Source organism: Thermostichus vulcanus str. 'Rupite' (assembly GCF_022848905.1).
Taxonomy (GTDB): domain Bacteria; phylum Cyanobacteriota; class Cyanobacteriia; order Thermostichales; family Thermostichaceae; genus Thermostichus; species Thermostichus vulcanus_A.
Genome location: NZ_JAFIRA010000001.1, coordinates 115343 through 173013 on the forward strand (window position 1 = coordinate 115343; position 57671 = coordinate 173013).

Consider the following 57671-nt stretch of genomic DNA (forward strand, 5'->3'; position numbering starts at 1 on the left):
TTTGAGATACGCCAGTCTGGTGGACGCCTATCTGGGTCGTACCAATTTAGAAAATGCCGACCTGAGTCATGCTATCCTCACCCGCGCTGATCTGAGCACAGCCAACTTGATTGGGGCTAACCTGCAAGGGGCAACCATGCCAGATGGACGGGTGAATTGAGGCGGGGATCCACCCTGATCGGGGTGAGGTTTTCCCCTGCTATGCCGTTGCTGAACCCGCTACCCTGAGGGCAGGGCTAGAGGGATCCGTGAATAGCTATCGCTTGCCGTCCTTATTGCAGTCGCTGTGGGCTGATTTACCTTTGCCGGAGTGGTTACCTGCTGCGGGAGAGCGCTCTTGGCAGCAGACGGTGGCCGCTCTCATTCAGCTTTGGCAGGAGGTAGGCCAGTTTGGGGTGGTGCTCAGTGGGCCAGTTTCTTGGTTACCCCCTTGGGTGATACGGGATCCCCTGCCACAACTGCCGGTACGCATCGACACGTTAGAAACAACGTTAGAAACAGCCCTAAAACCGCGGGATCCGGCCCGAGAAGCCCCCTGGCTCTTTACCCCGGATCTGTCGCCTGAGTCGATCTTGACTCCTGGTCAGACGGTGATCCCCCTATTGCCTCGGGATCCCCTGGTAGAGGAGCCTTTTTTGCTGGTACTTACCCCCGTTTTCTCGGCTGTAGCCGCCCAAGGACATCATCCCCACACACGGCAGACAGGCATGATGATATCCTTTGAGCCGGAAGTGGTACATCGAGCCTGGCAGAGCTTGGAACAACGGGTTCAGCAAGGCCGACCGGATCGATTGCCATTGTGGCAAAGCTTGGCCAAGCACTATCCGCTGATGAATCCCCATGTGCGGGTTTTGGCACGGTTCAGCAGCTTGCTCCTTTTGGGGAACTTGGCAGAATCAGGATCCCAGCCCGCTCGTTTGCCCCCAGCCACCCCCACCACAACCGGCAGAACCACCGAAGTGGTGGCTTCCCCAGATTCGGAACTTGGCGAGCCAGAGGCCAGCTCCCCCTCGGAAGCCCTACCCAAGAACTCCGTCAGTCGCTCGGCGGCAGCGTCAAAGTCTCCCGCACAACCCAACCCACCTCCCCACCCCGACAATGGTCTTTCTGAAGCGGAATTGTTGCGGGCTTTGATCCATGAGGTACAAACGCCTCTGAGCACCATTCGCACCTTGGCCAGCTTGATTTTGAAACGATCCGACTTACCCCCCCGCGTGCGGGACTATGCCGAGAAGATTGACCGCGAGTGTACAGAGCAAATTAACCGCTTTGGCCTGTTCTTCCAAGCCACCGAAACGGTGATGCCTACCACCGAGGCACGGGAGGGGCACCGCTTACAACTGGAACCGATTGCTTTGGTGGATTTGGTGCGACAAAATCTACCCCGCTGGCAGGAACAGGTGGAACGACGGGGATCCCAGTTTGATCTGGAGATTCCGGATGAGTTACCGGATGTGGTCAGTGATCCGAAGGCGTTGGAAGCGGTGCTGTTTGGCATGATCGACCGCATTGCCCGCAGCACTCCAGCTGGTAGCCGGATTCGGGCTCAGTTGGTCAGCGCTGGGGACTTGGTCAAACTCCAATTTCAGGTGGATACTCCGGAGAGCGGGATCCCTACTGCCGCCACAGAAGCCAAATCCCCACAGGCCATTGGTCAGTTGTTGGTCTTGCAGCCGGATACAGGCGCGGTCAGCCTCAGCATTCCTGTCACCCAGACCCTGTTTCGGGCCTTGGGGGGCTATTTAACCGTGCGCCATCGCGCCCATCAGGGGGAGGTTCTCAACATCTACTTGCCCCGCCAGCTCTAAACCCCTGGGCCAGGATCCCAACAAAAGTGGCGGATCGGAGGGGAGATGTGGCTAGGATCGATCTGCTAGCTGAGTGGCTAGGTACTTGAGAGATGGGTGTCCATGCCAAGAGCCAGGAAAGGTGTTCAACAAGAGCGAGAGCCGGAGTCCGCGTGGGGAGCTGAGGGGGGAGGAGATCCCCTGACAACCCCATCAGCTATAACCTTCTCTTCGCAGCAGCTCTCCACCTTGTTACACGAGGTGCGCAATCCCTTGACCGCCTTAAATACCTTGGCCAAGTTACTGCAAAAACGCCTGCCCCCAGAGGATCGCAACCACTGGATTGGTCTCAGCATCGAACAGGAGTGTAAGCATTTACAGGATTTGTTGCTGGAATTTGAGCGCTCGGATGGGATCCCCGCCACCCTGCAGCTACAGCCTCTCGCCTTGGCCGATGTGCTGCAGGAGTGGATCCCGGTCTATCAAGCTGTGGCGGAAACCCAGGGACACCACTTTCAAGCGGAGATCCCCTCGCATTTGCCCGAGATCCAGGCGGATCCGCGAGCACTGCGACAAATCCTGGACAATCTGATCGACAATGCCTACAAGTACACCCCTAGCCCTGGCCAGATTCAACTGAGGGTTGAGCCACAACCCCACAACACTCCCACGCGGGTGGAAGTTTCCATTTGCGACAGCGGCCCTGGCATTCACCCTGAGAATTTGGAACGGATTTTCGATCCCTTCTTTCGGGCGGATCCCTCCAAGCCAGGACAGGGATTGGGGTTGGCCATCAGCCGCGACCTCGCCACTCAGATGGGGGGGCAACTGCAGGTGGATAGCTCGGGCCACCGAGAGCCTGGCCAACAGGGATCCTGTTTCCGCCTGAGCCTACCTTTGGCCTAACAGTTAGATCTCTGTAGATCTGTGAGTTAATTGAGGAGCTGTGTGATGCCCAAAAACTCCATTCCACCAAACCGTTCGTCCATGGCAGCTGCTGAAGCACCGGCGCGGGTGATGTTGGTGGATGATGAACCGGGCTTGCGGGATGCGGTGCAAGCTTACCTAGAAGATAGTGGATTTGAGGTGATCCCAGCTGCTCACCCCCAACAGGCTCTGCAACTGCTCAGCACCACCCAGCCGCAACTGATTATCTCTGACATCATGATGCCAGGCATTGACGGCTATCAGTTTTTGGCACAACTGCGGCAGCTGGAGCCCTATAGCCATCTACCTGTGGTGTTTCTGACCGCCAAGGGGATGACTGCCGATCGCATTCAGGGGTATCGGGCCGGGGTCGATGCCTATTTGCCCAAGCCCTTCGATCCTGAAGAGCTGGTGGCCATCGTCTCCAATTTGATCGAGCGCTCTCGCTCAGCCAATCCTTCGGAGGTAGTAGCACGGGAGCTGGCCTCGATTCGTGCCCTGCTGTCGGAACGAGCCCCGGCTCTGGACAGCCCCCCTCATCCCCCTACTTCTACCCCCTTGCCCCCGCCGATCAAGGTGGAATTTACGCCGCGAGAACAGCAGGTGTTGGAGAAGGTGGCAGAAGGACTGATGAACAAAGAGATCGCTAAACAACTGCAAACCAGTGTGCGCAATGTCGAGAAATACGTGACCCGATTGTTGAACAAAACTGGCACCAGCAGTCGCACTGAGCTGGTTCGCTACGCCCTCACCTATGGCTTGATTAGTTTGTGAATTCTGTAAATTCAGACCGTTAGATCCGAATCACTTCATTGATAGAAGTTCCTAGATCGGCGTTGCATCCTTGCCCTCTTGAGGGCACTGAATGTTCCTCTCGATTTACTCACGACTCCCTCCCCGGTTTCTTCACGGAACTATCCTATTCTCAAAGAGTCGGGGATCTCTACCCGCTTTTCCCCAAAGGATCTGTATTCATATGTCACAATCTGAAACCTGGCTCATCAATAACCATTGGATCTCAAAGCCTACTGTTCTGTCCCCCTTCCCCCATCTGGATCCTACAGGACAAGCCATTTATGTCAGTGCCCTGGAGCGCCATATTCACCACCTGGAACATATTTTAGATCTGCAAGCCAAAGGGGGAATCGATTCTGCCACCGCGCAGGCAAGCCTTGACTTCTTGGTCCAGCAATTGCAACGAACTCGGCATGATCTTCTGCTGGGATCCCCCTCCTTGAATTGATGGAAGGATTCATGGGATCCCTGATGGAATATCGCCAGTCCTGTAGGCACAGCTCTTTCGCTAATTAGCTAGCACAGTAGCAGCACTTGGTCATCCACTTGACAAATGCAGGCCGCTCAATCAGAGATAGTCCAACCTCTATTAGCTTTCTCATCTCTTTTCCACCCTGACATGGGAATAACCTCTCGCGACAGCGGGATGGAGTCCTCTCCTAGTAATCTAATCTAAACATTGCTCTTAAATGTGAAGAGATGGCATAGCCCATGTCTAGCTATGAGGATCCCGGCTTCGGCGTATGCTGGAGAAGAAAGATTTCTTTACGCTAACGGACGGAACGGATCGTGACAGCCCTTTCGATGGCCCCAACCTTGCCCCAAACGCAGCCGGCGGCGGTGGAACTGCAATCGGTGTGGAAACGCTTTGGGCAGCAGGTTGCCGTTCAAGACCTGAGTTTACGGATCCCACAGGGAGAAGTCTTTGCGTTGCTAGGGCCAAATGGAGCCGGGAAATCCACCACCATCCGCATGTTGACCAGCCTCACCCGCCCCAGCCAGGGATCCATTCAAGTGGGGGGCTATGACGTGGTACGGGAGCCCTTGTTGGTGCGGCAACAGATTGGGGTAGTGCTGCAGCCGATCACCCTAGAGGCGGAGCTGACGGTTTGGGAAAACCTGGAATTTCATGCCCGGATGCACCACATCCCTAACCCGGAGCGGCAACGGCGCATTGACCAGTGGCTGGACTATGTACGGCTAGCGGATCGGCGACAGGACAAGGTGAAAACTCTTTCCGGCGGTATGAAACGACGATTGCAGGTGGCTAGAGCCCTGCTGCATCGCCCTCAAATTTTGTTTTTGGATGAACCGACTGTTGGCTTGGATCCCCAGGCGCGGCGGCTGTTGTGGGAGATCCTGCGGGATCTCAATCAGCAGGGCATGACCTTGCTGGTAACCACTCACTATATGGAAGAGGCAGAAGAGTTGTGTGACCGCATTGGCATTATGGAAGGGGGGCGGTTAATCGAGTTGGGCAGCCCAGCTCAGTTGCGAGCCAAACATGGGGAAGCTCTTTTGGTTCGTTCACTCCCCGGACAAGAGGCCGACTATACTTTTTTCCCCAGCTTGGCGGAAGCGCAAAGGCAGTTGGAAGCAGAACCCGACAAAACCGGCCTGATGGTACGCCCTGCCAACTTAGAGGATATCTTCGTGCGTTTGACGGGCCGTCGCCTGGATTAAAAAACCCCAAAGCCTTGAATGGCGCTGCTGGGGATAGCCTCCTCCGGTTAAGGTTTTTCCTCCACCCATCCCTCCCCAGAACTGGGGGGTTCGAACTTGTAGCCCACCCCACGAACGGTGCGAATTAGCTCCGGTTGGCTGGTATCGGTTTCTAATTTCTTGCGGATCTGGCCGATGTGCACATCCACCACCCGTTCATCCCCCTCGTGGTTGAAATTCCACACCTCTTGAATTAACTCAGCCCGCCGCCACACACGCCCTGGATGTCGGGCTAGAGCGTAGAGTAGGTCAAATTCCAACGCGGTCAGGTTAATCAAGCGCTGATCTCGGGTCACTTCTCGAGTTTCTGGATCGATGACTAAAGAGGCAAAGGTCAACATCGGAGCCGAGGCAATTTCGGTTTTCAGCCGTTGTCGCCGCAAAATGGCTTGCACTCGCGCTTGCAATTCTGGCAAGCTGAACGGCTTGGTCAGGTAGTCATCTGCCCCCAACTGGAAACCCTGCAACTTGTCGGCAGCACTCACCCGGCTGGTCAGCATCAACACGTAAACACCCGTTTCTTTTTGCATCTGCTGACAGAGGTCGTAACCGCTCACATCCGGCAAATTCAGATCCAAAATCACCAGAATCGGTTGAAAGGAGCGCAACCGTTGTAGGCCCTCAGCCCCCGTCACTGCCACCTCGACGGAATAGCCTTGCCGCTGCAAATACCGCTGTAACAGTGTACAGATGCTGGGATCATCATCAATGATGAGGATACGTGACATGGCGACTTCAGACTCTCAGGGCCGGGATGGACAACATGGATGCAGGTTTGGGCAAGGACTCAATGACGAGCAGCGATTCTAGGATGGAAAGCTCCCTCAGCCAGCCTACGGAGTTGCACAGAAGAGATGAGAAAGCAACAGATAGAACAAACTCAACACACTCCATCAGAATCGCTGCTGGAATGGATGATCAACCCAAGTGATTTAGGTTTATCAGATTATTTCAGGTCTTATCCATTGCATCACATAGGGAGTTTATCCTGCCTGGGGCACTCTTTCTCTCCGTAAATTACCTGAGGTTGGTTCCAAAATTGGGTCACTATCCCACTAGGTTGCCCGGAATTGAGGGGAAGGGTAACGTGGGAGAGATCCGGAAAAGGGATCCCATGCCAGGAGTTGATCCAAGCGGCAGGGTGTGTTTTGCCGGATCCCAGCGGTCAAGGCTGAGAGTAAATCAAAGAGTAAAAAATTGATTGAGAGTGGCAGGGTGATACTTGATTCCAGACATTCCAGAGGCTTATGTACAACCCCGAAGAAGTCTTTCGCAAAGATATCCAGTTGGCCCTCTTCACCTGGGGGATCCTAGAACTGGCCTGTTTTGTGATTATCCCCTTTACGGGTGCTTATGAGTTTGCCCAAGTGGCGGATTGGCTGTGGCCCTCTTTGGTACTGGGGCCGGTGGGGGCAGTGGTGGTGGCCTTCTGTTCTAAGGTGGTGCTGGCTGCCAACAATATCCCGGATCCCAAAAAGAAAAAAGCCCAGCGACAGATGGCTCAGGTGTTCAGCTTCTTTGGCTTTCTGGGCTTGGCGTTGCCCCTGATTTTGGCTGGCTGGGTGTTCGGGCGGGAAATTTTGACTACAGACTGGCAGAATAAGTTCACCAACGAGTGAGTCCAAGACCAATCTTGCCGCCCCCCTCAATGACGTTCTCCCGAATGCAGGCGGTGCAATCGCCCATGATCCCGCTGGTGGCGGAGTTGATCCGTCAGCACCCAGGCACCATTTCTCTTGGACAGGGGATCGCCTACTACGGCCCACCCCAGGCGGCGATCGACCAAATTACCCAGTTTCTCGCTCAACCCAGCAACCACCAGTACCAACCGGTACACGGGATCCCGTCGCTGATCGAGGCTATCGAAAAGAAGCTGTGCCAAGAGGATGGTTACCAAACAGGGTCGGGGCGGCGGGTGGTGGTGACAGCAGGCAGCAACATGGGCTTTCTCAATGCGGTGCTGGCCATTACCCAGCCCGGAGACGAGATCATCCTGCAAACCCCCTACTACTTCAACCACGAAATGGCGGTGACGATAGCGGGGTGTCGAGCTGTCTGTGTGCCCACGGACGAAAACTACCAGTTGCAACTGGGATCCATTGAGGCGGCCATCACAGAGCGAACGCGGGGCATTGTTACCATTTCCCCCAACAATCCAACTGGAGTGGTGTATCCGCCTGCCGCCCTCAAAGTTGTCAACCAACTTTGCCGAGAACGGGGCCTCTACCACATTCACGACCAAGCCTATGAGTACTTCCTCTACGAGGGGATCCCGCCCTTTTCCTTGGTGAGCTTACCGGAAGGGGTTGACCACACTCTCTCCTTGTTCTCTTTGTCGAAGTCCTATGGGTTTGCGGGCTGGCGCATCGGCTATATGGTGATCCCGGAGGCGCTGTTTATGCCGATCCTGAAAATTCAAGACACCAATTTGATCTGTCCGCCGGTGATCTCTCAATATGCAGCTTTGGGGGCATTACAAGTGGGATCCGCCTACTGTCGGGAACGGCTGGGATCCCTTGAGGCCGTGCGTCGGGTGGCTCTATCTGCTTTTCAAGCTTTGGGAGAACGGGTGCAGATCCCCACAGCACAAGGAGCCTTTTACTTTTTGCTACGCCTGAAAACCGATTGGCCGGCCATGGCGGTGGTGGAGTACTTGATCCGTGAGCAGCGGGTGGCGGTCATTCCCGGAGATACCTTTGGGTTGGCGTCGGGAGAAGGGACCTGTTATCTCCGGGTTGCCTATGGGGCGCTGGATCCCACTACGGCAGCTGAAGGGATTGGCCGTTTGGTAGAGGGCCTGCAGCACCTGTTGGGCTAGTGGGGGATCCCTGGGCCTATCCTTCCCGGAGAGGGTGGGATCCGAAGATGTTATAAATTGGGATGCAAGTGCTCCTGCGCCCCGGCTGGAGCCAAAAGGGTACCGAAGGGATCCCTGTCCCTGTTCCCTGTCCCTGTATTTTGTCAGTGTGTTTCTGGATGGTTGAGGTGAAGAGCCCATGTACCCGAACGAGACGACTGCTCAACCGGAGCTGGAGGTGAGTCGCCGTAACTCTGGACAGTCTGTATCTACCCCGGCTGTGCAGAGGCTGAACCGGGATCCCAGATTGCGTTCAGCGACTTCTCTCTCCTATGAGTCCCCATGGGTACAGGATTTGGATAGCGAATCGGCGGGTTACTACCCCATGCGAGGTCGTTCTTCTCGTTCTTCCGGCAGTTTTCCCTTTGGCACCTTGATGGTAGCCAGTGTCTCGATTGGGGCTTTGGCCGCTTTGGGTTGGCAAGTTTGGCAGATTTTATTGCCGATGTTGGAACCCCCTTCAACCCCTCAGTTTCAGCAGGCCGTCCGCTTGGATCCCTTGCCCAGTCCGGTCAGTTTGCCCACCAATGCCCCTGTCACAGATGGGCCCGCGGCAGGCAGAATTGACCCTGGGGAGTTTCCCCCTGGTAGTCGAGGTCGGGTGATCGAGCCGATTGGTCTGGCGATTCGCAGTCAACCTGCCGCTGATGGAGCCTATCAGGGGGGGATCGTGCTGGGAGAAACCGTCACGGTGTTGGAGTACAGTGCCGATGGCCGTTGGCAACGGGTACGGCGAGAGCTGAATGGACAGGAGGGTTGGGTACGCGCTGGCAACCTGGGCCCAGTCGCGGGCTCTGGAGTGGTGGCCACTGTTAATTCTCCAGATGTTTCTCCAGAGGATCCCACGGCGGCATCCACCCCCCTACCAACCCGGGCTCCTGCACCGGCAGCTGTTTCTGTAGGCAGTCAAGGGCGGGTGATTGAGCCGATTGGTCTGGCTTTGCGGGCGACTCCGGAAGCCGAAGGGGCCTACATTGGGGGCGTGCCCATGAACGAGGTGGTGACGGTCTTGGGCCTGAGTGAAGATGGTCGTTGGCAGCGCATTCGTCGTCAGGATGGTCAAGAAGGTTGGGTGCGGGCCGGCAACTTAGCCCAGGAGTAAGGCCCGTTCAGGGATCCGACGGAAGGGATCCCGCTCATTGTTTCCATAAGTTTTTTCCATAGGATGCCCCAGCGGGGGATTGTGACCCAAGAAAGCTTGTGTTTCGGTAGAACAGTACCGTGACAGGGCGACCTGTGATGCACAGTTCATTTCGCTTGGGCCGTTCATGCTGGGATCCCTTGGGGAACAGGCTGACTTTGCTGGTTCTGATGGTAGGGCTGGGATCCACCCTGATCGCTTGTCGCCAAAATCCGGATTCCCCTTCTGAGGAGCCCAGGAATGAGATAGCCTCTGAACCCCTTCTTCCAACAGAGGCAGAGATGGGTACTCTGGAATTGTGGGCCAATGGCGAGGCGTTTATTCGGGAGGGCTTTGTCTCCAAAGATGGCTGGGCCCTGAGTTTCAATCAGGTGTACGTCACCCTGGCGGACATCACGGCCTACCAAACGGATCCCCCCTTTGAACCCGAATCTGACGGGGAATTGCAAGTGCAAACCCAGGTGGGTCTACCGGGCCCAATCACTGTCAATTTAGTCAGCACCCCCGAAGAACGGGCTTTGCTGGGATCCCTCACTGCCCCCGCTGGCCACTACAATGCGCTCTCTTGGCGGATGGTTCCGGCGGTTTTTGGCCCGGCCACGGGCTATTCCCTCTGGATTCAGGGATCCGCTCAGGGGGATCCCGGCGAAACGATTGATTTCGTGCTCAAGTTCCCGCAAGAACTGGCCTTTACCTGTGGCGAATATGTTGGCGAGGAACGCAAAGGGTTCGTTACCCCGGATCAAACCGCTGATCTAGAGGCCACGTTCCACTTCGACCACCTGTTCGGAGATGGCGAATTGCCTCCTGAGGACAGCTTGAATCAATCGGCGCTGGGGTTTGCTCCTTTGGCAGCCTTGGCCGTTCAGGGATCCCTGGAGATGGATTGGGCCAGCCTGCAGGAGAAGCTCAGCCCAGCTGAGGCCGACTCAGTGGTGGAGATCCTCAGGGGATTAGGCCATGTCGGGGAAGGGCACTGCCGCGAGACCGCAGCCCGCCCCTAGAGCACACACGACTCATCAGGTATTTGCAGGTATTTGTATTTATGCACACAGGCTGGTCAAAGCATTGGAGGATTGCCCTCAGGTTGGAACTGGGATTGTTGGGCTTAAGCTTGCTCATCCCTTCTCAGGCTTGGGCCCATGGGGTGGAAGCATCTTATCAGGCTATTCCCACCTTTCAAATCGAGGCCCGTTACGATACCGGCGAACCGCTGGCATCCGCGCAGGTGACCGTGTTTGCGCCAACGGATCCGACGAGACCTTGGCAAGAAGGGCAAACCGATGCCGCTGGGCGGTTTGTCTTGCAACCGGATCCTGAACTGAGGGGCCTTTGGCAGGTTCGGATTCGCCAAGCCGGTCATGGGGTGCTGTTGAATGTGCCGGTTGGGGACTTGGAAAGCGGAACGGCAGGGATCAGCAGCAGCTCCCCCTCCTTCGGACCGCTGCAACGGGGGGTGATGGCAGCCTGTGTGATTTGGGGTTGCTTAGCCACCGCCTTGTTTTTCTCCACACCGCGTCGGGCAACCCCCTCCACCCGCTCAGAGTTCACTTCACCTGCTCTGGAGCACGACTAACCATGCACATCAGTGACGGTATTTTGCCCGTACCGCTCTGGCTAGGGGGCTATGGTATCACGGCACTTCTGACCAGTTACAGCTTGCGGGTTTGCCGACAGGGATCCCGTTGCATGTCGGAGTCCAGCTTCCACCGGCAATTGCCGAAAGCAGCTTTGCTCACAGCGGCTTTTTTCGTCGCCTCCTCCATTCACCTGCCTATTCCTCCCGCCAGTGTTCATTTCCTGCTGAATGGGTTGGTGGGTTTGTTACTGGGGCCATTGGCCTATCCTGCCATTGTGGTGGGGTTGTTTTTTCAGGTGGTGGCTTTTGGGCATGGCGGTCTTACGACTTTGGGGATCAATGCCGCAATTATGGGGATCCCTGCTTTATTGGCGGGGGGGATCTTTCGGGTGGGGCGTCGAAGGCTGGGCACCGGGATCCCTGCCTTTTTGGCGGGGGTTGTGGGGGCAGGGTTGGCGGTGCTGTTGTTTTATGGGGTGGTGATTGCCGGTTTATCCAGTTCGACTCCACTGGCCACGGAAGCAGAACAGCTGGCCACCGGAACGCTGGTTTTGGCTCACCTCCCTGTCATTGGGTTGGAGGGATTGTTCACCAGTTGGGTGGTGCTGTTTCTGCAGCGGGTGCAGCCGGATCTTTTGCTTGACTCTTGGCCTCAGACCTTTGGGGAAACTCCGGATCGTCAACCCACTCAAGTAGAACCGACCCTCACCCACAGTGGGTATGGAAAAAGATGAGGTGGCCGGATCCCCGATCAGCGAAACGGCGGCCAAGACACTCTCCTGGATCCATCGCTGGCGGCCTCTTCCCAAGCTCTTGGGGTTGTTGGGGTTGGTGGTGGCTTTTGCTGCCGTTCAGCGCTTGGCTTTGTTGCCTGTGCTGGGGGTTGTGGCAGCGGGGTTGTGGGGCCTATCGGGATTGCCCTGGCGCTTGTGGCTGAGGCGGCTGGCGGGGCCAGGGGTCCTGGTTTCTGGGTTGATCCTGGTGCTGCCCTTTTGGCTGGGAGAAACTGTCCTTTGGCGCTGGGGATCCCTGGCGGTGCGCTGGGAGGGGATCGCGGAGGTGCTGCGGATAGGGATCCGCTTAGGGGCCATTTTCACCCTCAGTTTGCTGTTGCTGGAAACCACGCCCCTGATGGAGTTGCTGGCAGCTTTACGGCGGCTAGGGATCCCCGATTTGCTCTTGGAGCTAGCCTGGCTGACCTATCGCTACCTGCAGGAGTTGGGATCCCAATGGCAGCAAATGCGACGGGCAGCTCAATTGCGGGGTTGGCGACCGGGGGAATCCCTGAGGCAAGATCTCCCATTCCTGGCCTCTTTACTGGGAACTTTGCTGGTGCGCAGCTACGAACGCTCTGAGCGGGTTTACCAAGCTTTGCGGTTGCGGGGGTATGGGCAGGGTGCCCCATTGGTTGCTGCGGCAGGGGATCCCACGAGGGCCTATGCCTCTGTAGCACTCAGTTGGGGAGCAACTGGACTAGCTCTAGGCATCGCAGGACTCGTGCTTGGGTTGGGATTGGTTTGAAGGGATCCCACAGTAGCTTCCATTCCCTACTTATCTGCCTGCGGCAAGATCAACATACCATCCCCAAAAGAATAGAAGCGGTACTCCTGTGCCAAGGCTTCCTGATATAAATCCAAAAGTCTTTGCCGCCCGATCAGCGATGCCACCAACATCATCAAACTAGAGCGGGGCAGATGAAAATTGGTGATCAATCCCTGAACAACTCGCCAGATATAACCGGGATAAATAAAGAGATCGCTGTTCCCCTGCCAAGGTTGCAGGGATCCCGTTTTTGCCGCCGTTTCCAGAGAGCGGGCCACCGTTGTCCCAACCGCAATCACCCGCCCTCCCCTTGCTTGGGTGGCCTGAATCGCCTCCACTGTTTCTACCGGAACCTTGAGCCACTCGCTGTGCAGACGATGTTCAGTCACTCGTTCTACCTCGACAGGACGGAAGGTGCCCAAGCCGATATTCAGAGTGATATAGGCGGTCGGGATCCCGGCTTGAGCCAACTGATCCAAGAGCGCTTCGGTGAAATGTAGCCCTGCGGTGGGAGCCGCCACGGAGCCCGGTTGTCTGGCCCAAACGGTTTGGTAGTCTTGCGGGCGGACTTGATCGGACTGGATGTAGGGCGGCAACGGGATCCGACCCACCTGTTCCAAGACCGTTTCAAACACAGCTTCTCCTACCCACTCAAACTGGAGGATTCGCCCACCCGTGCTCGCATCCATGGCTTGCACTATGGCTTCCAGCCGATAGGGTAGGACGGATCCCTGCGGATCCCAAAATTGGATCCGATCCCCCACCTTGACCCGTTTGCCCGGTTTCACCAAAACCCGCCAGATACATTCCCGGATCCCTGCCTGAACAGGTTCCAACAGCAAAACTTCCACCTTCCCCTGAGCCGTAGCTGCCGGGATCCCCTGTGAAGGTGGAGATGAGGCTTGGGGATCCCTGTCTCGCGGCAGCCTTGTGCCAAACAATCGTGCGGGTATCACCTTCGTATCGTTCAGAACCAGCAAATCCCCCGGCTGCAACACATCGGGCAAATCGCAAAAGCGCCGATGTTCATGGCTGTTGCGCCGCACCACCAACATGCGCGCCTGATCCCTAGGCTCAACAGGAGTTTGAGCAATACGCTCAGGAGGGAGCCTGTAGTCGTAGGCAGCGGTGAGCAGGTCAGGGTTTAGCTCGCTGTCAGCCAAAGGGGAATCGAGCATAAATCAAACTGGGATGGGATCCCGTGGAGGGTCAGAAGTCCAGCATAGCCGCCTGGGTCTGGATCCCTGTGGGGTTGGGGGCAAGGCAGTTTTCTGCAAGCCAACTCAAACTCTAGCCACCACCACCTGTTGCGGTTGATCCTGATACTTACCCACCCGGTCGGCATAAGTCACTTCGCAGGGTTCCCCTTCCAAAAAGAGCAGCTGTACTACCCCTTCATTGGCATAGACCCGGCAATCGGCGCTGGAGGCATTGGAAAATTCCAACGTCAAATACCCCCGCCATCCCGCTTCTGCAGGGGTGAGGTTGGCAATCAGACCTACCCTGGCGTAGGACGACTTGCCGATACAGATGACGGTGATGTTGTCGGGGATCTGCAGCCGCTCTAGGGCTACCCCCAAGCCGTAGGAGTGGGCCGGAATGATGAAGTAGTCCCCCTCGGAATCGTGGTGTAGGTCTACCGATTCCAGGTTTTTGGGGTTAAACCGCTTCGGATCCACGATGGTGCCGGGGATGTGGCGGAAGATTTTAAATTCCACCGGCGAAAGGCGAATGTCATAGCCGTAGGAGGAGAGGCCGTAGCTCAACACCGGGCGGGTCTGCCCTGCCAAGTTAACGGTGCGCACCAGCTCTGGTTGAAACGGTTCAATCATGCCCCGCTGAGCTTGCTCGTAGATCCAACGGTCATTTTTCAACATGGTGACAGCATCCTCTCTCACAGGTGATAGGGGAGGTGATAGGGGGATATTCTTCGCAGATTACCCCCTCGGTTTGGGCCTCCACAACCCTCACCCAAAGGGACCACACCACGACCCAGGTTGCCTCTTGCGTCATTGCTGCTTACCTGCTGATCTGCGCTCCCGCGACAGATGGCCACTTTCCCAGTTCTCACGCCTGCATCCTCTGGCTCAGGATACCCTGGCGGGCTGTTTCTAAGTCCAGCAATCAAAAAGGCCGCCCTTTGACGGACGACCCAGCGGGTTTGGGGTGAGGCAGGGAAGTGAATCTCAGGGAGCTCAAGGCATGGCAAAGTGCTGCCTGAAGAACCCAGAGGCCTATCGCCTCCCGAATTGACTCACTGAAACCCCTCCCAGTTACACCACCACCGTCTTCTTCACTTGGGCAGTCAAAGCGCCAGAGGCATACTTGGCAGCCATTTCATCCAAGGTTACCACTGGAACCTTGGTGCCATGACCAGCACAGCCAAAGGCAATGTAGCGCTCAGCACATACCTTCTGCATCTCTTTGATGGAAGGCTTGAGGAAATGACGCGGATCAAAGTTACTGGGATCCTCCGCCAAGGCGCGACGTACAGCCGCGGTAATGGCTAGACGGTTATCGGTGTCAATGTTAACTTTGCGTACCCCGTTTTGGATACCCCGCTGAATTTCTTCCAGGGGCACCCCATAGGTTTCGGGAATGGAGCCGCCAAACTCGTTGATGATGTCGATCAACTCTTTGGGCACCGAAGAGGAGCCGTGCATGACCAAGTGGGTGTTGGGCAGACGGCGGTGAATTTCGGCAATCCGCTCCATATCGAGAATATCGCCGGTGGGCTTCCGGGAGAACTTGTAGGCACCATGGCTGGTTCCGATGGCGACCGCCAAAGCATCCACCTGGGTTTGCTCGACAAAATCCACCGCTTGGTCGGGGTCGGTGAGCAATTGGTCGTGGCTGAGCACCCCTTCTGCACCGTGGCCGTCTTCGGCTTCCCCTTGGCCGGTTTCCAGGGATCCCAGGCAGCCCAATTCTCCTTCTACGCTCACTCCAATCGAGTGAGCCACTTTCACCACTTCCGAGGTTACGGCCACGTTGTATTCGTAGCTAGCCGGGGTTTTGGCATCTTCCTTTAAGGAGCCATCCATCATGACGCTGGTGAAGCCGTTGCGGATGGCGGAGTAGCAGGTAGCGGGGCTGTTGCCATGGTCTTGGTGCATGGCGATGGGAATGTGGGGGTAGGTCTCCACGGCGGCCAGAATCAGATGCCGCAGGAAGTTCTCGCCCGCATATTTGCGTGCCCCCCGAGAGGCTTGCAGAATGACGGGGCTGTTGGTTTCATGGGCTGCCTGCATGATCGACTGGATCTGCTCCATGTTGTTGACATTGAAGGCAGGAATGCCGTAGCCGTTTTCAGCGGCATGATCCAGCAGCGTCCGCATTGCAACGAGAGCCATCGGTTACCTCCTGAGGTGCTGACTTAATGCGTGTGAGATTTGCTCACCGTTGATCTTAAGATACTTTTCACGTTTTGCGGGATAAACCGCCGGTCGATCTGGGTAGCTCATCCAGGGGTTGAGCCTTGTTGTCCTTGCAGTCAGTGGCCGTAAGGCCCGCGCTGAGACGCAATCCGTACCCCGATCTGTCCAGATACAGTAGGGAAGGGAAAGGCGGCCTAGAACCTCAGCCAGACTTTGAGAAGCAGGGCCTGCTCCAAACCCATGATTAGAACGTGCAGTGACCTACAACAGTGTTTGTCGGGAGGAATCAAGAACGTGCTTTGCGACAAGTGGCCCGTTTTCAAGCAGGCAGTCCAGCGAATGGGACAATCCCGTTGGATGAGTTTGGGATTGGTTTCAGGGGCGGTGTTGGGCCTACAGCCGGTGGCTTGGGGGATCCCTGGGCAATCTCCGGATCAAGCTGCCGCCTGGGTGCGAGACAACCCTGTTTTGCGGCCTCGTCCGGGTGAAACTCTGAACATCAACCGTGTGGATCCCGATGGATCCCGTTTCACGTTTTTGGCCTCGGTGGCCCCGCCAGGAAGAATTATCAATCCTCTGGATCGGGAAACGATTCGCTCGGAGCGGATGACCTTCTTCCGCCCGCAGGGTCTGACTCCAGAAGATTTGTTCCAAGCGATTCGGGATATCTATGGGCCGGAAATTGCGGCTGATCTGGATCAGGCAGTGGAAGTGATCCGCTACCCTGCCCCAGAAGCCTTGGCGGGCAACCAAACCTACAGTCTTTCCCGAGCCATTCAGGGGGTTGTCCTACAGGGGAACCAACTGGCCTACTGGCTGGAATTAACCCAAAACCCGGATGGTCGTGTGCAGCAGGGACAAGTTTGGGTCTTTCAGCCGGAATGGCTGACCAAAGTGGAAGGAGAATTGGCGGAGCGCTATCCGCTGCAGGTGCTGACTCGTTGATCAACGGCGGGGATCTGGCGAGGCTAGGGCATACTGTCGGGCGAAGGATTTGGGCGGTGCGGCTTTGATGGGGCTGTTTTCCCTTTGCCTGTTTGGTAGTGCCTTTTGCCTCTTTTGGGGGCAACTGCTGGTGGGCAAGTTGCTGTTGCCCGTATGGGGGGGATCCCCGCTGGTGTGGAATACCTGCCTGGCCTTTTTTCAAGCGGTGCTGGGGTTAGGCTACCTGTGGGCAGATCGGGTGCAGCAGTGGTTTGCGCCAAGATCCGGTGTGCTCATCCACGGGGCCTTACTGCTGGCGGCGTTGAGCCTGCTGCCTTTTCGTTTGGGGGTTTCTGAGGGGATCCCGGAGGGGGTGCAGTCGCCGGTGCTGGCGTTGTGGGTGCAGTTGACCTTGGCGGTGGGGGGGCCGATGCTGTTGCTCTCCGCTACAACTCCCTTGGTACAGCACTGGTTTGCGGTGGGGGGCGGTGATCCCTCAGTGCAAGCGAGGCGGGATCCCTATGTTCTGTACGTGGCCAGCAATGCGGGCAGCTTGGCCGGGCTGTTGGTCTATCCTTTGCTCCTGGAGCCGGGGTTGCCTTTAGCCTGGCAAACTCGCCTGTGGGGGATCGCCTATGGGCTGGTCTGCGGGCTGGTGCTGCTCTGTGGCAGTGGCCTGCTGCTGGGGCAGAGGTTTTCGGGGTCAAAACCCTCCTTAGAGGGTCAAAGCTCTTTTCTTGCCTCTGAAGACCCGGCAGAGCCTGATCGGCAAATGGGTGTTTCCGAGGATCCCAACGATCACGATCAAAACAATCAACAGGATCAATTTAGTGATCATTTTAGTGATCATTTCGGTGCGCATACCCCTAATCAATTGAAGTTTGATCAATTTAAGTTCAGGGATCAATTCAATCCATTTCAGGATCGAGGTGCTCAGCGTCAAGGGCAGACCAACTCCCTCGTAAGCGCGGGGGATCCCTGGCGTTGGGCAGCGTTGGCGTTTGTGCCTTCGGGCCTGCTGGTAGCCGTCACCACCCTGTTGACCACCGATGTGGCGGCGGTGCCTTTGCTGTGGGCGATTCCGCTGGCCCTCTATTTGATCACCTTTATGCTGGCCTTTGCAGGTTATGACCTGAATGGGGTGGGGGCAGGGGTAGCGGCGCTCTTGGCTTGTTTGGCGGTGGGGGTACAGGCGTTGGGCTTGGTGAAACCGTTGTTCCTGTTACTACCGCTGCATTTGACGGCTTTTGGGCTGGTGTGCTGGGGCTGTCACAGCGAACTGGCCCGGCGTCGTCCGGCAGCAGAGCAGTTGACCCAGTTTTATCTGTGGCTGGCTTTTGGTGGTGGGCTGGGGGGACTGTTTGCCGCCCTCTTGGCTGCGCAGGTGTTTCACAATCTGCTGGAATATCCGCTGCTGCTGGGGTTATCGCTGTGGGTGATGGCGGCGCGGGGTGGGGGGGTGGGCCTCTGGCTGGGATTGGGGCTGATCTTGCCCCTGCTGATGGTGCGCTTTCAGCTCCAGGAATGGCTGAATGTTGGATCCGGGGTGGGTTTGGGGCTGGGGCTGGGTTGGCTGTGGGTGATGACCGGCAGGGAGACATTCAGTAGGAAGACATCCGGTTGGAAAACAGCAGTGACTTGGGCGGGAATGACCTTCGGGATGGTTTTGCTGCTGGGGCAACCTTGGCTGAGACTGGGCCTAGAGGTGATTCATACCGAACGCAATGCCCTAGGGCTGAACCGGATCGTGGACTTTCACACCGCAGCGGGATCCTTCCGCAGCCTTCTGCACGGCACGACGCTCCACGGCAGTCAAAACTTGGATCCCGAAATAGCCTCTGAACCGCTCACCTATTTCTCTCGTTCCGGGCCAGTGGGGCAGGTTTTTGCCCAGTTTCGCCAGCAAGTTCGGGATCCGCATCCTGCGATTGCGGTGTTGGGACTGGGGATCGGCACCCTAGCGGCCTACGCTCAACCGGGGGATACTTGGACCTTTTTTGAGCTGGATCCGGCGGTAGAGCATTTAGCCCGAGACTATTTCACCTATTTGAATTTGGCCCCGTCCAAGGTGATTTTGGGGGATGCACGGCTGACCCTGGGGGGGATCCCGGATGAGAGCTACGACCTCATGGTGATGGATGCCTTTAGTTCCGACGCGGTGCCGGTGCATTTGCTCACCCAAGAGGCCTTGATTCTCTATCTGAACAAGCTAAAGCCCCAAGGCGGGTTGCTGTTTAACATTACCAATCGTCATTTGAATTTGACTCCCGTGTTGGCGGGGTTAGCCGGTCAACTCCACCTCCAAGCCTGGCAGCAAGCCCAGACAGAGCTCTCCCCAGCCGAGCGACAAGCGGGGTTAGCGCCTTCCCACTGGGTTCTGATGACGGCAGACCCAACCAAATGGACGATGCGGGATCCCTGGCAACCGCTCCTGCCCCAAGCCGGGGATCCGATCTGGCGAGATGACTTTTCCAACCTCCTGCAGGTGATGCGTTGGCCTTGGCAACAGGGATCCCAAGAGGGATGAACCATGGACCTGAGCTGAGGAATCCAGAGGAATCTAAAGGGATCTTTACAAAGCGGAGTTAGTATGAGTTATGATAATCCGTAGCCCAAGCAATGTTTTGTTGGAACTGAGATAATGTCTACCTCAACTCTTCAACCTCTTACTGTCGATCCTCAAACTGCTATTCCTGAGGCTTCTCCGGTTCGTTTCGTGGCGATCGGAGGGAGTATGCGGCCCAATTCCTCCACCTATCGGGCTTTAGAGGTAGCGCGGCGCGAGTTTGAAAAACTGGGGATCCCACTGCACATTCTCGATTTGCGGCAGATGAACCTACCTTTTGTGGATGGGTCTGAATCTTACGCCGACTATCCCGATGTTGCGGTCTTGAAAGAGACCCTGAAACAGGCGGATGGGATCATTTTGGCCAGTCCCGAATACCACGGCAGCATCAGTGGCAGCCTGAAAAATGCCCTCGATCTGCTCAGCTTTGATGAACTGGAAGGTAAAGTCTTCGGGCTGATCAGTGTTTTGGGCGGCGAAACCAACAGCAATACTCTCAATCAAATGCGTCTGATCGTGCGCTGGGTGCACGGCTGGGTCATTCCCGATCAAATTGCCATTGGTCGAGCTTGGAACGCCTTCGACGAACAGGGCAATCTCAAGGATGAGAACCTGCAGCAACGGTTCCAGCGCTTTGCCCAGAGCTTGGTGACCAACACCCACAAACTGCGCGGGATCCCGGTTCAAGGCGCTTAAGATAGGAGCACCCTTCTCCCTCAGGCTCGCCCCCTCGGGATGCTACCCAGCCTATGGTTTGGAAGCTAAGCTCAAGGGGAGCCAAAATCTGGCGAATACAGCCTTTTTGCCCTCGGGAGAACTTGAATATGGTTCAGTCTGGGCCCCACTACTCTGATGGTTCAGAGGCAACAACACCTCTGGTGGCCTTGCAAGCCACGTTGCAGCAGATGCGGGAGCAGACCGACGCTAAGGCGTTGATTCAACTCACCCTGGATTATGTTGGGGCCGTGTTTGTGGCACCCCTCATCTGGCTGGCCTTGTACGACTACCAGAACCATCAGCTGGTGGGCCAGGGTGGGGTTACTCTCCCCGAGGATCAAACCCTGTTGCGGGCTGTGCATCCCCTCCAGCCAGGGGAAATTATGGAGCAGGTGGTGATCGAGCAGCGACCGATCAGCCTGCCGGATATGTCGCAAGAGCCCCGCATGGGCATTTGGCAACGGGAATCCAAGCGTTTGGGCGGGATCCAGGGTTGCTTGATCCACCCGATTCGCAGCCAACGCCGCTGCTTGGGCGTGTTGATGCTGGGATCCCAGGTATGGGGCATTACCACCAGCGAAGAGGAAAAAGCACTCCTCGGCATCTTGCTGGGGCAGTTGGCCGCCTCTTTGCAGCAGCTGGAATCCGCTTGGAAACAGCAGACCGAAAAGCGCCTTGAGGATCCTTTGGTCGCTTTGGGCATCGCTATGCGGCAGGCGGGATCCCTGCAGGAGCGGGTCAGCTTGGTAACGCAGGAATTACAGTCCTTCATCGGTGCGGTGCGCGTTCAGGTGTACTGGCACGAACGCGGCCAAGGGCAGTTTAGCCCCCATCTCACAGCCCCCAAAGCTGGCCCACCCGCTCCTCCTCTTGCAAAAGGCACCAAAACCGCAGCAACCCCAGCCCGTGATGGCAGCCTGCCCCTGCGGGAACTGGGGGATATGTACTACACCCTTGCCGATGGACAGGTGGTGGTGGCCCATGATGCCACAGGGACAACCCGCTCTGAGATCACCCCTAAATTGATGCAACAGTTGCGGGCTCAGGCGGTCTTAGCAGCCCCAATTTTGCTGCAAAAAGACCTGCTCGGGTTTATCTGCGTGGAATCGGATGTGCCCCGTACCTGGCAGGACACCGAGCGGCAATTGGTGGCAGCCGCCGGCAACTGGTTGGCGTTGGCTACACCTTTGGAAGGGCTGGATCAGAGGATCCGGCAGTTGGCCAGTGACCAAGAGTTTGTACAACAGGTGGCCCGTTCAGTTTACACCCAAGCGGATCAACAACAAGCTCTACAGCAGGCGATCAGCGGCTTGGGTCAACGCCTGAAAGCCAGTGCAGTGGTGGTGTTGATGTTGGATCCGGGTACGCAAACTCCGCGCCTGTTTTACGAATACCGCAGTGAGGGCAAACAGCCCCTACCGAAGCAATTCACCCCCTTGAGCGAACAAGACTGGGGGGATCTGATGCGCAATCAGGTATTGGTGGCGGAAAACTACGATCAAGATCTGCGGCTGCTGTCTTGGCGGCAGGAATTGGCTGCCTTAGGCACCCGTTCCCTAATGCTCACCTACACCGGACACGTCAGCGAAACCCAGGCTGCCCCCATTGAAGGGTTAATCCTGGTCATGCACCAGCAACTGCGGGCCTGGAGCCGGGAGGAGCGGCAACTGCTGCGGGGGATCGCTCAACAATTAGGGGTGGTGTTGCGGCAAAGTCAATTGGAGGAATCGCGGCAACGACAAGCGCAACTCCTGAATGGCTTGAGCACCACCTGTTTAACGCTGCAAAACCTCTCCACCCTGCCGGAGATCTACAACACCACCGTGCAACAAACCGCCCAATTGCTCGGGATCCCTTTGGCCCTCTTGGTCAGTTGGCGGCCCGGAGCCAGTCACGGCCAATTGCAACCTCCCTTTGCCACGGCTTCCGAGTTTCGTCCGACGGGCCCCACCGAGATCAGTCTGCAGGATCCCTTACTGGCTTACGCGCTGCAATCGGTAGAACCCCTGCCCCTCACCCACGAGCAGATCCCCTCCGCCAGCCGCACCTGGTTAAATTCCATTGGCTTAGGATCCTGGCTGCTCATGCCTCTGGGATCCGGGGCAGATTTGTTGGCTCCTTTGGGGGTCCTGATCTTGGGTGCAGAAGCCGGAAAAGTTTGGGATCCCTATGAGCGGGCGGCAGTGATGTTGATCGCCCAAACCTGCTGCTGGACACTACGGCGCATACTCTGGATCCACACGCTCCAGGAACGGCAGGAGGTGCTTAGTGAATTGAACTGGTATAAGCATCGCCGTCTGCTGGATATGCAGAATACCCTGCTGGAGAACCTGCGTCGTCTCGGTCAGGTACCGGAAACTCCCGGTGACGAGGCGACTCGCTGGCAGAAGGTGGTGGAGATCGGCAGAGGACTGCGGGATTTGACCACCTACACGGGGCCGTTGCTGCAGTCAGAATCTTGGCAGGTGCGGCCAGATTCGGTATCGGTGCCCCTAGCGGCTTTGGTTCGCAAGGGTCTACGCCGACTGGAAGGGCTGACGCAAAAACGAAAACTGTGGCCGCGGGCCCACGGGGATATGGCCATTGCCGTTCAGGGGGATGCAGGGCGACTGGAGATGATCCTCTGGGAGGTGCTGGTGGCAGCAGCGCAGCGCAGTCCGGAAGGGGGACGGCTGGATCTGTGGAGCCAAGCCAGCGAGGGGTATGTAGAACTGTTGGTGGTGGATCAGGGCAGCTTTGACCCCAACCTGATGGCGGCGCTGCAGTTGGATCCGGAGATGGTGATCTACGCGGATCCCTTGCTCAAGTCTCCCCTCACGGTCAGCCCTGGCTTGGAACTGAGCCTGTGTCAACGGATGGTACAGCGGATGGGGGGACAGCTCTCCTTTTATCAGTCCTCCGACGGGCGCTACGTCTCTCGCTTGCTTTTACCAGTGGGCAGCGATGAGGTCAGGCCGGTAGCTTGAGTCTCCCGATGCCGTTCCCGTTCTTTACATCTCCAGCCTTCACTCCATCTCAAGGCAATAGACCCAGATATGACGTTCTCCCGACACTGACCTGGGGTACAACGCGGGCTTCACTGGATCGCTCCAGCAACTACCTGCTTCGTTCGGTCTTGTCTAGGCAATGCCCCCGACAGAACCCGTCCACAGGTGATTGCATCAGCCTTGACACTCCCCCGGTTAGAAACCGGGGGATTCTCCCTTCTAGCCCCTTGCAACCTTAGACTGCAAGGTATTCATGGAGTTCAGGGGATTGCCAACTACCCCATCCCCTGAGCCGACCCTACCTATTACGGGCAGGGCTTCTTTTAGACTCAAGGGACACGAAAAGCCGTCCCACTGGGCTAGGTTCATTGCGGCATTCCAGTCGGCATCACAGCAATACCCGTCCTGCCCGGTGAACAAATGCCCACTCCTTTTCCCAATGGCCTCCGGCCCTGCGGAGCAGATCAATCCTGTCCTGTGGTCGGTTTTGGATGTGTAGGCAGCAGGACGTTTATGCAGCGTCCTGCCCGCCATTTCCAGCTTGTAGGCAACCTTCCACTCCAAGTCGTAGTACGACCAGGTATGGCGCGATTTCCCGGCATCCGAACGCGCCTTCTGGCTCTGTCTGGATTGGCGGATACCCGAGAGGTCTTCCATCCACACATCCGCATTTACCGCATTGGCAAACCGCACAATGCGGCGGCTAACGGTGTGGTTGACCGCCCTCATCCACCGGGCTTCTTTGCGCTCCAGTCGCTTGAGTGCTCGGTATTTACCCGCCTGCTGCAACTGGGCACGACGCTTCTGGAAACGACGACGACGATAGGCTACCTCTCCACCCCCAAAAAACACCGCCCGACCCCAACGGGTGGCCGCCACTGCCAAACGGTTCTGCCCCCGGTCAACACCCAGTCGCTCCGTACTCTTCACTTCGGGAACTTCCCAAGTGATAGATACAACCGCATACCAAACCCCACGTATTTGCATCAGTTTCAAGGTTCCCCGTTCACAATCCTGCTCAGCCAGGATGCGCTCAAGACGCTCGGCATAGTAGGAACTGCTAACCTCAAGGGGAACCCGCTTGTCACCCTGAATCGTGGGAAAACTCACCGAGTAGGTGCTACCTACTTTGTGCAGCTTCCAGTTTTGGTTGTTGACCTCTGGCCAGAACACTTTGAAGTGTTTGACCCGCTGGCCGGCTTTCCCCTTCAGGACACGAATCACCTGGTTGGAGAGGGCCGACTTGAGTGGTGTCACCACTTTGGCGGTTGTTAATGCTTTTCGTTCCTTTGGACTGATGCGGAGCAGTTCGTTTGCCAGTTCGGTTGTCGCACAAACCGTCTGGTCGAACATCTCTGCTTTGACCGCATTGAGGTCAAGAAACTTGAGCTTGAGTGTGGTGGTGACCCGTTTCATGGGGACTATTGTATGTACTATTTCTGTTGCTGAATAAATTCAGCCTGTGCGCTTATATCCCCCGGTTAGAAACCGGGGGCTTTACGCTGCTTTTCGTAAGTCCCACGACTGAGAGCCCATGATTGCGAATCACTTGAGCGCTGACCACATCCCTCGGCTTGACCGAACCGCATTCACCGCAATGGTGGGTGCGCTCTTGCAGCGCTTTACGGACTGCAGCCCTGCAGTCAATCCTCATATCCCTTTTTGAAATCGGTAAAAAAAAAGACTTATTGGGGGAAGAAGGTTTCCAGCCAAGAGGTTTAATCTTGAGTCACTTCCAGCTGATTGTCTGGATCCAGGCTGACCCGAAACTGTTCTGCACCCGTTGGCAAGGGATCCGGAGGCAAATCCGGTAAATCCGCCAGAGGGGTTTGTCCCAGCCGCTCTTGGGCCAGCTCGTTGGCGGGTTCAGCAGCCAGCAGGGATCCCGTCGCATCCACTGTTACTCGATAAACCAGGCTCTCCTGTAAATCCGGGGGAGATTGCCACTGATCTGCCAATTGCTCCCGGAGACGGCTGAGAAGATCTAGATCATCCACATCAGCCTCTCGATCTGCAGAAAGGGTGCGGCTATCAGCAGGGGCAGTCTCTTGGCCAGCTGTTTCGGCGGACTCCAGCGAAGTGGGCGTGGTGAGTTGTTCTTGCACCCGATTGGCAGTTTGGTTTTCTGCTTCTGGGGTACGGGTGGCCAAAACCCCAACACCGGCCACAACAGCGATTCCCCCCACCACCAGAGCGGCAATGCCGGTGGGTTGACGATACCAAGCCCGTACCGGTTGAGTCTTGAGACTGCTCAGATGCGGGATATCTGTCGCCACCTGGGTCAAGTTCTCCAGCAGATCGTAAAGCTGCGTCATGGAGAGATCCACCTGGGCAATCCCTTCTTCTCCCTGCCGAACCGTGAGACGGTGAAAAATAAAATCGAGAGGACGAATGGCAACTGTGCCGCTGAACGTCCCCTTCGGCTCACCCCGCAGCTGGGATTCAACGTAGCGATTGATCACGGTGATTAGGTCGTTCAGCCAAACGCTATCTCCCCGCAGCATTTTGCGGGCTTCCCCCTGTCGGATTTCCAACTGGCACTCAAACCCTCGCTGTATCGCTTGCACCGGTGGGGCGGTACCCTTCTCCGGGGCATCGGGGAGAGCCGCGGTTTCCCCCTGAACCGTGAGGGTGGAGGTGGGTTGCTGATAGGCGTGGCTAATACTAGGCATGACGGCAAAAGGCGAAGGACATACTACAGAACACAATCAAACACAATCAACCCTTCAGGAGGCCGGGAAGGCATCGGAACTGGAATTGGCGGGTTGGGCAACGTCGTCCTCTTCCTGATCACCTGGCAAATCCATCTCTGGACGGTTGAGCAATGCGGTCCAAAGTCGTTGGGTGCCCTTGGGACTGCTGTAGAACATCAACTCAATCAGAATGCGCAGGGCCAATTCCGTGATGCTGTTTTCATCTCGCATATCCCCATCCACCATACGGCTGCGGTAATGGGAGAGGAATTCGTCCAGGTAATCCCCCACTAGGGGTTGATGGAACGGGTTGCGCTCCTGCTCGACCGCGGCTTCCAACTGTTCGAGGGTGCTGCGGATACGGGCCTGTTGTTGGGCTGCCATATGGCCAATCACCAGCACAAGGGCGCGGGCTTCCTCGATATCGACCTTCTTACGCCCACCGCTGCTACGCCGTAAGGGGTTGGCATTGCGGAGTCGCCATAGGGCCACTCGATCCCCAATGCGTTCTTGCAAGTTCAGAGCTTGGGCGGCGGCCAGAACCGCCTCAGAGCTTTCTCCGCTCAGGGATTCCAGCCCCAGCAATAACAAGTCCAATTGGGCTTTGATAGTGCCGGTGGCTGTGCTGAGACCATCGGGCCGATTGTCCAAAAGAGTGTGCTTGTGTTCCACCGTCACGCTGTCAATGGGAGCATTGTGTCTCGACAAGACTCTATGATCTCTTGTCTGCGCCAAACCCGCAACCTGCTCCGCTTGCGCTCTAGGGAAAAATACTTTGTGCCCGTGACCCCGGCAGCCTCGCGGCGGGAAGTTCGGATACCCTAGATTCGGGATCCCACAGACACTTACCATGTTCTCATCCCTCTTGGCAAAGGTGCGGGGGCTGCATCTGGCTGTACCTGATTCTCAGCTTAAGAGAACGGTTGGACTTGGGCTGAGCGGTTGCCAATTTTGCAACAACTGGGTTTTGAACGGGGTCTTGGATACTTTGGGGAGATAGGGATCCCTTCCCCACCCAAGTAACACCTCCGAGGAGAACTCCGTGTCAGGGTTACGGCTGTAGGTAAGCTGTATATAATAGTGTGCGAGTGTGCGAAGAGAAAGGGAGAACTTCCCCTGGGGTCTTTTTCAGTTGCTAAGTTCTTGACTTCAGGTTGCCGCTTTTGCCTATACCTGCTGCGTTGGGTACCCCAATTGTGATGGATGCCTCTGCTCAATCCAAGCCGGTTCATTTGGTCTTGATCTTCACGGATCAGCTGGGCCAGCGTGGCGTAGTGCTAGACAACATCTACTACTCGGTGGGGCGCTCCCCGAGCAACCACATTCGCCTGTATGATTCTTGCGTCTCGCGGGAACATGCCCTGATCATCCGCATCCCAGAAGAGAACCAGGCGGGGCACAGCTACATGGTGTTCGATGGCAGCCCTGGATCCCGGCGCAGCACCAATGGTTTGTTTGTCAATGGCAAAGCCGTGTTGTCTCACCCTCTCAGGCCGTTCGATAAGATTGGGTTTGGCCCAAATGTCACGGCCATTGTGGAAACCACCGATCGCCTCAGCCCGGAAACCCTAGCGGCTCTGTTGAAAACACCTTCTCCTACGGGGTCTACCACTTTGGCTGGGGCCAAAGATACCAAAGGATTTACTGCCGCTTGATCTGAGCTTGGTAAGGGTTTGCGGGCAGGGATCCGGATCCCCGTCGATGCCTGCGAATGGGTTCAATCTTTGTCCAGTCCTGTTGAATTTTGGGTAACTGTGTCCCCGATCCCGCCTGCTCTGCGCCCTTTTTGGGAAAACGCCTTTGATTTGGAAGCCCACCTGGGATTCTTTCTGGGCCTGGATACGGCTGATTTACAGGAAAAGCTAAAGGCAGGGCAGCAACAACTGGCAGAGTTGGGTCGGCGAGACTTTCGCTGGGATCAAGCGGATCAGTTTTACCGGGATCAGGTGGGATCCGCCTATCTGCTGGACTTGGCCGCCTGGCACCTGAGCAGCACCGACTACATTGGCGATACCTTGCGCTTACTGGCGGATCAAGCGCGTGGGCTGGTGTTGGATTTTGGCGGTGGCATTGGTACCCATGCGATTGGGGCTGCGTTGTGTCCGGCGGTGGAACAGGTGATCTTTTGGGATCTCAACCCGATCCATCGGCAGTTGATGAAGCTGCGGGCAGAGCAGTTGGGTTTAACAGAACGGATTCGGTGCCCAGAGGTTTTCCCGGCAGGGATCCGCTTCGATACGGTGGTTTGTTTCGATGTGGTGGAACATTTGCCGGATCCGGTGGGGCAGTTGCGGCAGTTTCACGACTGGCTGAAGCCGGAGGGCAAGCTGGTGATCAACTGGTACTTTTTTAAGGGGTTTCAGGGGGAGTTCCCCTTTCATCTCGACGATCCGCAGGTGATTGAGAACTTTTTTCGGGTGTTGCAGAGCCGGTTTTTGGAGGTGTTTCACCCCTACCTGATCACCAGCCGCTGCTACCGTAAGTTGAATGCTCCGCTTCGGGAAGACGGGTGATGATGCGCTACTGGCGGGTGTTGCGGCTGTTTTGGAGTACCTCGATTGCGGCTGAAATGGAGTATCGAGCCAATTTTCTCTTCGCCAGCTTGAGCAGTTTAGGTGGATTGGCGGGGGCCTTGTTTGGGTTGTCGTTGTTTTATCAGCAAGGGCATCAGTTTGGCGGCTGGAGTTGGCCGGAAGCCTTGATCGTGTTGGGCATATTCACGATCCTACAGGGGGTGGCGACCAGCAGTTTTAATGCCAATTTGAACCGCATTGTGCAACAGGTTCAGGAAGGCACCCTCGATTTTGTCTTACTCAAACCGATTAGCAGCCAGTTTTGGCTTTCAGCACGGGTGTTTTCTCCTTGGGGGCTGACGGATATTGGCTTCGGGCTGTCGGTGATCTTGTACGCAGGGATCCAACTGGGGTTACCGCTTTGGGCCTATGGGTTGGGTCTCTTGCCGCTGGGGTTGGGGTTGGTCATCCTCTATAGCCTCTGGTTTATGTTGGGGGCAACCAGCATTTGGTTTGTGAAAATCTACAATGTCACAGAGGTGTTGCGGGGCTTGGTGGAGGCGGGGCGATTTCCGATTGTGGCCTATCCGGCAGCTTACCGAGTGTTTTTTACCTTCATCGTGCCGGTGGCCTTTTTAACAACGATCCCAGCGGAAACCCTGCTGGGCCGAGTGCAATGGGAATGGCTGTTGGGATCCGCTTTGCTGGCGGTAGGGCTATTGTGGGGATCCCATATTTTTTGGCGCTTTGCCCTGCGGTTTTACACCAGTGCTTCCAGTTAGTGGCGGTGAAGCCCGCGCCTGTGCCCGGTTTATTTGTCGGTTTATTTGTCAAGGGACACCGACTGATTCTGGGTCTAAACCTCTCCCCAGCCCGGGTTCAGCTTTTGCTTGAGAGGTCGATAGAACTTGAAATAAGCGATGGATCCCACTTGTCTGGCCAAGGTTTTGGCGGGAGTGTCTGCACCGATGCAGCGCTGACAAACGGCGTTGTTCACCTGAAACCGATCAAACCCTTGTCGCAAAGTACAGGCGGGTGAGCCAGCCAAAATGTCAGCCAGGGATCCCCCTAGCCTCACCTGTCCCAAGGGGATTCGCCCTTCATAATCTTTGCAGCAGGGGACGACGGTGCCATCGTAGAGAACCCCCGCCTGCTGGGATCCCCCATTGCAATAACCCCAACGGGCCGGGATCACCTGTTCAGTCTCGACATTGCTCCAGCTATCTAGGGGGAAAGTTTCCAAAACCAAGCGCGGATGGATGCGAATGAGTTGCCAACGTCCGGGTCGGTAGGTCTCAATTTGGGATCCCACCCAAGCAGCATCGGGGGCATCCGGGATCCCTTCGAGGGCGCGCGTGGCCCAAGCCGAGAGTTCTGAACGCATCTGTTGTGCGGAGTTGATCACCGCAAGGGCTTTGTGGGGCACCAAAAAGGGGTGGGGGCTAGTATCGAGGAACTTTAGGTGAACCTGGGTGGGGCTATCGGAGCGCAGATGCGCTTGCAGAAACTGGGTAATGCCGGCAAAGTAGCGCTCGGCGGTGAGGCGAGGGGGGGCACCCCGAATCAGGAATGTCACCGGATCGGGGGTTTGCAGAGAAATCGTCAGTTTGGGAAGACGACTGTGGATGAGCCGATCAATGTGCTCTGGCCAGAGGGCAAAGGTGCTGCCATTGCTGGTCAGGTGCAAATCAAGGCCGCGTGCCACCGCCATGTCAATGCCCAGAAAGATATGCGGGTAGAGCAGCGGCTCCCCCATCAGGTGAAAGGTGAGGATGCGGGCCAATCCGGTTGCTGCCACCTCATCCAAAATCTGCTCCAACAGAGCCGGATCCATGTGCCCCCGTCGCCGCTGCATGATCCCATCTGGACAAAACTCACATTTGAAGTTGCAAACGTTGGTCACCTCAAGGTGCAGGCGCTCCAGTTGGGGAACAGTAGAAGGCATGGGAAACCCTTGGGCTAGACAAGTCACGGGGCGAGAGTAACACTGTATGGGTTCATCCTAGGATCCCAGTTCGATTTTCATCTCAATCTCATTTTTGAGTTGGGATCCCTCGGTTAGGCTAGCGATAGACCCTTTGGCGCGATCCAACATGTCCTATCAACCGATCGAAAACTACGGCATTATCGGCAATATGCAAAGTGTGGCGCTGGTGGGGATGAATGGTTCGATTGATTGGCTGTGCTTGCCCCGTTTCGATTCTCCCAGTATTTTCGGTGCCCTTTTGGATGATGAAAAAGGAGGCCGATTTCAAATTACAGCGGTGGGAGAAAGGGTCAAAAGCCAGCAATTCTATTGGCCGGATACCAATGTACTGGTGACCCGCTTTTTTGCTGAAACCGGCATCGGCGACGTGGTGGATTACATGACGGTGGGTCTGCGACCGGATGAACCAGGCTACCACTGGCTGATCCGGCGGGTACGGGCGGTGCGGGGCAGTATGACCTTCAAGCTGATCTGTCGGCCTGCGTTTAACTATGGACGGGATCCCCACGACACCAAGTTGATCGGCTGTGGGGCTAACTTTATCAGTAAAGACTTGGCCCTGGAACTGACGGCTCACGTGCCGCTAGAGATTGATGGGGATGGAGTCGTTTCAGAATTTACCCTGCAAGAAGAACAAACCACCTTTGTGGTGCTACAGCAGGATCGAGATTTGAGCACCTGCGACATTGTGGAACAGCAACGGGCGGATGAGCTGTTTTTGCACACCGTTCAGTTTTGGCGGCACTGGGTTTCGCAGTGTACCTATACGGGTCGCTGGCGGGAAATGGTACATCGATCGGCCCTGGCCCTGAAGTTACTCACCTACGAGCCCACCGGAGGGATCATCGCCGCGGCCACCACCAGTTTGCCGGAAGGGATTGGCGGCGAACGCAACTGGGACTACCGCTACACCTGGATTCGAGATGCGGCCTTTACCATTTATGCCCTGATGCGCATTGGCTTCACGGAAGAGGCGGCCCGATTTATGCACTGGATCGAGGAGCGCACCCACGATGCCAACCCGGATGGATCCCTGCAACTGGTGTATGCCATTGATGGGCGCAAAGACCTAACGGAGATCACCTTGGATCATTTGGAGGGCTACAAGGGATCCCGTCCGGTTCGCATTGGCAATGGTGCCTACAACCAACTGCAACTGGATATCTACGGGGAGCTGATGGACTCGGTTTACCTGTTCAACAAATATGGGATCCCAATCTCCTACGACTTTTGGACCCAACTGCGCCGCTTGGTGGATTGGGTTTGTGATAACTGGAACCAACCGGATGAAGGGGTATGGGAGGTGCGCGGTGGCCCGCAGCATTTTGTCTATTCCCGTCTGATGTGCTGGGTGGCGCTGGATCGGGCGTTGCGGCTGGCCAACAAACGCTCCTTCCCTGCCGATCGCCTGCGCTGGGAACGGATCCGCGACCAAATCTACGAAGAGATCATGGACAAAGGCTGGAACGAGCAGCTGCAAACCTTTGTGCAAGCCTACGGCAGCGAAGCCCTGGATGCTTCCACCCTGATCATGCCGTTGGTGTTGTTCTTGGCTCCCACAGATCCGCGCATGATCAAAACGCTGGAGGCCATTAGCCGTCCCCTACGACAAGGGGGCCTGATGATGGGGGGCTTGGTTCACCGCTACGATGTCCACAAAACCGATGATGGTCTGAAGGGAGAAGAAGGCACGTTCAACATCTGCTCGTTTTGGATGGTCGAAGCCATGACCCGGGCCGGGGCCGCCGATCCAATCTGGCTAGAGCGGGCCCGCCTGATGTTTGAAGAGATGCTGGGGTATTCCAACCACCTCGGCCTCTATGCAGAGCAGATTGGTTCTAGTGGCGAGGCATTGGGGAATTTCCCCCAAGCCTTTACCCATCTGGCCTTGATCAGTGCCGCCTTCAACCTGGATCGGGCCTTAGGTCAACGGGATTAGCTCTGGATTCCAGGGATCCCTACCCGCTGCGGCTAACATGGGCATGGCCCGTTCTGCTTGAGCCTTATGTCGCTACCGTCATTCCTGTTGACTGTTCAGCCTATCCGTGGCCTGCGGATCTTGCCTGTGAGCCTTGCGGTTGTCTTGGGGATGGGGGGATGGGGATCCCTGGCCTCTGCCCAAGTGTTGATGCATGTGCCCGTACCCAATGGGGGCTTGATGCAGGCGCAAGGGTTACAACTGGCCACCGACTCATTGCGATTGGCACAGTTTGGCCAAGCGGAGGAAGCCCTCCGTCGCTTGCAACTGGCGGTTGAAATGGTGCCTAATTCCTCAGAGTTGCACTACGTTTTGGGCAATGTGCATCTGGAACTGGGAGATTATGCCCAGGCCAACCAATCGCTGCAAAAGGCCCGGGCTTTGGCCCCAGAGGATGCCGCTGTTCTCTACTCGCTAGGGTCTTCTTACCTACGACAGGGCAGTTATTTTGCCGCCACTGAAGCCCTAGAACGGGCGGTCGCCCTGCAACCGGATAACCCCAATGCCCGCTTCCAATTGGGCAATGCCTATTGGCTACTGAATGACGGCGACCGTGCCCGCCAGGAATATGAGGAAGCCCTAAAACTGGATCCCTCCTACTGGCCGGCCATGAACAACATTGGCCTGGTGGACTACGAGCAGGGGGATATCGATGCTGCCATCGACCGCTGGGAACGCACCTTGGAGATGATTGACTCTATGGCAGAACCCTACCTGGCGCTGGCCACCGCCCTCTACATCCGGGGAGAAACCGAGCGGGCAGAAGAGCTGGGTGCAAAAGCGATGCGCTTGGATCCGGAATATGCCCGCTTGCAGGTGCTACGGGAAAACCTCTGGGGGGAAAAGCTCATGCGGGATGTGCAGATCCTGCTGCGAACCCGTCCTGTTGCCGAAGCTCTGCAACAAGCTGCTATCGATCAGTTCAATCAGCAAATGGGGCTTTCAGAATCAGAATAAGTCAGCCACGGTAAGCCAGCTAATCATTAACCCACCAGAGGAACCTCACCCAGGGATCCAGCTGGAAAGCGTGCTTGAAACTTGTCCCGAATCCGTTCGGCGATTCCAGCACTGTTCAGACCTAATTCTGCCAAGGCTTCCTCGGGGGTGGCATGCTCTACCCATTGATCGGGCACGCCCAAGCGCAGCAGCGGCACTCTCAAATCTGCATCGATCAACGCTTCCCCAACCGCTGAACCAAACCCACCCATCAGGCAGCCCTCTTCCACTGTCACCACCAAGCGGCTCTGCTCCGCCAAAGGCAGGATCAGCTCCGTATCGAGGGGCTTGGCAAAGCGGGCATTGACCACCGTGGCTGAAATGCCGTGCTCCTTCAGAATCTCAGCAGCCTGCAAACTGGGATGCACCATCGATCCATAGGCCAGAATCAACACCTCCCCGCCGCTGCGCAGCACCTCCGCTTTGCCAATCGGCAGGGGCTCCCAGCCTTCTTCCGCTAGGGGGACTCCCACCCCAGATCCCCGTGGGTAACGCATGGCAATCGGGCCAGCCGTGTAGTTCACCCCTGTCACCAACATCCGTTGCAACTCGGCCTCATCTTTGGGCGCCATTACCACCATGCCGGGAATACAACGCAGGTAAGCGATATCGTACATGCCTTGGTGAGTGGGACCGTCTGCCCCCACAACCCCTGCGCGATCCAAACAGAAGAAAACCGGCAGCTTTTGGATGCAGACATCGTGGATAATCTGGTCATAGGCCCGCTGCAGGAAGGTGGAGTAGATGGCCACCACCGGGCGCAACCCTTCACAGGCCATCCCTGCTGCCAAAGTCACCGCATGTTGCTCGGCAATCCCAACATCCACAAACTGATCTGGCAGTTTTTCTTTCAGCTTGGTCAACCCCGTACCCGTATCCATGGCTGCTGTGATGCCGATAATGCGGGGATCCTGCTCGGCCAATTTACAAAGGGCATGGCCAAACACCTTGCTATAGCTCGGTGGCTTGGGTTTGGTCGAAGGATAAGGCTTGCCAGTGGCCAAATCAAAGCGAGATTGGGCGTGATAACCCACCTGTTCCGCTTCGGCGGGGGCATACCCTTTCCCTTTGACGGTAACCACATGCACCAGCACTGGGCCTGGGATCCCGTGGGCCAACTCAAAGGCATCCAGCAACTCCGCCAGGTTATGCCCGTCCACCGGCCCGACATAGGTAAAGCCCAGCTCCTCAAAGATGATGCCGGTTTTGTTGTTTTGTACCGCCGTGACCAATTTCATGGTCTCTTTCATGCGGTCAATTTCTGGACTGAGGCTGGATCCCAGTAGAGGCAGATTCTTGAGCTGTTCTTCTAGGCTATCGGCCAAAAACTGCACCGGTGGGCTAAGGCGCAGGCGATTCAAATAGCGGGGGATCGCCCCTACATTGGGGGAAATGGACATGCCATTGTCATTGAGGATCACCATCAAGTTGGTCTTGGGCAGATGTCCGGCGTGGTTGATCGCCTCATAAGCCATACCCCCCGTCAGGGCACCATCACCAATGATGGCCACCACTTTGAAGTTGTCCCCACGCCGATCCCGCGCAATCGCCATGCCCAAAGCAGCGGAAATGCTGGTGGAAGCATGCCCTGCCCCGAAATGGTCAAAGCGGCTCTCGCTACGCTTCAGGTATCCGGCAATGCCTCCCTTTTGGCGCAAGGTATGAAAGTTGGCATACCTGCCGGTGAGCATCTTGTGAGCATAGGCTTGGTGTCCCACATCCCAAATCACCTTGTCTCGATCCAGGTCGAGGGTTTTATAGAGGGCTAAGGTCAGCTCCACCACCCCCAGTCCCGGCCCCAAGTGACAACCGACAGGGGAATTGGCCGCGGTTTGCAGGTGCTTGTCTCGAATCTGGCGGGCTAGACTGCGCAACTGGCTCAGGTTAAGAGCGTGCAGCTGGTTGGGATGAGTGAGATCACTCAGGTGCATAATGGGCTCATCTATTCCGGTGTAATCTCAATCTAAATCATTTTCCGGAACCCTTTTGTTGCCGACACGGCGAAAACTTTACCGATCGTAGGGATCCGCTTTACCAGAATCCACCTGAACCGAGATTGAACATCAGATTACGGAAGCCGACTCTGGGCCCGATTTTGGGGAAGGTTACCCAGGGATCCCTGGGGGAGAGTTAGCATCGGACAAAGCCCTTGGCTGCTCCTGAATACCGGTTTTTCCTCTCGATATGAAAATCGCCGCCAACATTACCCAACTCATCGGTCGCACCCCCCTTGTACAGTTGAACCGGATCCCGCAGGCGGAAGGATGTCGGGCACAGATCTTGGTGAAACTGGAAAGTTTTAACCCCGCCGCTTCGGTGAAGGATCGCATCGCCGTCAGCATGATTGAGGCAGCCGAACAGGCGGGTCTGATTACCCCCGGCAAAACCATCCTCGTGGAGCCCACCTCCGGCAATACCGGCATCGGTTTGGCTATGGCGGCAGCAGCCAAAGGCTATCGGCTGATCATCACCATGCCCGAGAGCATGAGCCTTGAGCGGCGACTGTTGTTGAAAGCCTACGGGGCGGAGGTGCATCTGGCAAGTGCCACGGGCGGCATGGGAGAGGCGATCTGGAAAGCTGAGGAAATCGTGCGGCGCACCCCCAATGCCTTTATGTTGGGCCAATTTAGCAATCCAGCTAACCCGCAAATCCACGCCAAAACCACCGGCCCAGAAATTTGGGAGGATACAGAGGGCAATATCGACATCCTGGTGGCCGGGGTTGGCACGGGAGGCACGATCACAGGGGCAGGGCAATTTCTAAAGACAAAAAATCCTGCCATTCAACTGGTGGCCATTGAACCGAAAGGCAGCGCCGTGCTGAGTGGCAAAAGACCGGGCTTCCACCGCATTGAAGGGATCGGGGCCGGATTCGTGCCGGATGTGTTGCGGCGAGATCTGCTGGATGAGGTGATTGCCGTTGATGACGAAGAAAGCATGGCCTACAGTCGTCGTTTAGCCAAAGAAGAAGGGATCCTCTCCGGTATTTCTACAGGGGCGGCCTTGGTGGGGGCGATTCAGGTGGGACAACGACCAGAAAACGCCGGCAAGATGATCGTCATGATCCAGCCCAGCTTTGGCGAACGCTACCTTAGCACCCCTCTGTTTCGGGACTTGGAGCGGGACTCTGAGCATGGGAGCCTGGTTGGCGGGGGCTAGAGGAGGGGTCATAACTTCATAACTGTTTCACCGATTCGCTGAAGCCTTAAAATTCTCCTGCCAAAGCCGAAACACAGCGTTCACACAATTCGGGGTGTTCTGCTGACTCACCCACCTGTACAGAATGGTTCCAGCAGCGCACACATTTTTTACCATCGGCAGGCTGAATGGCAATCTCCAATCCTTGGGCCGTTTTTGCCAACTCCACCTGGGAGGTGATGAACAGATAGCGCAACTCCGAGGCATGAGCCTCCAGGATCCCGTACAAAGCGGGATCCCCTACCTTGAGGATGAGCTTGGCTTCGGTGGAAGCGCCGATCACCTTGTCAGTACGGGCTTGTTCCAGGGCTTTGTTCACCTCCTGGCGGAGGGAGCGCAACTGTTCCCAGGTGGCGGCCAATTGCGGATCCAGCCAAGTGTCGGGTAGCGTCATCCAACCGCCTTCAAACACCGATTGCGTCGGTTTGGGATAGGGCAGATGGCTCCAAATTTCTTCGGCCATATGGGAGAGTACCGGGGCAATCGCTTTGGCCAGGTTTTCCACCAGAAGAGCCAGCACCGTTTGGCACTGTCGCCGCCGCAAACTGTGGGCATGGCTGATATACAGGCGATCCTTGCTGATATCCAGGTAAAAGTTAGACAAATCTACCACGCAAAAGTTCTGAACCGCCTGAAAAAATCGGAAGAATTGGTAGCTATTAAAAGCCTCGCTAATTTCGGATCCTACCTCTTTCATGCGATGGAGAATGTAGCGATCCAATTCTGATAAGTCGGCATAAGCAACCCCATCCTGAGCCGGATCAAAATCGTACAAGTTACTCAGCAAAAAGCGGGCGGTATTGCGAATTTTGCGATAGACATCTGCCATTTGTCCAAGAATGGTTTTACCCAACGGTACATCGCCCGAATAATCCACACTGGAAACCCACAAGCGCAGCACATCAGCGCCATAGGCGGGATCCGTTTGCAAATTTTTTCCGCCGTTGATCAACAGCATTGGGTCGATCACATTGCCCAGGGATTTGCTCATTTTCTGGCCTTTTTCATCCAGGACAAATCCGTGGGTTAATACCGACTTATAGGGGGCATGGCCATTCACTGCCACAGAGGTAAGCAAGCTGGATTGGAACCAACCCCGATGTTGATCGGATCCCTCTAGATACATATCCACTGGGTAGCCCAATCCCTGTGCTTTGGCCACCGCTGCCCAGGAGGAACCGGAGTCAAACCAGACATCCATGGTGTCCATACCTTTGCGGTAGGTACGGCCATTGTTGCGGTACTGTTCTGGCAGCAATTCTTCAACCGGACGCTGCCACCAGGCATCGGATCCTTCCTTGGCAAAGATGGTTTTGATGTGGTCAAGGGTTTCCGCCGTCAGCAAGGGATCCCCAGTTTCCTCGTCGTAAAACACCGGGATCGGCACCCCCCAAGCCCGCTGCCGGGAAATGCACCAGTCGGAACGTTCCGCCACCATTGGTGTGATGCGGTTCTCGCCAATCGCCGGGATCCATTTCACCTCTTTGATGGCCTTCAGAGCTTGCTCCCGAAAGCCGGCCACAGATGCAAACCACTGCTCAGTAGCTCGGAAAATCGTCGGCTCTTTGGTACGCCAATCGTAGGGATATTTGTGGTTGTAGGGTTCCTCCTTGAGGAGAGCGCCGGCGGCCCGTAAAGCTCGGATCACTGCCTCATTGGCACTGGTTTGCGGCTGTTTGGAGAGCACATCCAACCCGACCAAATCGGCTCCCGCCTCGGCGGTAAATTTCCCCTGAGCATCCACGGGGCTGAGGATGGGCAAGCCATATTTTTGCCCCGTTTTGAAGTCATCTTCCCCATGCCCGGGCGCCGTATGGACAATGCCGGTACCGGATTCGGTGGTCACGTAGTCCCCCAACACACAAAGGCTGGCGCGGTCGTAGAGGGGATGTTGTCCTTGGGAGTGTTCCAGGGCGGATCCCGGTAAGGTTGCCTTTACCTCCAGCGGAGTCTCTAAGACTGTTTCCAGTCGCTGCCGCAGATCCGCCGCAATCAATAGATGTCCAAACCGAGGCGACTCCACCACTGCATAGGTGAGCTTGGGGCTGAAACAGAGGGCCAAGTTGGCTGGAATCGTCCAGGGGGTGGTGGTCCAGATCGCCACCCGCAACTGAGGCATAAAGGGATCCAGAACCGCTTCTGCTGCCGGGCTGAGGGTTTTCAGGGGAAAAGCGACATAGATGCTGCGGGAGATGTGGTTGTCGGGGTACTCCAGCTCTGCTTCTGCCAAAGCCGTCTGGGAACTGGGGCTCCAATGAACGGGCTTGAGACCGCGATAGATATAGCCCTTGAGAGCCATTTGCCCAAACACCTCGATCTGAGCAGCTTCGTATTCTGGACTCAGAGTCATGTAGGGGTGATCCCAGTCTCCCCACACCCCCAAGCGTTTGAAGCTGGCCCGCTGGGTATCGATGTAGCCGAGGGCGTATTCCTTGGCCTTTTGCCGCAGCTCTAGCGGAGTGAGTCTTTCTCGGACTTTAGCGGGCAGGCTTTGCAATACTTTCAGCTCAATCGGCAGTCCATGACAATCCCAGCCGGGCACATAGCGCACCTTACGCCCCTGCAGGATGTGATATTTGTTGACAATATCCTTGAGGATCTTGTTCAGGGTGGTGCCCATGTGGATATCGCCATTGGCGTAGGGCGGCCCATCGTGCAACACAAAGGGATCCCCGCTGTTGTTTTCGGACAAGCGCTGGTAAATGTGCTCTTCCTGCCAAAACGCTTGGATGGCGGGCTCTTTCTTGGCGGCTTCTGCCCGCATGGGAAACTGAGTTTGGGGCAGGTTGAGGGTACTTTTGTAATCCACGGCGATTGGAGCAAGTTGAGTAAAGGGTCTATTCCCAAGGAGTGACTAGGCTCAACAAGCCACCTCGGGGACATCACTCTATCCTACGCTGTCCTTGCAAAAGCGCTCCTGGGCCATCCTCAGGGGGTGGCCTGCATCCGCAGCTGGATCACCCGATTCAATAACTCCTCTCGTTCTGCTGGTTGGTTGGGTTGGTTGAGAGTGAGGCGCAAATAGGTTTCTAGGCTATCGGAAGCACCCCGAGGATCCTCTAACTTTTCTTGGATCTCTGCCATGATCCGAAAATCTTTGGCTTGGAGGGGGTTAATTTGGGTGACGGTTTGGTAATCTTCCAGCGCGTTGGGATAATCCTCCAGGTTGTAGTAGAGATAGCCACGGGCACGGAGGGCCTCTTCGTAACGAGGATTTAGCTGTAAAGCCTGGGAATAATCCCAAAGGGCTTGAGTGGGTTGTTGCTGAGCTTCATTAACTTTGCCCCGATGTAGATAGGGTTCGGGTAAGTTAGGAGCCATGTTCACGGCATGCGTCAAGACGGCATAGGCTCTCGAAAGATCCTTTTGTTCAAGCAACTCTTGTCCTTGAGTGAGTAGCTGGTTGACCTGTTCCAGGGTTCGGTTGTCAAGAGCTACTTCTGTTGCTGTTTCCGCCGCTTCGGCCGCTGCGGAGGTTGCGATCGGGGTAGGACTGGGATCCGTCGCCACACGCTGGCTCCCTGGGCCAGAGCAAGCCAACAAGAGCACAGGGATCCCACAAAGGAGCCCGTTGCGGACAACTTGAGTCCAGTTGAGATGAGAATTCATGGGTATCGCTTCTCCACATTACAAGCCCACTCGTCGGGCGATTTGGGCATTGACTCCATTGCCGTCTTGATCCCGCAATTGGATATTGACCAGTTTTCCGTTGCGAATGCAGCCATTGAACGCTGCCGTGCCCGCTCCCTGGCTACCGGCAGGACAGGTAAAGGCACTGTCTATCGGGATCTGGTCAATCACCAAAGCGGCAAAAGGTGTTCCTGCTGCATACAGTCCTTGTGGGGTAAAGCCGACACCGTCGCGAAACACCGACTGGGAATTGTCCGCTTGGTTGAGTAGGTAATAGCGAATCGGTTGCCCCACCCCAGCCACTGTAAATTCCAGCACGGGAATGCAACTGGGTTCGCTGCTCGGACAGGTGGGCGGTACGGTGAACTGGTTGGCTCCCCTCAATTCGTCTGCCATCAGATCCAAAGCCAAGTTCATATCCTGCAGGCGCGTGGAAACGGTGGTGTTGAACTGTTCAGAACGCAAGAATGTCATCAATGCCCCCAGGGAAATAGAAGTGGTGACTCCTGTGATTAGGATCCCAGCCAGGAGTTCAATCAGGGTGTAACCTTGGGCAGAGGTTCGAGAGGTGGTGCGGCGGGAGCGACAACAAATGGACAGGCGGTTCATCTTCGGATCCCTCCTTACTCGCAGGCAAAATCGTTGGATACTTTCCCCAGCAAGCTTTCTACCCGCAGACACCGAGCTTCTTCGTCCGGAAACTCGATACGAATCGTGCCGCAATTGGTGGGATCCGGGCAATTGTTGGAGACTGTACCCCGATAGCTAAAGCTGACTACATTGGGGGTTGGGGTGGTGATGTCGCTGGAGAGCCTGACCCAGTTGGAGAGTTGATCGCGGCGGGTTAAGGTGCCGGGAGGACATTCGGTGGTGATAGAGCTGATGCCCAACACCACCTGGCAAGGGCGACTGTTGAGCATAGCTTGTCGCTGCGCTTCTTTTAGGGATCCCTGCACGAGCGCCACCGTATTGGCCAGGTTGGAGCGCTTCACCAGGTTGGTTAGTCCGGCAATGCCCAGAGCACTGAGCAGAGATGCAATCACCAAAACCGCCAACATTTCCATTAAGGTGAACCCTCGCAGGGGAGGAAATGGTTTGGGGACGGGTGGACTCATGGTTTTCCTCAATAACACCGATAAAGGATCAAGAGCAGATCAAGAGCAACAAAAGCAAAAAGCATTGGGAGCGATTCAAGCGCTAGGACGAATGCAAATGGAGGTTGCCCGAGGCATCACTTCCGTGACAAAATCACTCACCAGCAATAAGGGGGTGCCGCTACCTGCTGGGTCAAAAGTCACTTGATATCCCACCTGCAACACATCCAGATTGGGGATAACCGTGGTAGTACGGGTAATCGTGTAGCCGGGCAGGGTGGATTGCGGTTGATTGGCAGTTTGATCCAGTTGTTGCTTCAGCAAGGTGGCAAAACCACCCGGTGGATTGCTAGGGCTACAGATGACAGGCAAAACCGTCAGATCCGAAAAACTATCCAGATAAAAGTCCAAATCGGATCCCCAAGCTTTCACCTGATCCAAATCCCGTTGAATCAGGGTAGTGGCTTGGCTGAGGCGGCGATTGTAGGCGACATTTCGGATCGCCGAGACGATCACTGGGAACACCCCAGTCATAAAAGTGAGGAGAATGATCAGCCCAGCAATCACCTCCAAGAAGGAGTAGCCTCTTGCCGTTGGCCAACCCGAGCGATTCCGCAGCCAAGCAGAGATCCCGTTCATGGATTTGCCTCCAAACGTTGCCAAGCTTCCACAAAGCCCGACTGGCTTTCAAACGAGATCGCCAAATCCCCTAGTGCCTGGCGCAATCCGGGCGGCACACACACGCTCGGACGAGTCGCATTGGACCCATCCCACTCTTTCACCCAAACAGCGCCCGTAATGTTGCACTGCGGTGTTGGGTTGCCGTAATCTCCCGCAGGGGTGTCACACGGGCCACCGCTTCCTCCCCCCTGGATCCCCATGCTGGCGTTGGGAGCGAAGACAAAGGCATTCAGGCAAGTGTTTCCATTGAGGCTAAAAGTTTGGCTCGTTGGCGCATTCCCGTAGATACGCACATACCCAGGCAGAGAATCGGTGAAGGTTCGAATGCTGGCATTCCCCGACAGAGTAATGTTGCCGTCAATGTACAAATACACAGGCACCTGAGCCGAGCCAGACACTTTGTTGTGGGGATCCTTGGTATTCAAGAACAGGTATTTGCCATCATTGCCGCTCAGGTTGATACTGCTGGCTTGATAGACAAACGCGGTGATGGTTTCGCCGTTGACGGTAAAGGTAATGGGGTCATCCGTAGAGCGAGGCAACGTCAGGGGTGCCTGACTATTGTTGATGTTGCCGATCGAGATCGCGCCCGCCGGAACCGGGGGCAAAGGAGGAACCTCGGCATTGCCCACAAAAATTCGCCCCGTGATAATGCTATTGGGCCCCGCTCCAACGGCAGCTCGCAATTGCGCTGCAGTCGGCGGACTATCCGGTGTGCAGGTAACGGAGCATTGCTGCGGGTTGGTACAGACAACATTACCATCCACCCCCGGGAGCTCACCAAAGACGTTGTTGTTGCCCAAGTCAACATTGATCGTGCCTAGTAAAGCCGGGAAGGCTGAGGGGTCATCGGCGATGGGAAAGGTTTGTTGAATCTGCGTCACCGCCTGCCCCACCTGCCCCTGCACCCAAATCGTGCCCTGGCGGGTGAGTGGGTTGTATTGATAATCCAAAACCCGATAGGTGCCCTGCCCGATCGTGCCCTGGGTGAGAATGCTGCTCACGGTCGCAGTGGTATAGCAAAGGGGAATGTTTTCGGGGTTGAGCCAATCGGAAAAATTCACCCTCAACAATGTGCTGGTGCTGGATTGGTTGAGGCGGGCCAAAGTGCGGTCGATGCCTCCTTCAGCAATAGCCAAACTTTGCCCTGAGCGGTACTGACTTAGGGAGGTGAGAGAATTGGTGCGGCTACGAGCATACATCGTCATTGCCAAGATGGTGAGAATCACTCCGGTCATCAAGGCTAAGGGCAAGGCATACCCGCGTTCCCGCTGGCAGAAAGGCCCCCGCTGGGATCCTAGACTAAACAGCCAACAGGCCAAAAAACGGGACATGAGTTGAACTCCGTTGCAAACAAGCGGAAGGGCAAAACCGGTAAGACGCAGCTCCTACCTCCCTCTATACGTTTGCACAGAGTATCAATTTGCACATCATCCTGAAGAATAACAGGACTAGTCTTAGGGACTAATCCTAGGCTTAGCCTAAGCGAATATGTGGATATTGGGGATTTGGATTGCGCGATTTGAAGGAGGGGATCCGCTTCAAGAAACTGTCATACTGAAGAGGCATGTATTCAATTCCTCATCCTGCCTTCGGTGAAGCCTTCTTTTCCTCAGTTGCCGCTTCTGGCGCGGATGCTCGTGCTGACTTCTCTGGCGGGCAGCTTCACCCTTTTGGCTCCCCTTGGGATCCAACTTTGGGCCAACTGGTCGATTCGAGAACGCAGTCAACTGATCGCCTCACAGCGACTGCGCCGTACCCAAGTGGTTATGGGTTTGACCCAGGAACGGATTGAAGCCCACCTGGTTGATTATGCAACCTGGACGGACATGTGGGAGTTTGTCCAGAACCCAGACCTGGAGTGGGCAGCAGAGAATCTAGAGGGTTGGTCACGCCGCAGCACTGGTGCTGATCTAGCTTTGGTGCTTTCTGCTAAGGGGGAGCTCATCTATCAATGGGCAGCGCCCTGGATCCCAGCTTTGACAAGCGCAGAACTGGAGTATTGGCAGCAGGTGCTCAGTTCCTACACCCAAACCTCTCCCCAACTCACCTACTGGCAGCGGCAGGGAAAAGTTTACTTGGTTACCTGGATCAGCATTACCACCAGCCAAGATATCAAGCGGGCATTACCCTCAGGCGGTATTTATTGGCTGGCTGTTCCTCTGGATCAAGCTTGGCTACAGCAGTTGCGCAACCTCACCCTGGAGGACTACCTGATCTGGGGAGGCGAACAAACTCTGGTGGCCACAACCTTAACAGAATCTCGGCTGAACCATCACCTGGAAAATCCACAGATCGATCTCCTTTTCCAGCAGGACTGGCACACCAACCCCAGTAGGAGCATTTTCGCTATTTTGCAATCCCACCCTAGATCTTCTTCTGACCCCTTTTTGCCGGAGGATCTCTTTTCTGGCTTTATCCCGTTGCCGGATCCTTCAGGTCGTTTGGCGGGGCTATTGCAGGTACACTTTACCCTGCCCAGCTGGTACTTTATTCCCTTTGAGCTAAAAGGGATTTGGTTATTGATGCTGGCGATAGGGATCCTTTTTTTTGGGGTCAGTTCCTGGTTGCTCAGCCGGTGGGTGCTGGCACCGGTCTCGCGCATGCGTCAGGCGGTGCATCGTTTCGAACAGAACCCACAAGCCCACTGGGACGACAACCTGCTGCCCCGCGGTGATGTCCTCGGGGAGCTCAGCTTTGCTTTTGGTAACTTGGTGTCGCAGCTGCAACAGCGAATGCGCCAGGAAGGTCTCTACAGCAAGATCTTGAGTCTTTTGGCGCAGTCCAATTCTCTGTCGCTTCCTTGGGCAGAACTGGGATCCCTGTTGGCGGAGCTGTTGGAGGCGGATCAACTCTTGATCTGGCAGACAGAAGCCCAATCCGTTCAAGTCTTGGCCAGCCTTGGTTTGTCCCTACCCAACCTGCTTGAGATCTCCGCTGCCCGTAAGCAGCTCCCCGCTTGGGAAAAGCTCTCTGCAGGAGAGGAATATCTGCACTCTCGCACAGCAGGGATCCCTTTGTGGGTGGCGGATCAGGTTTGGGGAGCCCTGTGGTTGCAGCGCTCCGATCACGATTGGCAAGCGGAGTCCTTCTTGCTTTTGCAACAAGTCGGCGATCAACTGTCGATCATCCTGGAGAAGCAGCAACTCAACCGGCAAACCGAGCGACAAGCTCAACAACTGCTGCAATACAACCAAACTCTAGAAGATTGGATCTCTGCTCTTGCCCACGACATGCGCAATCCTCTGTTCTCCCAGCGGGTTGCTCTGACCACCATTCAGAAGCGGTTAGCCTCTTCCGCCGATACAGGGGATCCCACCTATGGCAAATTGGCACAGTCCCTAGAAAGCAGCTTAGCCACCAACCTGTTGCTCTCCGAACTGGTGGAAAATCTTCTGGATATCGCCCGTTATCGGGCCGGACGCAAACGCCTCAGCTACGAACCCCTCGACTGGCAGTCTATGATCCAACGATCACTGCAAGTTTTGTCAGAGGCGATTCGAACCAAATCCCTTAATGTCACCGTGCATATCGAGCCTAATTTGCCCACAATCGCTGCCGATGCGGCGGAGATCTATCGATTAATCCAAAATCTGCTGGAAAATGCTATCCGTTTCAGCCCTTGGTCGGGGCACATTCAGTTGCGGCTAGACCCCGATCCCCAGGGGATCCGCTTTTCCTGTCAAGATCAAGGGGAGGGGATCCCGGCCTCTGAGCAGGTGAACCTCTTCCAGCGCTTTTATCAAGCAGGGCGATCTTCCTCCAAAGGGGGCACGGGTATGGGGCTTTATCTCTGTCGTCAGATCGTCGAATCCCACGGGGGGCAAATCGGTTTGGATAGCGATCTGGGGAGGGGAAGCACCTTCTGGTTTACGCTGCCGCTCGCCGATATCCGTCGCCAGACTTCGCCGCCAGCGTCGATCTCTCCCTAAGGGTTGCGCTACTACGCTGTGAATAACGTTACTAGTAGTTGCTCTCCGTCTTTTCCTTGGCCTCTGCTTCCCTTTCTATGGGTGTCTTTCCCTCCTTCATTCGAGTCTTGATCGTCGATGACCACGCCCTGCTGCGAGATACCCTCCGAGAGCGGCTGGAAGATGAGGCTGACCTGCAGGTGGTAGGAACCTGTAGCAATGGCCGCGAAGCTTTGGAACTGCTGCAACAAGTGCCCGTAGATGTGGTGTTGATGGATGTGGATATGCCGGAGCTGGATGGCATTGCCGCCACCCAAGCGATCAAACAGGATCATCCGGGCACGCGCGTTGTCGCCCTCACCGCCTACGACCAAGACGAAACCCTGTTGGGCATGATGGCGGCTGGCTCCGACGGCTTTTGTCTGAAGACCATTGATGTCAGCACTTTGATCCAAGCCATTCACTGGGTTGCACAAGGGGCTACCTACCTGCCACCCGAAATTAACCTGCGCCTACGACAACTGATGCAACGCTCTTGGCAGGGAATGGGATCCTCTCCCGAACAGGCGGGGATTAGTCTGACCGCTCGCGAACAGGAAATCTTACAAGGTATCGCCCAGGGGCTGAGCAATAGCGAAATGGCCGAGCTACATGCCATCTCTGTGAATACGGTGCGTTGCCATGTGAAGAACATCCTGACCAAGCTCGATGTGCACGATCGTCTGCAGGCTGTGCGCAAAGCCAAACACATGGGATGGCTCAAGTGACCCGCCGGTAGGGATTTATGCTAGCCTCAGAGTGTCGTCTAGTAAGGGAGGTTCTTGCCCATGCCAGATAGTAGTAGTTGTAAGGGTCATCAAGTTGGAGTCAGCCGGCTGTGCGCCGGGGCTGTTCTCTGACGATCTGAACTCAGATCCTTCAGCCTGCTGAAGAGTCTTCACGTTCTCGCTCGCTTGGGGTTCCTCCCGGCAGTCAGGTTCCAGTTGAAGGCCCGCTAGACCGCTCTTCTCTACTGCCAGTGATTCCGTTTGGCGTGGGGGAGAGCGGATAGTTTTCGGAAAATATTCAAAAAATAAAACTGACTCCAGAATTTCATTCATTTCTCTTTCCCTTACAGCCCTTTGCGCCAAGGGCACGCTAGCGCGACCGTTAGTCACCTAGCACGGGGGAATCTCCAGTGCTCCTTACAAAATAGGGTAACGACACAACTGTTATTGTAGCAAACCCACGTTCACTTCAGGGATGCGGAGCATTAAAGGGCTGTAATCCCCAATTAATTCAAGCCTCACAGGATGAGGTCGGTTTAAGATATTTTTTTTAAGATATTTTTTATGAGTAGTGATCAAGCGACGGCGCTACCCTTAGCGCGTGAGGCTAGCTATAAGCCTTTTTTGAATTGGGTTAGTGTTTTAGCACTCATCTACCTTTTGATTGTTGCAGTTAGTGTCATTGGTTCTGGGTTTAAGGTTGCCCTGGGAGGACAATCCAATGCCCTGTTTACTTTTGCCACCAATCCTTTTTTGGGGCTGATTGTCGGTACGGTGGCGACAGCCCTCATTCAATCTTCCAGTACAACCACTTCGATTGTGGTGGGTTTGGTGGCGGGTGGACTGCCGGTGGTGACCGCCGTACCGATAATTATGGGAGCCAACATTGGTACTTCCATTACCAATACATTGGTCAGTGCCGGATATGTGGCGGATAAAGAGGAGTTTCGGCGGGCCTTCTCGGCAGCGACGGTGTTGGATATGTTCAACATCATTGCGGCAGCTATTTTCCTGCCTTTGGAGATTCTGTTTCATCCCCTAGAGCGGCTGAGTTTGGCTCTGGGATCCCTTTTGCTGGAGGAAGGATCCCTCAGTATGAAGGGGCTTAACTTTGTAAGCATCGCAACTGCCCCAACAGCCAAATTGATCATCCACAGTACCCATATCTTGCCTACCCCTTTCAACGGCATCCTGCAGATTGTTCTCGGTATTGCCCTGATCTTTTTCTCCATTTACTTTGTGAGCAAGCTCCTCAAGCAATTGTTGGTGGGTAAGACCAAAGACATCCTGCATACTGCCATCGGTCGTGGGCCACTGATGGGTATTTTTTCGGGAACCGTGATGACTATGCTGGTGCAGTCTTCCTCCACCACCACCAGTTTGATGGTGCCCTTGGCCGGATCCGGGGTGTTTGGCATGGCAGAAATTTATCCCTTTACCTTGGGAGCCAACATTGGCACTTGCGTGACAGCCTTGCTAGCGGCAACGGCGGTGACAGGGGCAACGGCTCTGCCTGCCCTGGAAATTGCCATAGTTCACTTCCTGTTTAACTTTATCGGGGTAATCCTGATTTTCGGGATCCCCTTTATGCGAGGTTTACCAGTGCTTGGGGCAGAATCTTTGGCAGCAGCAGCCAGCGAACATAAAGCTGTGGCACTCATCTATGTGGCAGGTGTTTTCTTTGTCATTCCGGCAGTTTGTTTGGGGATCTCTTTGCTGTTCTAGGGTGCTGAGCCTTAGAAGCTTTCTCAGGGATCCCGTTTGATTGCAAAAAAATTTCTGGATCAAGGTCTATGAATTCCAAAGCTGAATATCTCCAAGAGCTTGAGCAGCAGATTGCAGAGGCCACGCAAGCCCTAGAAACTCTCAAAGCCGAATATCGTGAAGCTCGAGAAGTGGCCCAACACGAAGAAATTGAACGCCTAGAGCAACACCTGGAATCTGCCAAAATTCGCTCTCAGGATCTAGCCAAAGCCACCGACGAATGAAGGGGTGGTGAACTTTTCGGGAACCCGTGCCGGATTTAGCGGATTGCTGGGTTTGCACGACTTGGCGACACACCTCTAAATTGTGGTCGATTAAGTCGATTAAACTAAACGGAGTCTACCCTACCCAAACAAAATCCAGCTGCATGACTTCCGCCTTCCTGGGACAGGCTCTGAGCCACTACCCTTTTGCTTCGCAGCGGCGGGTGGTGATGGGAAGGCGAGGTGCGGTAGCCACCAGCCAACCCTTGGCAGCGATGGCAGGAATGGAACTGTTTTGGGCTGGAGGCAATGCTGTGGATGCCGCCCTGGGGATGGCGATCACTTTAACAGTGGTGGAGCCCACTTCCAATGGCATTGGCTCCGATGCGTTTGCTTTGGTGTGGGATGGAGCCTTGCATGGGTTGAATGCATCCGGTCGCAGCCCGGCGGCCCTGACGCCCCAACACTGCGCGGGTCACGAACGGATCCCACCCTTAGATTGGTTGGCGGTGACGGTACCGGGGGCGGTTTCGGCTTGGCAAGCCCTGCATCGGCGCTGGGGTCGGTTGCCGTTTGAACGGTTGTTTGAACCGGCCATTCGTTTGGCGCAGGAAGGGTTTCCCGTTTCTCCTCGCATTGCCCAACTGTGGCAGTCGGCTGAGAAAACCTATTTACCCCTGCGGGATCCCCGTCATCGGCCTTTTCTGGAGGTGTTTTTCCCCCAGGGGCGCGCCCCCCGTACCGGCGAGATCTGGGGAAGCCCCCGACATGCTCAAACCCTAGAAATCCTCGCTCGCACAGGTGGAGAGAGCTTGTACCGCGGGGAACTGGCCGAGAAGCTGCTGGCTTTTTCCGAGTCCACCGGCGGGATCCTCTCATCAGCAGATTTGCAGAACCATCAAGCGGACTGGGTGGAGCCGATTTGCACCGACTACCGGGGCTATACCATCTGGGAAATGCCCCCGAATGGGCAGGGGATCGCGGCCTTGATGGCCCTCAACCTCTTGGAAGGGTTTGATTTGAGCCGGATCCCTTATCACTCCGGTGAGCGCTATCACCTGCAAATTGAGGCGATGAAACTGGCCTTTGCGGATGTGCATCGACAGGTGGCGGATCCCGATTATCTACAGGTGAGCCCGGCAGAAATGCTGGATAAGGGGTATGCCGAGCAGCGCCGGAGGCTGATCGGATCTGAGGCGATCCCAGTGGCCCAGCCGGGGTTACCCCAAGGGGGAACGGTGTATTTGGCGGCAGCCGATGGGGACTTGATGGTGTCGTTGATTCAGTCCAACTTCGATGGCTTTGGCAGTGGCTTGCTGGTGCCCGGCACTGGTATTGCTTTGCACAATCGCGGTACCGGGTTCACCCTTGAATCTGGGCATCCCAACCAAGTTGGCCCCCGCAAACGGCCCTATCACACAATTATTCCTGCCTTTCTCTCCAAAGAGGGGATCCCGCTGGGGCCTTTTGGGGTGATGGGAGGAGCGATGCAGCCGCAGGGGCATGTGCAGATGGTGGTGAATTGGGTGGATTATGGCTTGAATCCCCAGGCAGCTCTGGATGCCCCCCGTTGGCGCTACTTACAGGGCAATCAGGTGCTGGTAGAGGCAACGGTGCCAGAAGCGGTGGTGCAAGAGTTGGCGGCGCGGGGGCATCAGGTGCAGGTGATGCTCACCGAAGATTATTACGGTTTCGGTCGAGGGCAGATCATCTTTCGTGCCGGGGATCCCCTTATTGCTGCCTCGGAACCACGTGCGGATGGCTTGGCTTTGGCTTGGTAAGGGGGGAGATGCTCCCTGTAGTCGTTCCGTAGCCTTTCGGTATCCGTATTGTGTTCGGTGGAGGTATCCGGTATAACCCAGTCAGGGATCCTGAACCGATGGAAGAGCTGGATGGATACAAGCGGTTGTGCGAAGTGGATGCAACTGGCAACCGGGCTGGCGGCGATTGGGTGCATGGGATCCCTGGCTGCCTGTCGGGCCACTCCGGCTCCGATCTCTCCAGAAGGGGCGCAGCTTCAGGATTCTGAGGATCCTACGCATCCGCCGCTCCGTCGCCACATCAGCAAAGATGGCACCCGTTTTGAGGCTTCTTTGGGGGATGCTCGCGCCCTGCCTGCCCAGTTCCCGGCTCATTTGCACCTACCCCAGTCCTCGGTGGTTTCCTCCGGGCACATTCGGGATCGCGAGGGAGGCATGACCTCCTTAATTTTGCAAACCTCTCTGCCTGTACAGGAGATCAGCACCTACTATCGCCGTAGCCTCTGGGGTCGGGGCTGGGAGATTCTCTCTGACGTTGAGCAACCGGACGGCATCCGCACCTTGGTTTTTGAGTCTCCCCAGCGCCCGCAACAAATGCCACAACAGGTGGTGATCCAGGTGGGATCCCCGCGCCAAGGGCCAGACCAAACTGAACAGCGGGATATCCTGATCTTGCTCAGCACCGTACCTGCAGGAGACTATGACCCTTCGGATGGCAACCAGGGCGATAACTTTCCTGTGAAGGGCCGGAGCAAAACCCCACCTTCTCCCCCTCCCTAGAAGATGCCCCTCTACACCCAATCCATTGCCATTGCCGCCCCCATCCCCCAGGTGGATCGCTGTCTCACCGACCTAGACCTGATGAAACGCTGGCTCAACCCGCTGTTGCAGTGTGAGGCCGTTGGATCCCCAGAAGCCCAATTGGGCAGCCGCTATCGGTTTTCCATTCGCATCCCATGGGTTTCCCCGCAGTTGGACTGTGTGATCACGGAGCGGGCCGAAGGGTTGGTGCAGTGGCAGTTTGAAGGATTTTTCACCGGCACCGACCGCTGGGAATGTCGGGCAGAATCGGGAGACACTTTGCTGGTGAATCGGTTTGAGTTTTGCATTCCCAATCCCTGGGTGGCGGCAGGGTTTCACCTGGTGGCGGCGGGCCTGACGCAGCAGGATATGCAGGCACAGCTACGACGACTGAAGGCGGTGGCAGAGTCTTTGGGTTAGGCTGGAGGCGAGTAGTAAAGAAATGTGACAGGCTGCAATGACCAGCAACACCGGACTGTTTAACCGTCGTTTTGCCGATAATTTCATTCCCCAACCGGCCAACACCAGCCTGGAGATTGGCCAACTGACCCCCGATTTTCAGCTACCACGGGTGCAAGGGGATCCCGTGCGCCTCTCAGATTACCGCGGTCAGCAACCGGTAGTTTTGGCCTTTACCCGCATCTTCACCGAAAAGCTATTTTGCCCTCTGTGCTATCCCCATATTCAGGATTTGAAAGCTCGCTACGCTGAAATTCAAGCCCTAGGGGCGGAACTGCTGATGATCACTAGCACCGATCCGGTTCAAAGTGAACTCATCCAGAAAGATCTCCAACTGCCTTACCCACTGCTGGTGGATCCCGACTGCACCACCTTCCGGCTCTACGGTGTTGGTCAAGCCCTGGGGGCACCGCTGCCGGGGCAATTTGTATTGGATCAGGCGGGTAAGCTGCGCTACAAGCATCTCTTTTCTTTTGCGGATCCCAATGCCGATACCGACGAGGTGCTGCGGGTGCTGCGGGAAGGGTTGGAAACGGGTTGGGATGGCACGCGCAAGGTTAGCCCGATTCCCTTTTTGTAGAGTTTTGTAGAGTGGTTCAAGACCATCCATAGGTGGGAGAAAGGCTGTGGTGTTTGCTCGTCTGGCCCAGAGTGGGGCGCGTCAGGCCGAGATTCTGGAGGTGGTCTTGCGCCATGGCTGGGATTACATGCGGCGCTTGCTCTCTTTCGGCAAAGCGGGGGAACCGCAACTGCCCCCGCCCATGGTGCTGCGCAATATCTTGGTGGACTTGGGGCCGGTCTATGTCAAGCTGGGCCAGCTGTTGAGCACACGCCCGGATCTGTTACCGCGAGACTACATTGAAGCCCTTAGTACTTTGCAGGCTAACGTGCCGCCAGTACCCTGGAGCGGGGTGGAAATGGTATTGCGGCAGCAGCTGCGCCAACCGCTGGAGCAGGTCTTCAACAGCATTGAAACAGAATCGGTGGCTGCCGGCTCCATTGCCCAAACCCATCGCGCCTGTTTGAGCAGTGGCGAGTGGGTGGCCCTGAAAATCCAGCGGCCTGGGTTAGAAGCGGTGGTGGAACGGGATACCCGCTTGATCCGGAGTATCGCCGAGCTGGTGGCCCAAACGGAATTTGGCAAGCTGGCGGACGTGGTTTCTTTGGCGGATGAGTTTTGTCGGGCCATTCAGGCGGAATTGGATTTCACCCAAGAGGCCCACCACACCGATCAGTTGCGGCAACATTTGCAAGGCAGCCGCTGGTTTGACTCCGCTCAGTTGGTGGTACCCCAAATCCACTGGCCGCTCACCACCCCGAAAGTGTTGGCGATGGAATGGATTGACGGTCAACCGCTGCTGGAGGCGGATCGCAGTGACGCGGATCCGAAAAAGATTGCCCGCATGTTAACCCGGGCGTTTTTCCAGCAGATCTGTATTGACGGCTATTTCCACGCCGATCCTCACCCCGGTAACTTGTTCTACCTGGGATCCGGTCGGGTGGCACTCCTGGACTGTGGCATGATCGGGCGGCTGGATCCCCGCACTCAGCAAATTCTGTTGGAGATGATCCTTGCGATTGTCAGTTTGGATGCCCAACGCTGCGCGGAATTGACCTTGGACTTGGCCCCCCCTGAGCAGCCGGTTAGCCTGGCCCAATTGCAAAACGACTACGAGCGCCTGTTGCGGCAGTACTACACCCTGAGCGTGTCGGAGTTGGATTTTAGCCAGCTTTTTTATGAGGTATTGCAGGCGGCCCGGCGAAACCACATTCGCATCCCAGGTAATTTGGGTCTGTGTGCCAAGGCATTGGCCAATCTGGAAGGGATCGCCCGTCAGCTCACCCCTGACTACAACTTGCCGGAGCAGATTCGCCCCCTGATGGCGGATGTTTTCCGGGCTCAGTTGGTGGGAGAAGCCCCATTGCCTTCCTTGTTGCGCACGGCCCTGGATTTGAAAAATCTGTCTTTGCAGTCCCCCCGTCAGCTGGAGTTGCTCCTCAGCCGGATCACCTCTGAAACCCAACGTTGGAATTTGAGCCTGAGAGAACTAGAAGGGATCCGCAGTAGCCTGGATAACTCTGCCAATCGCCTTTCCTACAGCATTGTGGTGGGTTCGTTGATCATCGGGGCGGCGATTATCTCGGCGCAAACGCAACGATTTCAAGTTTTTGGGTTAAGCGAGCTGCTCTTTGCGGTGGCCAGTGTGCTCGGCCTTTGGCTGATTATCAGTATTCTGCGTTCCGGTCGCCTGCGGGGTTAATTGGTTATTGTTATTCATATTGTTATTCATAGAGTGCGGGTCAGTGAAGCCAATGCCTCAGAACGATTAGGGGCGATCGTCGTGCTCGAGGAGGCCAAAGAGCAATTATCCAAACTGGAGGTCATCAAAAATCAGATCTGGCTTTGTTAAGCTGGGATCCTCAGGGATCCGGTTGTGATCATGTTCGGTTCTGCGCTCACAAAGCACTCCTCCTCCAGTTTGAAAGCTGGCCTGAAAATTGGCCAGGTGGCGCTGGCGGCAGGTTTACCGGTGCGTACCGTGCGTTACTACGAATCGATTGGTCTGCTCAGTCCAACGGTGGAGCGAGCCGAATCTAGCTATCGGTTGTTTGATCCGGCGGTGTTGGGGCGGTTGGCTTTTATTCGCCGTTGCCAAAGTTTGGGTCTCAGCCTGGAGGAAATTCGGGAAATTTTACAGGTACATGACCAGGGTCAGTTACCCTGCCAAGACATTTGGGAGCGCCTGCAAGAGAAGTTACAGGAGATTGAGCAACGGATTGCTGACCTGCAGATCCTCAAGGGTCAAATTCAAAGCCTCCTCTCCGACTGGCACATTCCCGAGGGATCCCTGGCGGAAAGTGCAGTGAAAAGTACAGTGATCTGCCCAATTTTGCAAAACCCGGATGCGGATGAGGGTGCTGCCAACCGCTCTATCTAATCCTCTATTGGACGCTATTGGACAAAATCACTCTGGACAGAACTACTCCACCGTCACCGACTTCGCCAAATTACGGGGTTGATCCACATCCGCCCCCCGGCGCAAGGCCATCGCGTAGGAGAACAGCTGCAGCGGGATCGTATTCAATATGGAGGATAACAAGGGGGTTGTGCTGGGTACTTCGATGATGTGGTCGGCCTTCTCCCGGATTTGAGTATCCTCTGGGTTAATCAGGGCGATCACCCGTCCGCCCCGGGCCCGTACCTGTTCGATGTTGGAGAGCATTTTTTCATAGACGGGATCCCGTGTAGCAATACACACCACCGGCATACGCTCATCGATCAGGGCAATCGGGCCATGTTTCATTTCCCCCGCCGGATAGCCTTCTGCGTGGATGTAGCTGATCTCTTTCATTTTCAAAGCGCCCTCCAGAGCGATCGGGGCATTCACCCAGCGGCCCAGGAAAAGCATATCCGTGACGTGATGGTACTGCTCCGCCAAATGGTCGTAGAGGGAGGTGTCTTTCAATAGAAGGCTGATTTTGCCCGGTAGCTCAATCAGTGATTGCAGATGGGTTTGCATCTGCGCTGGGGTGAGGATCCCTTTCGCCTGGGCAATCTGCAAGGCCAATAGGTATCCTGCCATCAACATGCCCGTAAAGACTTTGGTGGAAGCAACCGCAATCTCCGGCCCCGCGTGAATGTAGATCACCCCCCCATCCGCCAAACGGCTGGCCTGGGATCCAATCGCATTCAAAATGCCCAAGGTGGGGATCCCTTGCTGGCGGGCTTCCGCCATGGCTGCCAGCGTATCGACAGTTTCTCCCGATTGGGTAAGGGCCAACAACAAGCTGTTGGGACGCAACACCGGGCTACGGTAGCGGAACTCAGAGGCATAGTCCACCTCCACCGGGGTACGGGCGAGGCTCTCGACAAAGTACTTGAGCACCAGACAGGCGTGCCAAGCTGTCCCACAAGCCACGGCATGAATTTGCTCAATCTGGGCCAGTTGCTCCTCAGACAGCGCCAGTCCCTCCAGCGTGACCCGGCCATGTTCAATATCCACCCGTCCCCGCAGTGTATCCGTGGTGGTGCGGGGTTGCTCGAAGATCTCCTTCTGCATAAAGTGCTTGTAGCCCCCCTTGGCAGCTGAGATTGGATCCCAGGCCACGGTGGTGCTGGATTTGCGCAGTTCTTCTCCGGTGATGCGCTGGTAACGCACGCTCGACTCGGTGAGGATGGCCATTTCCCCATCTTCTAAAAACACTACCTTGCGGGTATGGCGCACAATCGCCGGTAGATCAGAGGCGACAAAGTTTTCCCCTTCTCCTTCTCCGACTACCACCGCTCCGGCATTACCCAAACGGGCCGCTATCAACCGATCTGGGGAGTCCCGATCCACAGCCACCACCGCATTGCCCCCCCGCAGTTTCCCCATCACTTGGCCAAAGGCAGCCTCAAAAGAACCCAGCTCTTCGGTGTAGAGGCCAAGCAGGTGGGCAATCACCTCCGTATCTGTTTGGGAGCGAAAACGGATCCCGCGCTCTAGTAGGTATTCCTTAAGTTCTAAATAGTTTTCTACAATACCGTTTTGAATGACCACAATGCGCCCGCGCTCATCACAGTGGGGGTGGGCATTTTCTTCGGTAACACCGCCATGGGTGGCCCAACGGGTATGGCCGATCCCCAATTTGGCCGTGGGCATATCGGCGGTCAGTTTCACCAGCAGGTTGTGCAGCTTGCCGGTGGAGCGGGCGATTTTTAACCCCTGTTCGGCATCAACGGTGGCAATTCCGGCAGAGTCATAGCCGCGATATTCCAGGGTGCGTAAGCCTTCCAACAGAATCGGGGCAGCCCATTGGAAGCCGACATAGCCGACAATGCCACACATCACTCACCTCACCTACCGGAATATCCGCAAAGCCTATCTCAGCTTCGGGATCCCTTCAATGGTTTTGGACGTAATCGTGCTTTACAGCTGGTTTCCTACAACAATACCTGTGTCCCTGATAGTTTGTTCATTCCAGTGTGCCCTTAGGGTCAGGACAGTGCTCTTGTGACTTGTTCTGTGCCAGGTGACTAGCAAGAGGGTCGTAACCTACCTAGTTTTAGGGAGGTGAGCTGCTGACTACATCTACAAAAGAAACGGGGGCAAAGCGGAAGTGGTACTCTGCTGTTGCCGGCTGAACCTGCTCACCCGAATCGCCGGGAACGCTAGAAACCAGACCACTTAACCCCAGCACCAAATCCCGTAATCCCCGACGAAATTGCGGATCCCCGGTCAGTTCATCGATATCAGCGGTAATTTTTTGGGTGTTTTGAAAGGTGACTCGGGCGGAATCAAGGGTTTGACGGAGGGTGGCCATCGTGCCGGGATCGTTGAGATTAGCGGAAATTTGTCGCAGATCTTCGGTGGCTTGGGCAACATTACCGGAAGCCACTCGTACATCGGCAAGGATCTGCCGTACGTCGGTATGCAATTGGGGATCCGTGATCAAGGGGCGAACCGCGCTTGACATGGCCTGCAGATCTTCGCTGACCTGCTGCACATTCTGCAAAGAAGCATTCAATGAGGTGCGGTTTTGTTCCACTAGGCCGGTGAGCTCGTCAGCAGCCGATTGAAAGCTTTGGGCTGTTCGTCTCACAGATTCAGCCGCTTCTTGGATGGCGGTAGCGGCAGTGGTGAATTGGGATAGATCCAGATCTTCCGTGCGGATGGCGGCGACGCGATCTTCCACAGTCTCAGAGAGATCCGCGACGCTGTTGGCAACCCGGGTGATCCCTTCCAGGGTGGAATTGAGGTTGTCGAAAAACTCGTCATCATTGACCCGCGTGATCAGGCGATCCATTTGCGTCAGTAACTGGCCGAAATCCACGCCGGGAGTTCCTTCCACCACATCCCCCTGACAGACCATTTGGCTGCTGTCGCAATCTTCCGCCAACGGGGATCCACCCAAAATCTGGGGATCCGCAGGCGGCAAAATGTCCATGACGGTTTCACCGACCAACCCCGTTTGGCTGGTAAAAAACAAGGCATTGCGGGGAATGACCAAAGGCTGATCCACCGCTACCTGGACCTCCACTCGAGTTAACTGGGGCACAATGCGCTCCACGCGCCCGACATTCACCCCCCGCAGCCGCACGCTGGATCCCTCCGCCAAGCCGACCACATTGCTGTAAGTAACGGTGAACCGGAAGCCTTGGCCGCCGAAGCGCAAGTTGTAGATCCACAAAAACAGCCCAGCAAAGCCCAAAGCCCCCGCCAGGATCAATAGGCCCACCGCCCCTTCTCGTACTGCCCGTGAACGCATCATACCTGCCCCGCCACTTGAATTGGCCCCTCGACGCTACCACTGAAAAATTGCCGCACAAAGGGG

51 protein-coding genes and 1 pseudogene (2 of these 52 running past the window's edge) are annotated in these 57671 nt (G+C 56.0%); 34 read left to right on the forward strand and 18 right to left on the reverse strand.

What is annotated here, in order from left to right; genetic code table 11:
- The 6 genes from JX360_RS00525 to JX360_RS00550 form a co-directional block, all read left to right on the forward strand.
- Nucleotides 1-160: the final stretch of a pentapeptide repeat-containing protein gene (locus JX360_RS00525; RefSeq protein WP_244348402.1), read on the forward strand. The gene continues 827 nt to the left of window position 1, outside the view; the window shows 160 of its 987 coding nt (coding positions 828-987); the start codon falls outside the window, past its left edge; the stop codon is at nucleotides 158-160.
- Nucleotides 161-248: 88 nt separating this feature from the next.
- Complete coding sequence (locus JX360_RS00530; RefSeq protein ID WP_244348403.1) at nucleotides 249-1808, forward strand: sensor histidine kinase; 1560 nt, start codon at nucleotides 249-251, stop codon at nucleotides 1806-1808.
- A 102-nt stretch (nucleotides 1809-1910) separates the two neighbouring features.
- Nucleotides 1911-2693 (forward strand): sensor histidine kinase, encoded by a 783-nt coding sequence (locus tag JX360_RS00535; protein WP_244348404.1) that lies wholly within the window; start codon nucleotides 1911-1913, stop codon nucleotides 2691-2693.
- A gap of 45 nt (nucleotides 2694-2738) precedes the next feature.
- Nucleotides 2739-3488: a response regulator gene (locus JX360_RS00540; protein ID WP_279611128.1), complete on the forward strand. Its 750-nt coding sequence runs from the start codon at nucleotides 2739-2741 to the stop codon at nucleotides 3486-3488.
- A 202-nt stretch (nucleotides 3489-3690) separates the two neighbouring features.
- On the forward strand, nucleotides 3691-3957 hold the full coding sequence (locus JX360_RS00545; RefSeq protein ID WP_244348405.1) for a hypothetical protein: 267 nt from the start codon (nucleotides 3691-3693) through the stop codon (nucleotides 3955-3957).
- 356 nt (nucleotides 3958-4313) lie between these two features.
- Entirely contained in the window at nucleotides 4314-5192 is an 879-nt protein-coding gene (locus tag JX360_RS00550) for an ABC transporter ATP-binding protein (RefSeq protein ID WP_244348587.1), read from the forward strand.
- Nucleotides 5193-5239: 47 nt separating this feature from the next.
- On the opposite strand, the gene JX360_RS00555 is transcribed toward JX360_RS00550, so the two are convergent.
- Nucleotides 5240-5959, reverse strand: coding sequence for a response regulator transcription factor (locus JX360_RS00555; protein ID WP_244348406.1), 720 nt, complete (start codon nucleotides 5957-5959; stop codon nucleotides 5240-5242).
- Between the two features lie 519 nt (nucleotides 5960-6478).
- On the opposite strand from JX360_RS00555, the gene JX360_RS00560 reads away from it, so the two are divergent.
- The 7 genes from JX360_RS00560 to cbiQ all read left to right on the forward strand — a co-directional run bounded on the left by JX360_RS00560 (nucleotide 6479) and on the right by cbiQ (nucleotide 12329).
- Nucleotides 6479-6850 (forward strand): hypothetical protein, encoded by a 372-nt coding sequence (locus tag JX360_RS00560; protein ID WP_244348407.1) that lies wholly within the window; start codon nucleotides 6479-6481, stop codon nucleotides 6848-6850.
- Nucleotides 6851-6879: 29 nt separating this feature from the next.
- Nucleotides 6880-8049 (forward strand): pyridoxal phosphate-dependent aminotransferase, encoded by a 1170-nt coding sequence (locus tag JX360_RS00565; protein WP_244348408.1) that lies wholly within the window; start codon nucleotides 6880-6882, stop codon nucleotides 8047-8049.
- A gap of 178 nt (nucleotides 8050-8227) precedes the next feature.
- Entirely contained in the window at nucleotides 8228-9190 is a 963-nt protein-coding gene (locus JX360_RS00570; RefSeq protein ID WP_244348409.1) for an SH3 domain-containing protein, read from the forward strand.
- 320 nt (nucleotides 9191-9510) lie between these two features.
- Nucleotides 9511-10233, forward strand: coding sequence for a DUF4382 domain-containing protein (locus JX360_RS00575; RefSeq protein WP_244348410.1), 723 nt, complete (start codon nucleotides 9511-9513; stop codon nucleotides 10231-10233).
- 83 nt (nucleotides 10234-10316) lie between these two features.
- Nucleotides 10317-10805 carry a hypothetical protein gene (locus tag JX360_RS00580; protein WP_244348411.1) on the forward strand — a complete coding sequence of 163 codons (489 nt, stop codon included), beginning with the start codon at nucleotides 10317-10319 and terminating at the stop codon, nucleotides 10803-10805.
- 2 nt (nucleotides 10806-10807) lie between these two features.
- Nucleotides 10808-11542, forward strand: coding sequence for a cobalt transporter CbiM (gene cbiM / locus JX360_RS00585; protein ID WP_244348412.1), 735 nt, complete (start codon nucleotides 10808-10810; stop codon nucleotides 11540-11542).
- Nucleotides 11529-12329 carry a cobalt ECF transporter T component CbiQ gene (cbiQ, locus tag JX360_RS00590; RefSeq protein WP_244348413.1) on the forward strand — a complete coding sequence of 267 codons (801 nt, stop codon included), beginning with the start codon at nucleotides 11529-11531 and terminating at the stop codon, nucleotides 12327-12329. Before cbiM ends, cbiQ begins: the two co-directional genes overlap by 14 nt.
- Nucleotides 12330-12355: 26 nt before the next feature.
- Here cbiQ and queA read toward each other — a convergent pair whose 3' ends face one another.
- The 3 genes from queA to fba form a co-directional block, all read right to left on the reverse strand.
- The gene (gene queA, locus JX360_RS00595) at nucleotides 12356-13528 is read right to left on the reverse strand and encodes a tRNA preQ1(34) S-adenosylmethionine ribosyltransferase-isomerase QueA (RefSeq protein ID WP_244348414.1); all 1173 of its coding nucleotides are present in this window, start codon (nucleotides 13526-13528) and stop codon (nucleotides 12356-12358) included.
- Nucleotides 13529-13633: 105 nt separating this feature from the next.
- A complete protein-coding gene (gene dcd / locus JX360_RS00600; protein ID WP_244348415.1) occupies nucleotides 13634-14227 on the reverse strand; it encodes a dCTP deaminase in 594 nt (197 codons plus the stop codon).
- 396 nt (nucleotides 14228-14623) lie between these two features.
- Complete coding sequence (gene fba, locus JX360_RS00605) at nucleotides 14624-15703, reverse strand: class II fructose-bisphosphate aldolase (protein WP_244348416.1); 1080 nt, start codon at nucleotides 15701-15703, stop codon at nucleotides 14624-14626.
- Between the two features lie 363 nt (nucleotides 15704-16066).
- Between fba and JX360_RS00610 the strand changes: the two genes are divergently transcribed.
- The 4 genes from JX360_RS00610 to JX360_RS00625 all read left to right on the forward strand — a co-directional run bounded on the left by JX360_RS00610 (nucleotide 16067) and on the right by JX360_RS00625 (nucleotide 22900).
- Complete coding sequence (locus JX360_RS00610) at nucleotides 16067-16672, forward strand: hypothetical protein (protein ID WP_244348417.1); 606 nt, start codon at nucleotides 16067-16069, stop codon at nucleotides 16670-16672.
- A 67-nt stretch (nucleotides 16673-16739) separates the two neighbouring features.
- Nucleotides 16740-19178: a fused MFS/spermidine synthase gene (locus tag JX360_RS00615; RefSeq protein ID WP_244348418.1), complete on the forward strand. Its 2439-nt coding sequence runs from the start codon at nucleotides 16740-16742 to the stop codon at nucleotides 19176-19178.
- A gap of 189 nt (nucleotides 19179-19367) precedes the next feature.
- Nucleotides 19368-19913: an NADPH-dependent FMN reductase gene (locus tag JX360_RS00620; RefSeq protein ID WP_341830509.1), complete on the forward strand. Its 546-nt coding sequence runs from the start codon at nucleotides 19368-19370 to the stop codon at nucleotides 19911-19913.
- A 128-nt stretch (nucleotides 19914-20041) separates the two neighbouring features.
- Nucleotides 20042-22900 (forward strand): sensor histidine kinase, encoded by a 2859-nt coding sequence (locus JX360_RS00625; protein WP_244348420.1) that lies wholly within the window; start codon nucleotides 20042-20044, stop codon nucleotides 22898-22900.
- A 240-nt stretch (nucleotides 22901-23140) separates the two neighbouring features.
- Here the strand turns inward: JX360_RS00625 and JX360_RS00630 are convergent, their stop codons facing one another.
- The 3 genes from JX360_RS00630 to JX360_RS00640 all read right to left on the reverse strand — a co-directional run bounded on the left by JX360_RS00630 (nucleotide 23141) and on the right by JX360_RS00640 (nucleotide 26322).
- The gene (locus JX360_RS00630; protein WP_244348421.1) at nucleotides 23141-24337 is read right to left on the reverse strand and encodes an RNA-guided endonuclease TnpB family protein; all 1197 of its coding nucleotides are present in this window, start codon (nucleotides 24335-24337) and stop codon (nucleotides 23141-23143) included.
- 302 nt (nucleotides 24338-24639) lie between these two features.
- Nucleotides 24640-25593 carry a DUF4335 domain-containing protein gene (locus tag JX360_RS00635; protein ID WP_244348422.1) on the reverse strand — a complete coding sequence of 318 codons (954 nt, stop codon included), beginning with the start codon at nucleotides 25591-25593 and terminating at the stop codon, nucleotides 24640-24642.
- Between the two features lie 54 nt (nucleotides 25594-25647).
- The gene (locus JX360_RS00640; RefSeq protein ID WP_244348423.1) at nucleotides 25648-26322 is read right to left on the reverse strand and encodes a DUF3038 domain-containing protein; all 675 of its coding nucleotides are present in this window, start codon (nucleotides 26320-26322) and stop codon (nucleotides 25648-25650) included.
- Nucleotides 26323-26777: 455 nt separating this feature from the next.
- On the opposite strand from JX360_RS00640, the gene JX360_RS00645 reads away from it, so the two are divergent.
- From JX360_RS00645 to JX360_RS00655, 3 genes are all read left to right on the forward strand, one after another.
- Nucleotides 26778-27269, forward strand: coding sequence for an FHA domain-containing protein (locus tag JX360_RS00645; RefSeq protein ID WP_244348424.1), 492 nt, complete (start codon nucleotides 26778-26780; stop codon nucleotides 27267-27269).
- A gap of 69 nt (nucleotides 27270-27338) precedes the next feature.
- Complete coding sequence (locus tag JX360_RS00650; protein WP_279611130.1) at nucleotides 27339-28127, forward strand: class I SAM-dependent methyltransferase; 789 nt, start codon at nucleotides 27339-27341, stop codon at nucleotides 28125-28127.
- A complete protein-coding gene (locus JX360_RS00655; protein WP_244348425.1) occupies nucleotides 28127-28909 on the forward strand; it encodes an ABC transporter permease in 783 nt (260 codons plus the stop codon). The genes JX360_RS00650 and JX360_RS00655 overlap by 1 nt, the downstream gene beginning before the upstream one ends.
- Nucleotides 28910-28983: 74 nt before the next feature.
- On the opposite strand, the gene JX360_RS00660 is transcribed toward JX360_RS00655, so the two are convergent.
- Entirely contained in the window at nucleotides 28984-30072 is a 1089-nt protein-coding gene (locus JX360_RS00660; protein WP_244348426.1) for a radical SAM/SPASM domain-containing protein, read from the reverse strand.
- Between the two features lie 148 nt (nucleotides 30073-30220).
- Between JX360_RS00660 and JX360_RS00665 the strand changes: the two genes are divergently transcribed.
- Together JX360_RS00665 and JX360_RS00670 are read left to right on the forward strand one after the other, a co-directional pair.
- A complete protein-coding gene (locus JX360_RS00665; RefSeq protein WP_244348427.1) occupies nucleotides 30221-32053 on the forward strand; it encodes a glycoside hydrolase family 15 protein in 1833 nt (610 codons plus the stop codon).
- A 126-nt stretch (nucleotides 32054-32179) separates the two neighbouring features.
- Entirely contained in the window at nucleotides 32180-33049 is an 870-nt protein-coding gene (locus tag JX360_RS00670; protein WP_244348428.1) for a tetratricopeptide repeat protein, read from the forward strand.
- A 26-nt stretch (nucleotides 33050-33075) separates the two neighbouring features.
- Here JX360_RS00670 and dxs read toward each other — a convergent pair whose 3' ends face one another.
- Nucleotides 33076-35019, reverse strand: a complete 1944-nt coding sequence (gene dxs / locus JX360_RS00675) for a 1-deoxy-D-xylulose-5-phosphate synthase (RefSeq protein ID WP_244348429.1) — start codon at nucleotides 35017-35019, stop codon at nucleotides 33076-33078.
- Nucleotides 35020-35272: 253 nt separating this feature from the next.
- Here dxs and cysK point away from each other — a divergent pair, with 253 nt between their 5' ends.
- Complete coding sequence (gene cysK, locus JX360_RS00680) at nucleotides 35273-36247, forward strand: cysteine synthase A (RefSeq protein WP_244348430.1); 975 nt, start codon at nucleotides 35273-35275, stop codon at nucleotides 36245-36247.
- 46 nt (nucleotides 36248-36293) lie between these two features.
- Here the strand turns inward: cysK and ileS are convergent, their stop codons facing one another.
- The 6 genes from ileS to JX360_RS00710 all read right to left on the reverse strand — a co-directional run bounded on the left by ileS (nucleotide 36294) and on the right by JX360_RS00710 (nucleotide 43025).
- A complete protein-coding gene (ileS, locus tag JX360_RS00685; protein WP_244348591.1) occupies nucleotides 36294-39050 on the reverse strand; it encodes an isoleucine--tRNA ligase in 2757 nt (918 codons plus the stop codon).
- A gap of 164 nt (nucleotides 39051-39214) precedes the next feature.
- The gene (locus JX360_RS00690) at nucleotides 39215-39895 is read right to left on the reverse strand and encodes a tetratricopeptide repeat protein (RefSeq protein WP_244348431.1); all 681 of its coding nucleotides are present in this window, start codon (nucleotides 39893-39895) and stop codon (nucleotides 39215-39217) included.
- An 18-nt stretch (nucleotides 39896-39913) separates the two neighbouring features.
- Nucleotides 39914-40525, reverse strand: a complete 612-nt coding sequence (locus JX360_RS00695) for a PulJ/GspJ family protein (RefSeq protein ID WP_244348432.1) — start codon at nucleotides 40523-40525, stop codon at nucleotides 39914-39916.
- 14 nt (nucleotides 40526-40539) lie between these two features.
- Nucleotides 40540-41031 (reverse strand): pilus assembly FimT family protein, encoded by a 492-nt coding sequence (locus JX360_RS00700; RefSeq protein ID WP_244348433.1) that lies wholly within the window; start codon nucleotides 41029-41031, stop codon nucleotides 40540-40542.
- A 75-nt stretch (nucleotides 41032-41106) separates the two neighbouring features.
- Entirely contained in the window at nucleotides 41107-41649 is a 543-nt protein-coding gene (locus JX360_RS00705; protein ID WP_244348434.1) for a type IV pilus modification PilV family protein, read from the reverse strand.
- Nucleotides 41646-43025: a DUF7305 domain-containing protein gene (locus tag JX360_RS00710; RefSeq protein WP_244348435.1), complete on the reverse strand. Its 1380-nt coding sequence runs from the start codon at nucleotides 43023-43025 to the stop codon at nucleotides 41646-41648. The genes JX360_RS00705 and JX360_RS00710 overlap by 4 nt, the downstream gene beginning before the upstream one ends.
- A gap of 306 nt (nucleotides 43026-43331) precedes the next feature.
- Here JX360_RS00710 and JX360_RS00715 point away from each other — a divergent pair, with 306 nt between their 5' ends.
- The 11 genes and pseudogenes from JX360_RS00715 to JX360_RS00760 all read left to right on the forward strand — a co-directional run bounded on the left by JX360_RS00715 (nucleotide 43332) and on the right by JX360_RS00760 (nucleotide 54295).
- Nucleotides 43332-45623, forward strand: coding sequence for an ATP-binding protein (locus JX360_RS00715; RefSeq protein WP_244348436.1), 2292 nt, complete (start codon nucleotides 43332-43334; stop codon nucleotides 45621-45623).
- Between the two features lie 77 nt (nucleotides 45624-45700).
- Nucleotides 45701-46369, forward strand: coding sequence for a response regulator transcription factor (locus JX360_RS00720; RefSeq protein WP_244348437.1), 669 nt, complete (start codon nucleotides 45701-45703; stop codon nucleotides 46367-46369).
- 564 nt (nucleotides 46370-46933) lie between these two features.
- Complete coding sequence (locus tag JX360_RS00725) at nucleotides 46934-48094, forward strand: Na/Pi symporter (RefSeq protein ID WP_244348438.1); 1161 nt, start codon at nucleotides 46934-46936, stop codon at nucleotides 48092-48094.
- 68 nt (nucleotides 48095-48162) lie between these two features.
- A complete protein-coding gene (locus tag JX360_RS00730; protein ID WP_244348439.1) occupies nucleotides 48163-48357 on the forward strand; it encodes a hypothetical protein in 195 nt (64 codons plus the stop codon).
- Nucleotides 48358-48500: 143 nt separating this feature from the next.
- Nucleotides 48501-50117 (forward strand): gamma-glutamyltransferase family protein, encoded by a 1617-nt coding sequence (locus JX360_RS00735; protein ID WP_244348440.1) that lies wholly within the window; start codon nucleotides 48501-48503, stop codon nucleotides 50115-50117.
- Between the two features lie 111 nt (nucleotides 50118-50228).
- The gene (locus JX360_RS00740; RefSeq protein WP_244348441.1) at nucleotides 50229-50876 is read left to right on the forward strand and encodes a hypothetical protein; all 648 of its coding nucleotides are present in this window, start codon (nucleotides 50229-50231) and stop codon (nucleotides 50874-50876) included.
- A 3-nt stretch (nucleotides 50877-50879) separates the two neighbouring features.
- The gene (locus JX360_RS00745) at nucleotides 50880-51317 is read left to right on the forward strand and encodes an SRPBCC family protein (RefSeq protein ID WP_244348442.1); all 438 of its coding nucleotides are present in this window, start codon (nucleotides 50880-50882) and stop codon (nucleotides 51315-51317) included.
- A 37-nt stretch (nucleotides 51318-51354) separates the two neighbouring features.
- Nucleotides 51355-51936, forward strand: coding sequence for a peroxiredoxin family protein (locus tag JX360_RS00750; protein ID WP_244348443.1), 582 nt, complete (start codon nucleotides 51355-51357; stop codon nucleotides 51934-51936).
- A gap of 49 nt (nucleotides 51937-51985) precedes the next feature.
- Nucleotides 51986-53617 (forward strand): ABC1 kinase family protein, encoded by a 1632-nt coding sequence (locus tag JX360_RS00755; protein WP_425244329.1) that lies wholly within the window; start codon nucleotides 51986-51988, stop codon nucleotides 53615-53617.
- 33 nt (nucleotides 53618-53650) lie between these two features.
- A pseudogene (locus tag JX360_RS17800) lies at nucleotides 53651-53743 on the forward strand (IS5/IS1182 family transposase); the annotation flags it as partial.
- A gap of 54 nt (nucleotides 53744-53797) precedes the next feature.
- On the forward strand, nucleotides 53798-54295 hold the full coding sequence (locus tag JX360_RS00760) for a heavy metal-responsive transcriptional regulator (protein WP_244348445.1): 498 nt from the start codon (nucleotides 53798-53800) through the stop codon (nucleotides 54293-54295).
- A gap of 42 nt (nucleotides 54296-54337) precedes the next feature.
- Here JX360_RS00760 and glmS read toward each other — a convergent pair whose 3' ends face one another.
- From glmS to JX360_RS00775, 3 genes are all read right to left on the reverse strand, one after another.
- Entirely contained in the window at nucleotides 54338-56185 is a 1848-nt protein-coding gene (gene glmS, locus JX360_RS00765; RefSeq protein ID WP_244348446.1) for a glutamine--fructose-6-phosphate transaminase (isomerizing), read from the reverse strand.
- 217 nt (nucleotides 56186-56402) lie between these two features.
- Nucleotides 56403-57608, reverse strand: a complete 1206-nt coding sequence (locus JX360_RS00770; protein WP_244348447.1) for an MlaD family protein — start codon at nucleotides 57606-57608, stop codon at nucleotides 56403-56405.
- A protein-coding gene (locus tag JX360_RS00775; protein ID WP_244348592.1) for an ABC transporter ATP-binding protein crosses the window boundary here: on the reverse strand, nucleotides 57605-57671 show its final stretch. The gene runs 758 nt beyond the window's last position; the window shows 67 of its 825 coding nt (coding positions 759-825); the start codon falls outside the window, past its right edge; it ends in the stop codon at nucleotides 57605-57607. The genes JX360_RS00770 and JX360_RS00775 overlap by 4 nt, the downstream gene beginning before the upstream one ends.

Coding starts and splice junctions, on each gene's coding strand:
- JX360_RS00535 (WP_244348404.1), top strand. CDS start 1,911: ATGCCAAGAGCCAGGAAAGGTGTTCAACAAGAGCGAGAGCCGGAGTCC.
- JX360_RS00540 (WP_279611128.1), top strand. CDS start 2,739: ATGCCCAAAAACTCCATTCCACCAAACCGTTCGTCCATGGCAGCTGCT.
- JX360_RS00545 (WP_244348405.1), top strand. CDS start 3,691: ATGTCACAATCTGAAACCTGGCTCATCAATAACCATTGGATCTCAAAG.
- JX360_RS00550 (WP_244348587.1), top strand. CDS start 4,314: ATGGCCCCAACCTTGCCCCAAACGCAGCCGGCGGCGGTGGAACTGCAA.
- JX360_RS00555 (WP_244348406.1), bottom strand. CDS start 5,959: ATGTCACGTATCCTCATCATTGATGATGATCCCAGCATCTGTACACTG.
- JX360_RS00560 (WP_244348407.1), top strand. CDS start 6,479: ATGTACAACCCCGAAGAAGTCTTTCGCAAAGATATCCAGTTGGCCCTC.
- JX360_RS00565 (WP_244348408.1), top strand. CDS start 6,880: ATGACGTTCTCCCGAATGCAGGCGGTGCAATCGCCCATGATCCCGCTG.
- JX360_RS00570 (WP_244348409.1), top strand. CDS start 8,228: ATGTACCCGAACGAGACGACTGCTCAACCGGAGCTGGAGGTGAGTCGC.
- JX360_RS00575 (WP_244348410.1), top strand. CDS start 9,511: ATGGGTACTCTGGAATTGTGGGCCAATGGCGAGGCGTTTATTCGGGAG.
- cbiM (WP_244348412.1), top strand. CDS start 10,808: ATGCACATCAGTGACGGTATTTTGCCCGTACCGCTCTGGCTAGGGGGC.
- cbiQ (WP_244348413.1), top strand. CDS start 11,529: ATGGAAAAAGATGAGGTGGCCGGATCCCCGATCAGCGAAACGGCGGCC.
- queA (WP_244348414.1), bottom strand. CDS start 13,528: ATGCTCGATTCCCCTTTGGCTGACAGCGAGCTAAACCCTGACCTGCTC.
- dcd (WP_244348415.1), bottom strand. CDS start 14,227: ATGTTGAAAAATGACCGTTGGATCTACGAGCAAGCTCAGCGGGGCATG.
- fba (WP_244348416.1), bottom strand. CDS start 15,703: ATGGCTCTCGTTGCAATGCGGACGCTGCTGGATCATGCCGCTGAAAAC.
- JX360_RS00610 (WP_244348417.1), top strand. CDS start 16,067: ATGGGACAATCCCGTTGGATGAGTTTGGGATTGGTTTCAGGGGCGGTG.
- JX360_RS00615 (WP_244348418.1), top strand. CDS start 16,740: ATGGGGCTGTTTTCCCTTTGCCTGTTTGGTAGTGCCTTTTGCCTCTTT.
- JX360_RS00625 (WP_244348420.1), top strand. CDS start 20,042: ATGGTTCAGTCTGGGCCCCACTACTCTGATGGTTCAGAGGCAACAACA.
- JX360_RS00630 (WP_244348421.1), bottom strand. CDS start 24,337: ATGAAACGGGTCACCACCACACTCAAGCTCAAGTTTCTTGACCTCAAT.
- JX360_RS00635 (WP_244348422.1), bottom strand. CDS start 25,593: ATGCCTAGTATTAGCCACGCCTATCAGCAACCCACCTCCACCCTCACG.
- JX360_RS00655 (WP_244348425.1), top strand. CDS start 28,127: ATGATGCGCTACTGGCGGGTGTTGCGGCTGTTTTGGAGTACCTCGATT.
- JX360_RS00660 (WP_244348426.1), bottom strand. CDS start 30,072: ATGCCTTCTACTGTTCCCCAACTGGAGCGCCTGCACCTTGAGGTGACC.
- JX360_RS00665 (WP_244348427.1), top strand. CDS start 30,221: ATGTCCTATCAACCGATCGAAAACTACGGCATTATCGGCAATATGCAA.
- dxs (WP_244348429.1), bottom strand. CDS start 35,019: ATGCACCTGAGTGATCTCACTCATCCCAACCAGCTGCACGCTCTTAAC.
- cysK (WP_244348430.1), top strand. CDS start 35,273: ATGAAAATCGCCGCCAACATTACCCAACTCATCGGTCGCACCCCCCTT.
- ileS (WP_244348591.1), bottom strand. CDS start 39,050: ATGCGGGCAGAAGCCGCCAAGAAAGAGCCCGCCATCCAAGCGTTTTGG.
- JX360_RS00690 (WP_244348431.1), bottom strand. CDS start 39,895: ATGAATTCTCATCTCAACTGGACTCAAGTTGTCCGCAACGGGCTCCTT.
- JX360_RS00695 (WP_244348432.1), bottom strand. CDS start 40,525: ATGAACCGCCTGTCCATTTGTTGTCGCTCCCGCCGCACCACCTCTCGA.
- JX360_RS00700 (WP_244348433.1), bottom strand. CDS start 41,031: ATGAGTCCACCCGTCCCCAAACCATTTCCTCCCCTGCGAGGGTTCACC.
- JX360_RS00705 (WP_244348434.1), bottom strand. CDS start 41,649: ATGAACGGGATCTCTGCTTGGCTGCGGAATCGCTCGGGTTGGCCAACG.
- JX360_RS00710 (WP_244348435.1), bottom strand. CDS start 43,025: ATGTCCCGTTTTTTGGCCTGTTGGCTGTTTAGTCTAGGATCCCAGCGG.
- JX360_RS00720 (WP_244348437.1), top strand. CDS start 45,701: ATGGGTGTCTTTCCCTCCTTCATTCGAGTCTTGATCGTCGATGACCAC.
- JX360_RS00725 (WP_244348438.1), top strand. CDS start 46,934: ATGAGTAGTGATCAAGCGACGGCGCTACCCTTAGCGCGTGAGGCTAGC.
- JX360_RS00730 (WP_244348439.1), top strand. CDS start 48,163: ATGAATTCCAAAGCTGAATATCTCCAAGAGCTTGAGCAGCAGATTGCA.
- JX360_RS00735 (WP_244348440.1), top strand. CDS start 48,501: ATGACTTCCGCCTTCCTGGGACAGGCTCTGAGCCACTACCCTTTTGCT.
- JX360_RS00740 (WP_244348441.1), top strand. CDS start 50,229: ATGGATACAAGCGGTTGTGCGAAGTGGATGCAACTGGCAACCGGGCTG.
- JX360_RS00745 (WP_244348442.1), top strand. CDS start 50,880: ATGCCCCTCTACACCCAATCCATTGCCATTGCCGCCCCCATCCCCCAG.
- JX360_RS00750 (WP_244348443.1), top strand. CDS start 51,355: ATGACCAGCAACACCGGACTGTTTAACCGTCGTTTTGCCGATAATTTC.
- JX360_RS00760 (WP_244348445.1), top strand. CDS start 53,798: ATGTTCGGTTCTGCGCTCACAAAGCACTCCTCCTCCAGTTTGAAAGCT.
- glmS (WP_244348446.1), bottom strand. CDS start 56,185: ATGTGTGGCATTGTCGGCTATGTCGGCTTCCAATGGGCTGCCCCGATT.
- JX360_RS00770 (WP_244348447.1), bottom strand. CDS start 57,608: ATGATGCGTTCACGGGCAGTACGAGAAGGGGCGGTGGGCCTATTGATC.